This window comes from Photobacterium kasasachensis (assembly GCF_050336885.1).
In the GTDB taxonomy this organism is placed as follows: Bacteria; Pseudomonadota; Gammaproteobacteria; order Enterobacterales; family Vibrionaceae; genus Photobacterium; species Photobacterium kasasachensis.
Genome location: NZ_JAKJSH010000004.1, coordinates 980,415 through 1,038,085 on the forward strand (window position 1 = coordinate 980,415; position 57,671 = coordinate 1,038,085).

Genomic DNA, 57,671 nt, shown 5'->3' on the forward strand with positions numbered 1-57,671 from the left:
GATCGGTGTTGCCGAGCTGGATCTGGTAACCGGTGAGATTGTTCGTCGCGCACAGCATTATGTGAAGCCGGAGCATGATGAGATTTCTCCGTTTTGTACTGAGCTGACAGGTATCAAGCCTGAAGTGATAGCCAAAAACGGTAAGCCATTGGCAACGATTTTGAAGTCTATCGAGCAGAAGTTTGGTGGCCGCCATAAGATTTATGCCGCCTGGGGGCGGGATGACTTGATTCTGCGTGCCGAGTGCAAAGAGAAAGGACTCAAGGTTCCTTTTAATGAGTACCTAAACTTAGCAACTTTGTTTCGCCTTCAGCGTCATGTCAACAATAAACGCTGTGGTCAGCGTGCGGCGATGGACATGGCGGGTGTTGAATGGGAAGGTCGTCAGCACTCAGGCTATGTGGATGCCTATAACCTTGCTCGTTTAGCCAAGACATTGTTCATCTCACCAAGTGACTAGATTCTGTTGTCAATTGCCTGACTTTGTCAGTCCTTGTAGCCAGAGAGTAGAAAAGCCGCGTTATGAAGCGGCTTTTTTGTGGTGTTTAGTTAACAGGTAGATTTAGGCCAAGCGAACATTCATGGTGATCTCGGCCCGGAAAACAAGGTTTCCCTCAGTATCCGTGACTTCGACCGGCACTATTTTATCGCCTCCCGTTTCCCACTCGATCCCGTCTCCTGTTGCAACTGCTGTAAGATCGGTGGTGGCTTTTTTCAGATATTCTACCGTCATTCCAACCGGTAGCCAGCGGCTTGTTGTCGGTACACTGACATCAGTCATCATTCCACCGGCAAGCTCAGCCATATTACACATGGCAATAGCATGGACAGTGTTGATGTGGTTCGTTACTTTTCGCCGTTTTTTTATCGTTACTTCCGCATAGCCGGGTTTGAGTTCTCGAATTTGCGGTTTGATTGAGGAAAAGTAAGGAGCCACACGGCAGACGATGAAAGTAAAAAGCTGACGTCCGAATGGGAGGCCGGACAAACGCTGGTATGTCTTCAGGTTTTTACGCATTGAAAATTCCTTTTTCAAATACAATCTGGTCCGACCACGCTACAGTCGCGTAGGCTAAAAATCAACCATTTACTTTCTTTTCCTCTGAGAAAGTTCACTCTTTCTCATCAGGAATGATTCTCATATTATACAGGTTGATGTCTGTGTAATTATTTGTATTCAATGCCTTAAGTCTATTGTTAAGGTTCTTTCAGTAAGAGTAGAGGGCTAGTGGAACGGAGAATTCTCCTAAATGTCTGACAATAGAGCTATGATGTCTTTTTAAAGATATTTATATCAAAGATGACCTGCCAAACTATGACGTACATGAATAATGATTCATGCAGTGACGACTAGAAAAAGCAATCTAAAGGCTAAAGGCAGACCATGTTCTACTTATTTCCATTACTTACCGTTTTAATTTGGGCAGGGAATGCCATCGTTAACAAGCTTTCGTTCAGTGTGATAGATCCGGGTGCTATATCTTTTTACCGATGGTTTGTAGCCATGTTAGTACTGACACCGTTTGTCCTGGGGTCGGTGTGGCGCAATTGGTCAACTATACGACCATATATTCCTAAGCTAGCTTTTCTGGCGTTACTGGGCATGGTGCTGAACCAGTCATTGGGCTACTTTGCGGCGGAAACGACAACGGCTACCAATATGGCATTAATCATCTCGTTAGTGCCGCTTATTAGCATGTTTCTCAGTGTGCCCTTGCTGGGACAGCGCCTGTTGCCGTTGGCCATTGTCGGTGCTGTATTGTCGCTGGGTGGGTTGGTCTTGATGCTGAGCCATGGCGACATCAGTAAGCTGGTTGCGCAAGGGATCACTGTTGGTGATGCCCTGTTGTTGTTGGCGGCGTTTGTCTACGCATTATATTGCGTGCTGTTAAAACGCTGGCAGATGCCACTGAGTACCTGGCAGTCTGTTTATGTTCAAGGCGTATTGGCGGTATTGATGCTTGTTCCCTTATTGATGGGCAGCGAGCGGGTTGCAATCACAGCTGAGTCACTGCCATTGATCATGTATGCAGCTATTCCGGCATCGGTGATTGCGCCTTGGTGTTGGATGCAAGGGATCCAGCGTTTGGGGGCGGACCGTACGGCGATGTTTATGAACTTGATGCCAGTGTTTACGGCCGGCATCGCGAGTGTGATACTGAGTGAGCATCTTGCCGCCTATCATTACATCGGCGGCGGCATGGTATTGGCTGGTGTAGTATTGGCACAGCGGAAACCTAAAGCGATAACACCGCAATTGGCAACGGCGTAAATCATAGACAATTTGTGACTTACAATAGAGCGGCAATGACCTTTGGTTGTTGCCGCTTTTATCTATAAGGGGATGCCGGCCTGGGGGGCGATACTTTCTAATGATGATGTCCGGGATATCTTTGGCTACATCATTGATGTTAATACTAAACAGCAGCCTGGCAACCAGTGAGGCCTGTTTGAAAAAGACATGACAATATGGCTACAGGCTTCACTGGGGTACATTTGGGAGGAGTTGATGCTTAGCTCTTTGAGCCAAGCATCAGGACGGCGGCTAGTGCTAAAAAGGCACTCATCATCAGAAAGGCGTCGTTGTAGGCCATGATGGCAGCATCACGTTGCATTGTTGCCACCAGGGATGCCTGGGCTTGTACCATGGCCGTGCCAGAGTCGCTACCTGCCTGGACAAAGTAGCTGCTTTGCTGCAACAGCTGCTGCCAGGCGTTGGAGCTGACGCTGGGTATCGATTCTTTGATATGTGCGAGATGTTCGCGAGTTTTGTTGTCGAGCATTGTCGCGATAATCGCAATACTGAACGCACCACCGAGATTTCGCATCACATTGGTCAGTGTCGATGCGTCCGGTGTGTCTGCCTTGCTGATCCCCTGCATGGCGACCAGTGACAACGGCACCATGATAAAAGGGCTGCCGATAGCACGAAGCAGCATCGAAAAAATCAGCTGTTGCCCGCCAAAATCAACGCTCATGTGAGTGTTGACATAGCAGCTTAGCCCAAACATCACGAAGCCAAATGTCACCAGGTACTTCGGCTTGAATATGTTCGTCAGTTTTGGCACCAGCGGAAAAATCAACAGCTGCGGAAAGCCCATCCACATCAGGATCTCGCCGATCTCCAGTGCGTTGTAGTGTTGAATCTGTGTCAGGTAGAGCGGCAGCACATATATCGAACCGAGTAGAGCCATGCCCAGGATCAAATAGGCCAGGCAAGACATGGCGAACTGTCCGTTTTTAAGCAGGCGCAAATTGACCAGCGGCTTCTTGTGTTGCAGCTCATTGATCACAAAATACACTAGGCTGACTGCCGAAATGATTGACAGTGTGACGATAAAGTCGGAGCAAAACCACTCTTCTCGGTTGCCGTCTTCCAGTACCACCTCCAGACATCCCAGGCCAAGCGCCATGGTGATGATTCCAACCCAATCGGCTCTTAGCAGGCTCTGAATATTGAGAGGTTCATCGTCCAAGCCGTAGCGTACCATGGTGATCAGCAATATGGCCGGCGGAATATTGATGTAGAAAATGTAGTGCCAGGATAAGTTTTCTGTTAGCCAGCCGCCGAGCGTTGGACCAATAGACGGGGCAAAGGTTGCAGTAACTCCGAACATTGCCATACCTATCGCCCGCTTATGGATTGGCAGCAGCTGTACCACCAGCGAAAATGCCAGCGGGATCAATGCCCCGCCACTAAAGCCCTGCAGCGCTCTGAACATGATCATTGAGGTCATGTTCCATGATATGGAGCACAGTAGTGAAGACAGGGTAAAGATTACCGTTGTCCACGTAAGATAGCGACGTTTCCCCAACGCCATGGATAGCCAGCCGCTCAATGGGATCGCAATCATTTCTGCGACCAGATAAGAGGTTGAGATCCATGAGCTCTCGTCCAGAGTGGCTGACAATGCACCCTGAATATCTTTTAGCGAAGAGTTGGTGATCTGGATATCTAAAATAGCCATGAATGCACCAATCAGCCCGCCGATCAAGGCTATCCAGTGGCGGCGAGGTACCTGATCCTGAGCTGTCTCTTTAGCCTGTGATGGCAGCTCACTGAGGGTGTCTGACGTACTCATGTGCTAGCCTCGGGTATCGACAGTGGCAACAACAGATAGCCCCGGGATTAATCGGCCCTGGAGCTGGGCTGGATCGGCGATGGTAATTTTTACAGGTACCCGCTGAACGATTTTGGTGAAGTTACCTGTGGCGTTCTCTGGGGGCAGCAAGGCAAACTTAGCACCTGTTGCCGGAGAAAAGCTGTCAACAATTCCTTCCAGTGGCTGGCCGGGAAACGCATCCAGCTCGACTTTGACTCTTTGTCCTTGATGGATCTCTGCCAGCTGAGTTTCTTTGAAGTTGGCCTCAATCCATACATCCGAAGTAGGAACCAGACTCATCAACGGCATGCCTGGCTGGACATATAAGCCCACACGCAGGCTACGCTTGCCGACGATCCCGTCAACAGGCGCGTAAATGTTGGTGTAACTTAAGTTGAGTTGTGCCTGCTCAAGCTGGACATTGGCTTCGTCGACAGAGGCTTCTGCCTGTACGATTTGGCTGGCAATCACAGCCAACTGATCTTTGGCGGCTTGATAGCTGGCGGACGCCTCGTCGAACTGGGCTTTGGTCACTTTCAGGTGTGAAGTGGCGCTATCGAGCTCATCTTGTGAGGAGTAGTTACGTTTGAGCAGGCTTTGGGTGCGGTTAACTTGCTGTTGCGCCCGTTCATATTCGGCACTGGCTGATGCGATCTGGCTTTCTGACTGACGGATCTTGGTCTTCTGTAATTGCTGCTGGGCATTCAGGTTGTTTATAGCTGCCTGGCTGACAGCAAGGTTTGCCTCGGCTTTGTCACGGGCTGCAATAAAGTCCCTATCATCTATTTGGGCCAGTAGCTGGCCGGCTTTGACCGTTTGATTATCGATAACAAAAGAGTCGGTGATATAGCCGGAGATTTTGGGGCTGATGTTGGTGATATCGCCTTGAAGATAGGCATTGTCCGTCGATTCGAAGTACTGTCCGTAGCTAAACCAATACCCCCCGGCACCAAGACCCAGGGCCAGCATGATGAAGGTTGCGATCAGCGGCGCTTTGCTCTTCTTGTGTTGTGGGGTATCTGTCATGGAGGCCTCTATTGATGATGTGATTAATTGAGATTTTTTTGTGTTACAAAGTGTAAGCGAGAATGATTAGTTGATTGGATAGGAAAAAAAGGAAACACTGTTGCAGAAATCTAATTAATTGGTGGCAGAATGGACCTCAATACCGTTGCTATTTTCTCTCAAGTTGTTGAATGTGGAAGCTTTACCCAAGCTGCGGAAATGTTGGATTTAACTAAGTCGACAGTAAGCCGTAAAGTGGCTGAGCTTGAACAACATTTAGGTGTGCGCTTGATCACGCGCTCGACCCGGAGTCTGACCCTGACGCCAGAAGGGGAAGCTTTCTATCAGTCATGCCTGCAGATGCTTGAAATTTTGGGGCAGGCCGAGCTGGAGGTCACGGCTAATCAGGATTTGATCAGAGGACGGCTGAACGTGGTGATGCCCGTTGAGCTAGGACAGAAGGTCTTTGGTCCTTACATCAACGACTTTCTAAAACTGTACCCCAATGTCACCGTACACTTTGAACTGACCAACCGTGAAGTGGATATCATAGGGGAAGGTATTGACTTGTATGCCCAGGTAGGTGAGGTCTCTGATTCCAGTATGGTTGCCCGCCCTTTTTATACGACAAAGCGAGTGATGGCAGCCAGTCCGGACTATCTCGCGCAGTATGGACCGATCACGACTCCCGCTGATCTTAAAGCGCCCCATCAGCAGGTGAAAATTTACAATAAGGCTGTAAAGATGCCCAACTGGCATTTGATGCAAGCCGACAATGAAATCTATATTGATTTACCTTACCGGCTGAGGGTCAATACCATCACAGCTTCGCTAATGGCTTGTCTGGATGGTTTGGGCGTTGCCATGTTGCCTGAGTTTCTCTGTCGCGAACATTTTGCTGCTGGCAGGCTAGTGCAATTGCTGCCTGACTGGGAAATGCCTCATGCCCCCATTAGCTTTGTCTATCCGCAGCGTAAGCTGCTCCCTAAACGGCTACGGATCTTCATCGACTACCTGATAGAGCGTTTCGAGCGCGATCTGGAGAATATGCTAAACAAGGAAAAGATTTAGCTAATGACGGCAGAGTTTACAATGTAAATCAGAAACGGTGTCGATAGCCGAGGGTAAAGGCAATATCGGTACTGTTATCCATATTAAAGACATTTTCGATCATCGAGAACTCAATGGCGCTACGCTTCATGTGGTAACGATAGCCGAGCAGAATTTCATTGGACGGCTTGGACAGATCGGAAGCGGCATCGGTCGCCCCTTCATAGATATGGTACTCAGCAAGTAGCCGGTGCTTTTCCGTTAACTGGAACTGATAGCCGGCACCGAACGACAGGGCCACTGAGTTATAGGGGATATTACCAAGTACCTCGTCGTCATTGCGATATGACAGGCCAAGCATACTGTAAAACATGTGCCTGTCACGTCGATAGCTGTAATTGAGCTGCATCGCCTGCTCAAAGTTGCTGGTTGCAAACGGACCGCTTGGTACATAGTTGTAGTACAGTGAGCCGCCGATCGATAAGCCGTGTCGTTTGGTTTCCAGTAACTGGTAGCTGGTGTAGAAGGTCAGCGCACTGCCGAGGGTTTCGCGGTTGAAGTCATGTATTTCGACACCGTACTGGGGAACCGAAATATCAAAAGAGTGTTTGCCTACTTCATCGCGCCCGTTTTGGCTGATACCAAATACGTCATGAAAGGCGGAGGTCAAACTGTCCAGATGGTTGTTGGCAGAAAACCGGTAGGTGTAGTCGAGCTCGACGAGCCATTTGCTATTGATCTGCCACTGGCCGCCAACGGATATGGCATTCTGGTAATAGTCGGCGTTGTATTCATCGGTATGTGCCCAGACACTGGCAATGGTCCCGGTAGTATAGACCTCTACGGTTCCGGGCTGGTAGCTAAAGCCGCTGCGCACAAGTGGTGTCAGACTATTCGACTGGATGGGAGATTGGGCGTACGTTCTCAACGGTCCGTAGTCATCAAACCGGGTAATACTTTCTGCGGTTGCATAGCCGGAGCCAAAGAGTGCCGTAACCCCAGATAAAGTGTATAGCGTGATACTGCGTGTATTCATCACAATGCCATTTTGTCTCTGTTGTTATTATTGGTGTAAATAGTTGATAGGTATCTTGTATAACCTAACTTGCCTGACCACTTTCTGAATCAGTCTGAAATAGCAATGAAATAGATACCTTTACCGCAGAGCAGGGTCGACGAATTCTTCGGTAACTCATCTTGATTGTAGTGAAATGTGTTAGAAAGTGGCTGTTCAGTATTGCAACCTTTTCTTACCTTCGAGAAAGGGGGGAGGGGAAGACTGATGTTCCATTCGAAAGGAGAAATCAGGAGCCATTATCCACGGCTCCTGCTCGTATTGGGGGGATCAAGACGCTAGGGAATGAGAAGTGTCGGTTTCGCTTCATAGGAGAGAGCGAAGTCAATTTCCCAGCTCATGCCATTCATATTGAGACGACCGTCAGGTACGCCGTCCAAACCGGGCTGGCCGGTATCGGCAACTTCCCACTGTTGAGTTCGTGGCGAGGTGAGATTGCTGAAATTATCTCCCTGGCTGCCATCGTCGAGCGTATAGATATAGTGCCGGTTATCGAGTTTGGCGGCACCATAAACTCTGACGCTATGTCCGCCTGTCCAATCACCGTCGACATCATACCAACTAAACAGAATCGTCACTGCCCGGCCCTGTACAAGCTCGTTGAACATCCACTCCCAGGTTGGGTTGAGCCCTTCTCTCTGCGAAGTGATTCCGTTCATGATGACAGTACCGTTGTCGCAGTCGGCACCGCTCCCCAGTGTTATTGAGCCGCTGCCCTGATGGCGAAACTCTGTGGTGTCGAAAGCACCGGATACAGGGTCGGCCAGATAGCCAAACACGCCCCGGATGAGTCCGCAAAAGGTGGTATAGCTGCCGCTATCTAAATCGAGTACACCTGCGCGCCGGCCGTAGCTGTCGATGTTGGCAACCAGGCTGTTTTCAGGCACCGGTTCCCAGATAAGTACATCTCCGGCCGAAGACACTTTCCCGATACCGCGAATATGAAGCTGCGGAAAGCGCCATGCCAGAGGCAGGTTATCGTATCTGTCTTCCAGGTATTGCAGTGCATTGGCATGAGCCATCGGCACGCACTGGTTACGGCCAGCATCAAGGTTGGGTTGGTCGGCTTGAATGACTTGGATTGGAAACAGCAAGTCATCCGGTAGTCCCGGCGCAGGGGTAACTGGCTGAGGCGGGCGTCCCAATGACAGGGAGCTAGGGATGGTTGATGAGATAGGGCTGACTCTGCCATCGACATGGCCAGCTCCTTCAGCGTTGATGATGATAGGGCTTACGCTAAAAGTTTGTGGTGGAAAACGTTTGGCGAACTGGGCCACATCTTCAATCGTTGGCAATGGCTGCGGTGAGAACAGAACGGTAGCACGCATTCGCCGCAGGCTGCCCTGGCCATCTTTACCGGGACGCAAGTCAAAATAGGCTGACATCTCTGGTTCTGGCGTATTGGGCTGACGACGAGAAATTGTGGCAGATGATCCTCGTCCAGGCTGGGTAAACTGCCTATTGTCGGCATGCTTTATCGTTACTGTTTTTCTGCGGTCATTACTATTCGAATCTGCGGGGGAAGATACAAATAGATTACTGATTGCCCAGACGGCTTCCCCGCCGCGGTTTTGAGGGTAGGTAAAAACATTGACATAACCCGTGCCGAGCGGCTTACCCCGGCGATCGGTCAGCTTTGTCGGTTTGACTCTGAACTGACCCCAGTCACTGTTGCTGATAGGGCCTATAACCAGATCAAAATTGACCTGATCAAAGAAAATGGCGTTGGAACCTGAGTGTAGTTGAGTAACAGGCAATCGCTCTGAAGGTGAAGAATTGCGGTGTGTGGCGCTCGCTGCGCTGGAATACAGCAGTGAGAACAACAAGGTGATAAGTATACCTTGGTAGATTTTCATGGTCAGACTCTCGGGAACATTCGATAGGTGTGGGCACCATCCTATGCCCATACAATCATTGTTAACTCAAACCCTTAGTGAACGGCACCCACTCCTTTGACTATGCTGTTTCAAGTATAGTTAGGGGGGATGCCGGGTATTTCTTATTTACTCAAAATACCCAGTAGGGAGTAGTACTGGTCGTTTGGGGATAACGGCTAAGGCTTTTGAAAGAGCGGGCTTAACATATCGGCATCATCGAAGTGCCTCTCACCAATAAAGGCAGTAGCATGGTGGCCTATCTGGCGCATTGTACCCGGCGATTTGACACCAAACGGCCATAGATACCAGCGTTCCAGCCGGGTGCTGGCCATCAGCATTCCTTGTTCGTCAAACAGACTTTTTTGTTGGTTTTTCCGTAACGGCAGGCTGCGCAACTGCTGGTAGTCGAGGAAATTGAGCTGACGTGGCAGAGCACTGTTCTGAACCCAGCGTAAGCCTTTCATCATATGATCCCCCTTAGAGACAGTGACCTGCAGAGTTGCTGCATCGGGCCTTGGATTAACATGCATGGTGATCGGTGCCTCGATGCGGGTATTTCGTTTTGTGAACTTGAGCTGTGTATCCAGGGCAAAAATCATATGGTAGCAGCCGCAGTGGTGAATACTGTCGAGGATGTAGGGTCTTCCCCGGCTATCGAGGGTCAGTCTGACAAGGAGTCCGTCGAATTGACCGGCATAAGGATCGATCGCGGAGGTTGCTGTCCGGTTGGCAAACCAGAGGCTGTACTCTAGCTGCAATAGGATCTGGCCGTGAAACCGGGTATAGCTGTGGTTGGTATACAGCGTCGGCTTGCTGGTATTTACATAAGGTTGGCCACCAGAGTGGTATGCCACCTGACCAGGCTTATCATCGAGCGATGCTGATTCGATGAGAAACTCTGGTGCATAATGTGCCGATAGCTGAGCGACTTGATACTCGGTAAGCAGGGGCCATCCCAGATGAGATTGTTGTCTGGTGCGCTCGAACCAGGACTGAATTTCCTCCGAGGAGAGTTGAGAAGGCGTGCTTGCAGCAGCATAACTGATGGTGTACTCATCCAGGGGAGAAATAAAGCCACTGATAATTCGTTTCTTTTCGGTATCAATGGCAGGGGTTGCCAGTGACTTGCTGATAGGATAAAGGCCAACAACCCGTTGCCAGTTTTGATAGTTAGACTGAATATGAGGCGGATATTGGCGTAACTGGTGCCAAAACTGACGGTCACTGAGTGTAGTGTGGGTGAGTTGTCGTGCGCATTTATCGTTGTGTTCAATATCGAAACCGGCTTTATTGGCGAGGTTTTGGTGCTCAACCTTTCTCTGAACGGAAGCCAGCCGGGCAACATACTGTAGCCATTGTTCTTTGCTTTGCTGTGATGTGAGATCCGATATGAGCGAGAGACTGAAGCGATCGAAGGCAAGGTGCGGGTAACGCGGAACCCAGAGGTGTTGCACATCCTGTACACCTTGTTGCTGAACTATCCGTTTGAAGTCGACTAACTGAAAGGCACAATTTTGTACTGAAGAGGGATAGTATCGAAGCTGGTCGGAAACGCTATCCGGTATGGGTTCTGGCAGGCTGGTACATGAAACGGCAGTGAGGCTGATGATGATCAGAGCCAGTATGCGCAAGGTAATGGCCCGTAGAACGGCTATACGTCGAGCGATATATTCCAGAGCGGTAAACTGCCAGACCATTAATTGCCAACCTTCTTATTGCATAAGTAACAGTTAAAGACTTTCTTCTGTATTAGTTTTAGCATGATTTGGCTTGCTCGAGAGCAAAGCGGGATCGGTATGAGTGTTAATCTGAAAGAAAAAAGCAATGACCGAGGCGGTCATTGCTTTTATTGATGGAAGGGGAGGGTTATACCCGGTTGATGTCGGTCTCCGGGAAGAAGTTCGCCCAGATGATCCAGTAGGCACCGGCCTTGACGGTTTCAACTCGAGGCAGTTTGCCGTTTGGAGTCTGACCGTAGAAATCGATCTCGGTGACAGCTTCTCCCGTTGTATTGTAGAAAATACCCAGGCTTTTGAACTCGTTGTCGTAGCTGATAACAATTTCTTTTCCGCCAACCGTTGCGTTAACAGGTTTGGTATGAGATTTCACGAAGTCGACAGTGTATGCCACATAGTCGTCACCCACATTTAGGCCATAGACAGTTTCTTTAGTCGGAAGACGAGGATCGACGTGCTTGATGGTCGGGAAGGTAGGGTCGACACTGGTGGCCTGATCTTCAATGGCATGATTGAAAATTAGCTCCATAATTGGATCGTAGATCGCCAAGAATGGGTTTTCCCAGAATGACGCCTTCATATCATCAACCAGATAGTCGTTAACAAATACTTCGCCTTCAGGGAAAGCTTTGGCAAATTTCTCAAATGGCATTCGGTAAGTTGGCCACTCTCGCATTTTCGTATCAGCATTATTGTTGCGGTCGGTTTCTTTCTGTCCCCAAAGTTGCTGAATAGGCTCGCCGCTATGCTTATCGTACATGACCAAGTTGTTTTCCAACTGGTTCATTGGTGCCAGATCGAGCTGTTGACCGTTGATTTCGGGTGTATAGGCCATTCCCAGGTTAGTTAGGCCGCAGTAGGTCATGACGACGTTTTCGCCACCGAGCTCGCCTTTACCGGCAACATGCGGGCGCAGCAACTGCTTGTCGGAATGTGCCCGCGCTTTACCGTTGATTTCAAGAACAATCACGCTCTCATTAGGGGCGTAATATTTGGTTGCTTGCTCCACAGACAGAAATACGCCGTTATCCATCCGGGCGCGCATCATAATGTGTGGGTTAATCATGCCGCTGTAGAAATTGAAACAGAACAGCAAGGAAAGGAAAATTAAGGGTTTGTTGTTGATGATGTCGCGTTGCTTGAATTTAAAATAAAGAACGGCAAGAAAAGCGGCCAAGCCGACAAATGCAAGTAGGTAGCGGTTATACCAAACCCACATCGTGCTTTCCCTCGGTGACTGGATAAACCACTGGCTGATATCCGCCAAGTCTTTAAACAGGAAACCAACACAGATCTGGGCCAGAATCATACAGGCCCAGAAAATGCTTTTGGAGTGTTTTTTGATAATGTCTTTCATCGTTTGATTCACTCTGGTAGTACTGATGGAGTGAGTCTAAAACGGGCGTATTTGAGGAAAAACCGGTCTTCGTGGAATGCACTGTGCCATTAAATGGCATAATAAAAGTAATGTTATTTGATGCCATTCTCGATCGAATCGATCCTTGCCTGCAGGAGCATCTCAACTTCATCAAGCAGCAGTTTTACCTTGTTGGGCACATAGCGTCGGGAGTGGTAGACACCGTATAAGTCCTGTTGAAAGGCGTATTGGCCGTCAAATAGCTTAACGAGCTTGTTAGCCGCAATCTCGTTGCTTACCATGATCGTCGGCAGGCAACATATGCCCTGGCCAGCGACGGCCAGCGCCCTTAATACATAGGGAGAGTCTACACAGCACTTATGGTTTAGCGGCAATTCTCGCTGGTGGAAACGCCAAGCCATTGCCTTGGGGTTGCCTTGGGTCAGGGCCAGGGCCAGGGTTGATAGGTGCTGGAGGTCTGCGGGCGTGTTGGGTATACCATGAGCGGCCAGATAGCACGGGCTGGCAAAGTAGTCATAGTTTAGGGTTGCCAGGGGACGGGCAATAAACGAAGAATCCGGCTGCTCGCCAATATTGAGCTGTAAATCAAACCGTTTCTCGGCCATCAGGTGTTGCGGCTGAGAGTCAGAATGTAAATTTAGCGAGATGTCTGGATAATCCTGGCAGAACTGGGCGACATGATCGACACAGAGTTCAAGAATGCAGTCAGGGGCGTAGACGGTCAGTTTTCCCGAGTAGTCCCCCTGTTTCTGGGCGATTTCTTTTTCGGTGGTCTCGACTTCCTGCAGTATTTGCTGTGCCTTGTGAAAAAAAGCTTCGCCGACTTCGGTGAGATGAAGACGGCGGGTCGTTCGTTCCAGTAACCGGGTTTTCAGGCTTTGCTCCAGGTCTCGGATACGGCGACTGACTGTCGACTTGGGGAGCTCGCAATAGTCGGCAGCTTTGGTAAAACTGCCTTGCTCAACCACTTTTACAAACAGTTCCATATCATCCAGTTTCACGCGATCAACTCTCAGCTACCTAAACGGTAAATACTATCACAACGAAACAATTGCAGATCAATAGGCAGGCTCCCTTAAGAGATTGTCGAAGCTGTCGCTTATGAATTAATAAGGCCAGCTGCTAAACATACAATGACATGAAGGATCGTATCACTATTTCGGTATCCACGATAAATGGCTCCGAATACTTCTATCTAGGAAAGACGAAACAGAAAGCTGTTCGCTGGGCTGTCGCTTCATTGTCGGTCGCTTCGTTACTGATTGCTGGCACAGTCGTATACCTTCTCAATGAGGTCGAGTTTTCGAGGACTAAGCAAGCAGAGCTGGAGAGCTTGTCCTTTTCGTTAAACCAGGACCTCAATGCGTTAGAGCTAATGAGAAAGAAGCTTGAACACGATCTGGATGACCGGGAAAACCAACTGATCACGGTGTCTGAACGATTGGGAAGCCTGGAGAACATGCTTGGCGTAAATGCCGATGGCGATATGCAGTTGGAATCCCGTTTGGATGTGGCAGAGCTCAATTCGGCAGTCCGAGTAGCTATTCTTAAGAGCTTACCCAACGGAGCCCCTGTTAAAAATGCCAGGCAGTCATCTCAATTTGGCGTACGTATACACCCGGTAACAGGTACTAAACGCTTACACCGAGGGTTAGATTTTGCGGTGAATATCGGTACGCCAATTTATGCGCCTGCTGACGGGGTTGTTGCGACGGTACGACCAAACAATAAAGGGTCGGGAAACTTCCTGCGCTTGCAGCACTCTTTTGGTTTTACGTCGTCATATTCCCACCTGCAGAAGTTTGCTGTAAGAAGCGGTGCATTTGTTAGCAAGGGAGACTTGATTGGGTATTCCGGTAATTCAGGTTTGTCATCAGGCCCGCATTTGCATTATGAAGTCCGTTTTATTGGTAGGGCGCTAGATCCTCGCCCGTTTGTCGAATGGGATATAAACAATTTTGAATCTATTTTTGAAAAAGAGAAAAAAGTTAAATGGGCATCTTTAACAAACAAAGTAAAGCAACAGGTCAGCATGCAACTACAACTGTCATCGCAAAGGGATGTAACATCACTGGCGAGCTCCAGCTAGCGTGCGATATTCAGGTTGATGGCATTATCGAAGGTAAGCTTCGGATTGACAAAAACTTAGTGGTTAGCAAGTCAGGGCGCATTAAAGGTGAGATTTATGCCGATAAAATCATTGTGAATGGGCTTATCGAAGGGACCTGTTACGCCAATGCCATTGAAATCATCGAGAGCGGTAAAATTTCAGGCACTATTTACTGTGATAACTTAAGTATCGAGCAAGGCGGCAAGTTCTTTGGCAGTACCCATCCAGCAGAAAAAGAGCAAGTTGTAGAGCTGTCACCGAGAGATAAGGCAGAGACAAAACCGTTAAAGAAGCCGGTAGATAAAAAAGCCAGTAACGAGTGATGATTCACCAGGTTGCTTGGGGAAGGCGCAATGAGAGATATCATGAAATAGACATGATGGGCTAGATGTAATGAGACAGTTGTAATGAAGCAATACCAACAAAATACCCCTCTAAACTTGTCATTTAGAGGGGGTATATTTTGTCAATTAGCCTATCAAGCTAATGATATATTTTGATTATTCTTAGTCGTTCAGAGGCAGTTTGCCTTCCCAGACGATCTGGCGGTAACGCTCGGCGTTGGTATCGCCTTCGGTGCTGAAAATCATGACCACAGCATCCTGGTCAAGACCAAGGTCCTGCGCCACTTTCTGCCCTTCAGGGTGATTTGCCAGCAGGTGTAGAAGACCCATGGTAATTGCGCCTGACTCACCGCTGGTGATAGCCTGGTCGCCTTTTTGCGGGTTACCGAGAATACGCATACCAGTTGCGGCAACATTATCGTCAACAGAGACAAATACGTCGCTACAGTCACGTAGGATTGGCCAAGTAACAGGGTTTGGTTCGCCGCAGGCCAAGCCGGCCATGATGGAGTTGAGATCACCGGTTACGTTGACCATGCTGCCGTCTTCGCTTGAGCCAGAGCGGAAGATGCAGTCAGCGGCACTTGGTTCGGCAATAATGGTTTTAAAGTTCTCTGCGCCCAGTTTGTCGGCCAGGAAGCCAAGAACACCGCCAGCCATTGCGCCTACACCAGCTTGAAGCATTACGTGAGTTGGCAGGCCTTCAGGCATAGTTCCCGCTTGTTCAATAGCTTCGTCTGCCATTGTCATGTAGCCCTGCGAAATCCATGTTGGGATCTTGTCGTAACCTTCCCACGCTGTATCTTGTACTAGCATCCAGCCATTTTCTTCGGCGGTTTTGTTGGCAAGACGAACAGTATCGTCATAGTTAACGTCAGTAACGATACACTCGGCACCCAGTCCCTTGATACGGTTAACACTGGCTTGTGCAGAGCCTTTCGGCATATATACAACCGCTTTCTGACCCATTTCACGAGCAGCCCATGCGACGCCTGTGCCGTGGTTACCGGCAGTTGCAGTGGTAAATACCAGTGGTTTTTCTAGCTTCGAAGCAACCGTTTTCAGGTCGATCTCGGCAATATCCATTTCCAGATGTTCAGCCAGTAGTCTGCCCAGGGCATATGAACCGCCCAGTACCTTAAATGCGTTTAGACCAAAACGGTGAGACTCATCTTTGACCAAAATAGCTTTTACGCCAAGTTTGGCGGCAAGTTGAGGCAATGAAACCAAAGGAGTTGGCTGGTAACCCTCAATTTGACGATGGAATTCGCGGGTACGTTGCGCGATTTCTGTCGTGAACAGTGAACAGGTTTCACCGGTATAGAACTGGTTATTAGAGACTTTAAGCATAATCATCACTTCGAAAGGGGCAGAACAGGGACTAGGCCACCGTCGGCGACGGCTGGCCTCACTTCGTTATTACTGGTGGATAAAAGCGACAGCTTCTACTTCAACCAGTGCATCTTTAGGCAAACGTGCAGCTTCGACACATGAACGGGCTGGCGCGTTCTCGGTACCAAATACTTCTGTGTATACTTCGTTGAATGCAGCGAAGTTTTCCATATCAGACAGAAAACACGTTGTTTTTAGCACAGAATCCAATGAAGCACCGCTCTCTTCCAGCACTGCCTTTAGGTTTTCCAGCGACTTACGAGCCTGTTCCTTGATGCCTCCCTCAACAAAAGCCATTGTTTTCGGGTCTAGCGGTAGTTGGCCAGAGGTGAAAACCATGTCTTTGAATGCCGTACCTTGTGAGTATGGACCAATTGCTGCAGGGGCTAGATCTGTGTGGATTTTTGTCTTCATTATTTTTCTCTTTTATCTCTGTTATTACGATTTGAATTCGCGGATATATTTATAAACTGCATGGCGAGTGATCCCGAGTCGCTCGGAAACCATGGCTGTCGCCTCTTTTAATTCAAATATCCCGTTTTCAAGTAATAGCTTGGTTATCGCTTTGTTTTTACCTTTCAAGTTAACCGAAGTGTCACTTTCAATTTCTTGAATAGCATGATCAAGCGCTTGCTCAATCACATCGGTTGCACATGAACTGAAATTTTCATTAACAGCGACGTGGGAGTTCGCCATGTCGGGCATTAATGTTTTGATTATTTCCGGGAAGGGATGGGACAGGTTCATATTGATACAAAACAATCCAATCGGCTTTCCGTTTTCACCTGCCAGTACGCAGGTCGTTGATTTCAGTAAAGAGCCGTCTTTGCTCGTCGTGAAATAGCTTTTCGGTGTTACCTCGCCCGTCTTTTCGATCAGGCTGAGCATTTTTAGCCCGAGATCAGTTATCGGGGAGCCAACTTTACGACCTGTGTGGTGGCCGTTGACGATCTTGACGACTGATTTCTCCAGGCTTTCAAATGAGTGAATCACAACCTCGCAATGAGGACCGATAAAATCAGCAATGGTGTCGGCTAACCGAAAGTAAGTAACCAAGAACTCTCTGTCTTTGTCGGTAAATTCTGCATTAAACGATGCATATGCTGTAGTTTTCATTTATGACCACAATAGTGAACTGAGACTGTTAACTATTTTGTTCCTCAGTTGCCAAGAAAGCAAGGCTAAAATCAACTTTGTGTAACTATAAAACTATAAATTGCGATATCAGGCAACTGTAAAGTTAACTGATGGGAACTAAAATTGACTCAAATCATAAAAAAACCCAAATTTAACCTCAAATAGTGCACTAAAGTTAACTGCGCGACATAGGTCACATTATTTAACTCAATATTCAGTAAGATGCACCACAGTAACGTAAACAATATTGAACTGTGTGGCGGTTACCGTTCACTTCTGTGCCCTACAGCCTTACCACACAGCCATGACAATAAAGGAAGAGGTCGTAATGACTAACTATTTACAACGTGGTTTTGAAACGTCTGAATTTGAACATAGAACAGCACGTGCACAGAAAGTCATGCATGAGATGAAGCTCGATGCGATGATTTTCACAACTGAGCCGAATGTTCGTTACTTTACTGGGTTCCATACTCAGTTCTGGCATAGCCCAACTCGTCCTTGGTTTGTCGTGGTTCCTGCCGAAGGTAAGCCAATCGCTATCATCCCTGAAATTGGTGCAAGTGGCATGGCTGGCACTTGGGTGGAAAACATCATCACCTGGCCGTCACCGCGTCCAGAGGATGACGGGATCAGTCTGGTGGCCAGTGCCCTGAATTCGCTGCCATGCCGTCACGGTCGAGTCGGTGCGACATTGGGCATTGAGTCTCACTTGCGCATGCCGGTGAATAACTACCTGAAGCTGACAACCATGGTGAAAAAAGAGTTTGTCGATGTGTCATTAGCGATGCATGAGCTGCGCCAGATTAAGTCACAGGCAGAAATTGAGAAGACTCGCGAAATCTGCCGCATCACCAATGTTGGCTTCAATAAAATCCCTGATTATGCCCGCTCCGGCATGACTGAGCGTGAGATTTGTAAGCAGTTCCGTATCGATATGCTGCTGGAAGGTGCCGATGAATGTCCTTACATCATTGCCGGTTCAGGTCCTGACGGTTACGACAGCATCATTATGGGCCCGACAGATCGCGTTATTGAAGAGGGCGACGTGCTGATCATTGATACCGGTGCGGTTCGTGATGGTTATTTCTCTGACTTTGACCGTAACTGGGCATTCGGCAGTGCCAGCGAAGAGACTAAAGCAGCATACCGTGCAACTTATGAAGCAACGACTAAGGGCTTTGAAGCGGCACGCCCTGGAGCAACCACCACTGACATCTACAACGCAATGTGGAAGGTGTTAGAGGCAAATGGTGCACTGGGCAACGATGTTGGCCGCCTAGGCCATGGCCTGGGAATGGAGCTGACCGAGCGTCCATCCAACACGGCGACTGACAACACGGTTCTGAAACCGGGCATGGTGATGACTCTTGAGCCAGGTATGGTGTATGCACCTGGTAAGTCAATGGTTCATGAAGAGAACATCGTGATCACCGAAGACGGTGCAGAGTGGCTGAGCGAGCGTGCTGAGCCTGAGCTAATTGTTATCTCATAAGCTCAATTCTATGCCATGCCGAGGTGTTCGGCATGGCAACCAAGCAACATAACTATAAAAAGATCAGAATCATGCAAACGATTGAAGAATTCCAGAAGTTTGAAACTCCACTTACTCATGTACAGTCTCCGCGTATTGATCGTGTTCACATTGGTCTTGTCCAGCTAAGTACTGACCACTCCCTAGAGATGGACTGGGCAAAACTACTTGGTACTCAGGCCGGTGTATTTAGCTCCCGTGTTTATTACAGCAGCGAAATGACGCCTGAAGCCTTGGATCAGATTGCGACCGGTATCAGCGATGCGTCAGATTTGATTGCGACAGGTTTGCCAATGGATGTGATGGCTTTCGGTTGTACCTCGGCCTCTATCATTATCGGTGAGGAAAAGGTTGCCAACCTGCTGACCAAAAATCGCGGTGATATCCCTGCTACCAACCCATGGACCGCAGCCCAGGCCGCATTCAAGCACCTAGGCGCCAAGAAAATTGCCGTTTTCTCTCCATATCCGACAGACGTGAATTTCCCTCTGTATCAGCAGCTGACCAACGCCGGCTTCGAGGTTGTTGTCCTTGGCTCGCTGGGAATTGAAAAAGATACAGATATTACAACAGTTTCTAAAGAGTCCATGCTTGAGGCTCTAGACAAGATCCTACCAGATTCGGGGGCCGATTTAGTCTTTATGTCGTGCACCAATTTACGCGTCCTCGACCATATTCAGGAAATTGAAGACAAGTTTGATATTCCCGTTGTTTGCAGCAATTCAGCAATGTTCTGGCATGCGATGCATCTGACTGGAAAAGCAGCGCAGTGTCCAGGTTACGGACGTCTATTAAACCAATAAGTGTAGAAGAAAGGATTAGATCATGAGTAACACAGTGAAGGGTTGGATTGCAGCGATCTTTATCGGATTGCTCTGGGGTATACCGTGGATTGTCGGTACACCTATTATGGAAGTGATGGATGCGCAGGTACTGGTATGGGTTCGTTATACCGTTGCTTTCATTACTTTGGGTATTGTCTTTAATGTTGGTCTATCAACCGGCAAGATGAAGAAAAAGGCAGACTTCAAGTTAACGTGGGATAACCGCAGTGATGTGTTCTGGGCTGCGGCCTGTGGCATCGTTGGTCAGGGTGCCTTTAGTTACCTGTCGTTCCTGTCACTAGATTATATTACGGCTTCAGAAAATGGCGTTATTCAAGGCCTGATCCCAATCTTGATCCTGACCGTCGGCTTCTTCCGCCACAATGCCCGCTTCACCATGCTACAAATGCTGGCTGCTGTCGGCGCATTTGTCGGTGTTGCCATCTTGGTTATGGATCCGAACTCGGAAACAAATGGTTTCAACATCGGTCACCTTATCTGTCTTGGTAGTGCTGCAAGCTTCTCTTGCACAGCTTATGCTCGTGCGAAACTGGCTGAAAAATACGGCTCTGTTGCAACCATGTTCCACCAGTTCATTTTCGCCTCTATCGGCTTTGGTGTTTATCTGATGTTCTCAGGTGCTGATTTCTCTTCTGCGCTGGGTATCTTCAGCTCGCCGCTACGTATGCTATGTATCGTTATTCTTGGTGTTGGTATCTCAGGTACAAGTTACCTTGTGTACATCTACGCAATGGAGCGTGTTGGTGTTGACGGTACCGGTATGGCGTTGAACCTGATGCCTCTGTCTTCGTTTGTACTGGCTGTCTTTGCACTGGGTGAAGCGGTAACGCCGATGCGCTTACTTGCGATGGCTGTGGTTGTTGTTTCTATGATGCTATTTATGAAGTTCGCTCATAAAGAAACAGCGGCAGAACCAAAAACTGTAACTGAATAAAAGAAATAAAACATGAGGCAGTACATATTGTGTACTGCCTGTTTTCATGAATAAAAATAATGATTTTGTAGGCATGTATCATGAATATGACTAAAAAAGATATATTCTTGGGGTGGGTTGCTGCAATCGCGGTAGCCGTAATTTGGGGTGTTACCGGGGTTGTATCTAAGCCGTTGTCGATGGCGGTTGATCCAATGACACTGGTGTTTTTCCGTTATGTAACAGCTGTAATCGGCCTTTCTATTATCTTTTTCTTTACTTCTCGCAGTGAAAGCCTCAGTAAAGATTTAGGCTCCTCTTTACAGATTGAGAAAAAGGATTACCTGAAAATTGCGCTGTGCGGGATAGTTGGTCAAGGTGTATTTTCGCTGTTTAACTTCCTCTCTTTATCTCACATTGGCGCAACAGAGAATGGTGTTATTCAGGGGATGCAGCCATTTGCAACTGTCTTCTTTGGCATGATGTTCATGAACTTTAAAATGAACAAAATCCAATGGGGTGCATTTATTGCGTCAGCTATTTGTATTTATGCCATGAGTGTTGGCCCGACTAATACGATTGAAGGCGGTACGCCGCTATTGGGCTATGTGTATGTCACATGCTCTATGTTGGCACTTGCCTGGACGGCACACTTGCGTGCAAGTTTGGCGGACAAGTATGGTTCTGTTGTTTCGATGCTTTATCAGTACATCTCTGTCGCAGTTCTGGGAATTATTGTGGTATTCGCAATGGGGCTGGACCTTTCCCAAATTACCATCATTATGTCTAGTCCGTTGTTAATTGGCTTATTGATCTTCTTGGGTACAGGTATTTCTGGAGGTAGTTACCTGATTCAATTATTTGCTTTCAAACGTATTGGCGTGGAAAAAGCAACCATGGCACTGAACTTGATGCCGCTAGTGGGTTACCTGGTAGCTGTGGTTACACTTGGTGAACAAATGGCGCTGGGTAAAACTATTATTGTTTCTCTCATTGTTGTAGCGCTATATGTGTTCACCAAATTTGAAACAACTGAACCAGAAACTGAAGAAGAAACGCTTAAACCTCAAGAAGCTTAATTAATAGATGCGCAGCGGCAAAGTACTGCTGCGCGATTTTGTCGGAGAAGAATAATGACCATCGAACAGAACGTTATCAACTGGCGTCATCACCTGCATAAACATCCTGAGTTTGGTACGGAAGAGTATAAAACGTCAGAGTTTGTGACCAAGAAACTGGAAGAGTTCGGACTTGAGGTTCATTGCGGTATTGGTGGAACAGGCGTCGTTGGAATTCTGAAGTGTGGCGAAAGCGATCGTTCAATTGGCTTGCGAGCGGATATGGATGCATTACGCATTTGTGAGGCAAACACCTTTGATCATGCCTCAGTACATGAAGGTGCTATGCATGCCTGCGGTCATGATGGCCATACGGCTATGCTTCTTGGTGCGGCATACCAGTTAGCTCAAAGCAAAAACTTTGATGGTACAGTATATTTTATCTTTCAGCCTGATGAAGAGCGTGGCACGGGTGCCAAAGCCATGATTGAAGATGGTTTGTTCACACGCTGGAAGATGGATGCTATTTATGCCATGCACAATTTACCGGGGATCCCTGAGGGGCAGATAGTAACGAGACCTGGCTCTCTGATGGCCAGCGAAAGCAGCTTTGAGATTGATGTTATCGCAACCGGTGGCCATGCTGCGATGCCGCACATGGGGACCGATCCGATTGTCGTCGGGGCACAGATTGTTACGGCCATGCAGACGATAGTCTCGCGTAATTTGAGCGCGATTAATGAAACTGCGGTTATTTCAGTTACTGAGTTTGCAACAAACGGCACTGTGAATGTTATTCCTTCTCAGGTGAAAATTACCGGCGATACCCGTAGTTATACGGATGAAGCGTTGCATAAGATAGAAAAAGCCATTGAACGTGTTGCTGCAGGGCAGTGTATGTCGGCAGGCGTAGACTACAAATACCACTTCAATAACAGCTTCCTGTCTACTATCAATGCGCCGGAAGAGACTGTTCACGCTATTAAGGCTGCCGAGGCTGTTGTTGGGGCCGACAACGTGAATGGAAACTGTGAGCCGTTTACGATCAGCGAGGACTTCTCTTTCATGCTGCGCGAAGTGAAAGGGTGCTATATCCTGGTAGGTAATGGCCAGGGAGAATGTGGTGGTACTGCGCTTCATAACCCATATTATGACTTTAACGATAATATTCTGATGACAGGTGTTAACTACTGGCAGACGCTGGTTGAGCAGCAGTTAAATAAAGGCTAAGCCTTAACAGCTCAGTACTCCTTTCCTGAAATCTATCGGCAGCAGTTTGTAAATAGACAAACTGCTGCCTGTATTTGGTGTTAGATAACTATACCCAAGCTACCTCAAGATGCAGGATTCAGAGTGAGACCAGCGAGTTCAGTTCAAGGAAAATAACGGTAGGAATGGTAGCCCCTTTCAACGCTATTTGACACAGAAATGGGCTCGCTGGCTCACTCCCAAAGGGCGAGTTTACTTGGCTTCTATGCGTTGTTACCGATTATTAATTTAGAGCCACTAGATTTTCTAATCGGTGCCTAGCCTACAAGCCAAGTAATTCTCGCTGAAACGAGCATCTTGAGGTAGTTTGGGTATATTCGTCATTCGTGGGCATAGCTAATCTTACAGTTAGTTATGTCTTTTTTGATATAAGCAGTTTCAGTACAACTCGAAAAGTTATTTTTAACAGTGAGAACTTTCTCATAGATATATATCGCGCGCAGTGGTTATTACGGTGGTATTTCTAGTGTATTGATAAGTAGATGGAGGTTGTTTTGAAATTCCTAAAAAACGGGTTGTTTTCATTTATGCTCAACCTTAAATGTTTTTTCCACCTTTCTTATCCAATGCTGCAGCTCCTCAGTGCTATCGGCATTGGTATTGGGCTATTACTCTGTTTTTCATCTTCCGATGTAAAAGAGAGTAGTTATCTTATTGTATTTATGTTTGCTGTTTTTAGCATAGGTATTCTCCTGCTTAGGCATTATTACCAACATATATTGATATGGTCAGACTCTCGCTCAAACAATGTGGTTAAATTTCCTAGGTAATAATCTAGAAATATATAAACAATAACAGTTAAGAATTGATACTATGAAAATTAAATTTCAGCACAAGGTGGTTTTTATATCATCCGTTATTGTGTTTGTTGCTCTGTCAGTTTTATCTCTTCAACAATACCGACAGGTAAAGTCACAAGTCGAGCCGTTAATTCATCAGAGCATTGCGGAAATAGTAAATGGTGTGAAAGCGACTGTAGACAATGAAATTGTATCGAAATCGCAATTGGCGACCTATACCGCTCAAATGATTGAAGACGAAGTTTCTACCGGACATATTGCCAGCGTTATCAACAAGCCTATCGCTAAGAATGCCTTTTCTCTGATTGGTATGGGTTTTGAAGCCGATGGACGGATACAGAGTAACGATATTAATTGGCAACCGGGCAGTACGTACGATCCGAGATCTCGTCCATGGTACCGACGGGCCAAAAATGAAGGTAAAACTATTATCACGGCTCCTTATATGGGGGATACGGGGAGTATTTTAGTGTCGATTGCCACCCCTGTTTATAATGAGGGGCAGTTTGAGGCTGCTATTTTTTACGATCTGAACTTGGACCTTCTTTCTGACACTATCAATCAGATTTCATTATTTGATGCCGGGTACATCTTCATGGTGAATAAGGATGGGACGATTGTATCTCATCCGGATCAGAAACTGGTTGGCAAGAACCTGAGCGCTTTCATTGGTGATCATGGTATCAGCGAAAACTACAAACTCATTGATTATAAAGGTAAGCCGACCTATATCGATTTTACTCCTATTGATAGTCAAGACTGGTATATCGGTGTCATTCTTGATTACGAAAAAGCTTACTCATCGATTATTCAGCTGCGCTCGTCGTCAATGGTGATGACCGTTTCTTTTGTCTTTATTGCCGTTCTCGCACTGATTTTTGTACTTAGGTACTTTATGCGTCCATTGGGGGTATTAAACGAGGCAATGAAAGATGTGGCTTCCGGACAGGGTGATCTGACTCACCGCTTAGATACCAATACAGATATCGAGTTTTCCGAGCTGGCCCAGAACTTTAATGCTTTCACTGGCAAGTTACAGCACCTTATTCAAGAAACTAAGCTTCTCGGCGCTGAAATTGGTGCTGATGCTGAAGTTACGACTCAGGGCGCCACGCTGACCGCGACGGACATTACCAATCAACTCGCGGAAGTCGAGCAGCTGGCGACGGCTATGAATGAGATGGCTTCGACGTCTTCAGATGTTGCCGGTAATGCACAAGGGGCTGCTGCTGCCGCTCAGGAGGCGGACAAGGCGGCGGAAGATGGTGTGAGTGTTGTATCTCATACAACCGATGCTATCAGTACTTTGGCTAAGCAAATAGATGAGACGGTTGTTGTTGTTCAGGATTTAGAAAGTGCAACGGGTAATATTGAGTCGATTCTTTCGGTGATTAATGAGATAGCCGACCAAACCAACTTACTGGCACTGAATGCCGCAATAGAGGCTGCTCGTGCCGGTGACTCAGGACGCGGTTTTGCCGTTGTGGCGGATGAAGTCCGGACATTGGCGCAGCGTACCCAACAGTCGACTACAGAAATACATAGCATGATTGCCCAGCTTCAGTCCGGGGCTCGCTCGGCTACCAGCGTGATGGAAAAAAGCAAAATGTTGACCGATGAGGCCGTGTCGAAGGCATTGGAAGCCGGAGATTCACTCCACCAAATTAAGCAGTCCATTATTCAGATCTCTGACATGAACTTGCAAATTGCTTCGGCGGCTGAAGAGCAAAGTTTGGTCGCTGAAGAAATCAATAACAATACGATCAAGATAAAAGATCTGTCCCAGCAAGTGTCGGATCGGGCTCATGAATCATCATTGCAAATGAATGAACAGGTCTCGAAAGTTCATCAGCAAGAAACCTTGCTGAACAAATTTATTGTTTGATGATCTCAATGGCAGGATGGGTATTATGTTTGCTCGAGTAAACGGTAATGTGATCGCGACTATCGCGTTTGTATTATGGGGGTTGTTACCTCTGTACTTTCAGTTTACACCTCAGGCGGATACGAATGAGTTGATTGCAATGAGAATCATCTTCTCGGTGCCGTTAATGTTACTGATTCTAAAGTGCCTGAAGATACCCAGCCTGACTTTTTTCAACGCGATGAAGAACAAGCGGTCACTGTGCCTGTGTTTTATCGCCGGAATTCTGAATTGTGTTTCACTCTATGCCTTTACCTGGGCAATAACCAATGATCAGGTCTTGGCAGCAAGTCTCGGGTATTTTATCAATCCGCTGTTTTCTATTGCTTTTGGTGTGTTGTTTCTGAAAGACAGACTCACCTGGGCGCAGAAAGCGGCGGTGATCCTTGCTGTTTGCGGTATTGGCTATCAGGTCTACTTCTATGGTGAATTGCCTTGGTTGTCACTGGTGATGGGCAGCTTTTTTGCGCTTTATGGCCTAATCAAGAAATATATCCGGTTCGACTCGCTGACCTCGATGTCCGTTGAAGTGACATTATTAATGCCGTTTGCGCTGGGTTATATATTGTTTGGCTTCATGGATGGGAGTTCGACAGTACTGGCGGGTGATATGACCACTTTCTGGCTTTATGCCGGTGCTGCGCCTGTGACCTTGTTGCCGTTGGTATTTTTTGCCCTGGCGGTGGAACGAACGACGTTGACTATGATTGGCCTGACCCAGTATATCGAGCCCAGCTTGCAGTTTGTATTGGCAGTATTCATTTTTGGCGAAGTGCTGGATCAGGTGAAAGTCGTTAGTTTCGGGTTTATCTGGATCGGGCTTATACTCTGCACCGTAGAGGCACTGGTATTTTCCAGGGTATCCATGCGACGGGTCTAGGGGATTCGGAGGAGCGCCGAATCACATATGATTCGGCACTGTCTGATTTGTGATTTTGGGGCTACAAAATTACATGCGGTAGATAGCGTGACATGTCTTGGGTAACCCGCGAGGTATCTTCACGGATTGAGATCCCGCCGGCTTTGTCATCAATCAGCCAGCTGCCAATCAGGGTGTAATAGTCGCCAAACTTTGGCAGCGGGTGATAGGCTTGGTAGATCACGCCTTCATCGCCGTAGGGGCCTTCGGTTCGCAGAGTCTGTCGTCCTGCCTGCACGATTTCTATGTTGGCTCCTTCTCGGGCAAAAATCGGTTTGATGACATAGTCTTGCAGGTTGCCGAGCTTGCGGTCATCGGGAAAATAGGCGGGCAACAGGTTGGGGTGACCTTCAAATTTTTGCCACAGCATTGGCAGCAACGCCTTGTTGCTCAGGATCGATTTCCACATCGGCTCCAGCCAGTTGACGTTGGCCCCAGCCAGTTTGTTGCCGTATTCCTCGCGAAACATAAACTCCCACGGGTAGAGCTTGAACATCCAGCGGATCGGCCTGTCTTTCAGATCGGTAAACTCGCCTCTGCCGTTCAGGCCAATATCTTCAACATGCACAAAGGCAGTCGAGAGCCCGGCTTCTTTGGCACAGTCTTCCATGTATTGCACGGTGCCGCGGTCTTCTTCTGTATCTTTGCAGCAGGAAAAATGCAGGGTCTGGCCTGGCTGGCGGCTGGCCAGTTCCTGAAAGCGCCCCATCAATAGCTCCTGGAGCAGGTTGAACTGATCGGCATCGCGCCTTATCGAGCCGTTTTTTACCAGATCTTCCAGCCATAACCATTGCCAAAAGCCGGTTTCGTAGAGAGAGGTCGGCGTATCGGCATTGTTTTCATAAAGCTTGGCGTGCCCCTTGCCGTCGTAGGCAAAATCAAGCCGAGAGTAGAGCGAGGGCTCCTTTCGTTGCCAGGAGTCGAGGACGTTCTGCCACATAGACTCGGGAATTTGAAATCGTTGCAGCCAGTACTCATCCCGGACGACGGTATCGACTATCTCGAGGCACATCTGGTGAATTTCTTCCGTGGGATCTTCCAGATCCCGTTCGATCTGTTTGAGCGTAAACTGATAGTAGGCGGTTTCGTCCCAGTAGGGCTGATCGTACATGCTATGAAAGCCGAAGCCATATTCTTTGGCAAGCGTCCGCCAATGTGGTCGCTCTTTACTTTCAATTCGGAGCATGTTTTATCCTTATACTGCTGTTTTATAACAATAACCCCGAGTGTACATGGCTTGATAGCCGTTGGCAGCAGCTGAGGTAGCAGTTTTGGAACAGAGTCTGGTTAGACTGCAGTAGAAGAAGGCCTCTTCAATAGGTTGGTTAGTGATGGAGGGAAGAGGCCTTTTGTACCAATAGCGGACGCTAGCTCGCGTAATAGTTCGGTACTAACATCCCGAAGGAATGCAAGATCCAGTGTATGGGAGAGGTTTAGAGTAAAAAACCTAATTGACTACATTCTAATCAACGTAATGATGTATACCCAAACTACCTCAAGATGCAGGATTCAGAGTGAGACCAGCGTGTTCAGTTCAAGGAAAATAGCGGTAGGAATGGTAGCCCTTTCAACGTTATTTGACACAGAAATGGGCACGCTGGCTCACTCCCAAAGGGCGAGTTCCAGTTCTTTTAAATAGATAGGGGCTTCTATGCGTTGTTACCGATTATCAATTTAGAACCACTAGATTTTTAAATCGCTGCCTAGCCTACAAGCCAAGTAATTCTCGCTGAAATGAGCATCTTGAGGTTGCTTGGGTATAGTAGTTTATAAGCATCAGCTGCCAGTTCTGGGTGAACTGGCAACTGAGAAGGAGGCTAAGTAAACCACAGCGGGCAGGCGGTACCTGCTAGCGGAAGAACAGCTGGCTAAACGGGTTGAGCAAAGTTGCAAGCCCGGTTGTGAAGTGCAGCGGTGCATCGAGAAGCGTCAGGCAGAGGCAGTCCTGATCCGCCCGGGTTTTGGGTGCATGCCGGTGTTCTGAGGTCTGGACGATAAAGTCACCGGGTTTGTAGGTGGCGTGCTCGTCCATAAATTCGCCTGCAAGCACTAGGGTGATCTCAAGCCCTTGATGCGTATGCTGCGGCAGGGCGCTATTACAATCCATGTAGATGAAGTTCATCTTGCTGTGACCGCCGGTAGCGACATGGGCACGTTTAATGTTGCCGGGTAGACGGCTCCAGGGGCCAATTTGCTCATCGTGCTGCTGTAGAGCCCGAGGTAGCATGAACTGCTTGCTGTTAATTTCAATGTGCGCCTTTGTGGCGTCTGCAACTTCGCCCCGTGGTTGATCCGGGTGGCACAAAATAGTATCAAGCAGATCGTTGAGTTCTTCAGATAATGGCTCCGATGGCACTAACGCCATTTTCTGTGCCTGGGCATCTTCAAGCTCGGCAACACGGGCGCGACAATGGCTGCATAGCTCCAAATGGGCGCTCAGCATGATGCTTGTTGCCGGTTCTAGATCGCCAGCCGCATAGCATGTCAATATGTCATCGTTTGGGTGAAAACGGATATCAGTCATCCAATGCCTCCTTCATTTTCTGTAGTGCTAACCGAAGCCGGCTTTTTATGGTACCTAGTGGTACGCCTAATGCGTCAGCTACATCCTGATGTGACGCTCCTTGTAAACAGATAAGCCTGACAACTTCTGCCTGGGCAGGAGGGAGAGTGTCGACGAGCTCCTTAAGCTCGCGAGTAACAATGGCATGAAACTCTTTGGGAAGACGATCGGGATCCTGCTCCTCGCTGAGTGTCGGCCAGAGATCATCTCCCTGAATCCAGTCATTCTGATGCTTGGATTTACGTAGCAAATCGAATTTGACGTTACGGGCAACAGAATAGATCCAGGTTAGCGCTGCACCTTTGGATTCGTCATAGAGGTGAGCTTTTAACCAGATCTTGAGCATGGTTTCCTGGACGACTTCCATAGCCATTGCATCATCCCTCAACTGTTTACGCGAAAAGTTGAGTAACTTGGGAGCGAGCATAACAAACAGCTTTTCGTAACTCTGTTTACATCGCAAGTTAGCAATATTGAACAACAGTGATGCCACATCAATAGCGGGTGATTCTTCGTTGAGCATAGGCTCCTTGATCTTCTCGGAGTGAGTACATCGACTGATTTTTATCATCGTTCTACTGCAAGCATGGGATCGATATCTGACTAACGCAATAACTCGGCATAAAGATCACTTTGGCGGATCATTTTTTTGAGATAACGAAGGCTGGAGTTTGGCCCCGGTTGCTTCAGCAGTCTTTGCTTGGTGTGAACAGGCAGGGGCAGTACTTCCAACCAACGCCAGCAAAGCCAGCATGGATCCTCGTAGTCGGTACGCCCGGGATCATTCGCTGGCCCTTGGTGAGCGCATTCTTTTTGCCACTGCCGGAGCTGAACCACAAGCCGGTCTGTGGTACTAAGCTTATGGCTGCAATGCCACAAAGGGAACAAACTGGCAGAGAGATAGCGGCCGGGAGTTTTATTCTGTTCGGCATCAACGGCTCCCCACTGAGGGAGATCAAGAGAGACCTGAACCTGGTCTCCGGAGAGCCAGTCAACACAATCGATACTGGCGAATGTCACTATGTCTCCTGCTTTGTCTGCGACTTCGCCGTTGCTGTCTTGCATTACAATCCATATTCCTCCTGCGCGAGTTGCCTCGAGGATCATTTGGCTAAACAGCGCCCCACTGCCACTGATTTGTTGTTTAGTTAGCGGCAGCAGGTGCTCGGTCGTAGTCAGAACAGGCAGAATATATGAATGATACGGTCTCTTCGGCACAGGCATCTCCAGATTATCTTTTTAATTAACTACGCAGCAATTGAGCGATTAGATGACTGCAATAAAAAATGCTGTTAAATGACTAACCTAGCATCTAAATCCAGAATTTTGTCTGGCTTTTATGATCGAATGATTCACCTTGTTCGTAATTATTCCCGACCAACAATGAACAGGAAGAGGGTATTCGAATGAAAGCCAATTCGTTAGCGTTAGTGTTAGGTTCGGCATTTTTATTATCGGGTTGTTTGCTTGAAGATGAGCCCCAGTTACGCGTGACTCACGCCAGTAGCGATGCACCACTGGTTGCAATCACGCTAAACGGCAAAGTGGTTGGCGGGCTGGAAGAAGTGGATTATCAGGTAGCAAGCGGATTTTTGAATCTTGAGGAAGGTACTTACAACGTCGGTGTCGAGGCATTGCTTCCCGGCGATGAGAAAGTCGAGGTTATTGGGGCTAATCTAGACTTTGCGCCAGATATGCAATACGACGTTATTGCGCTTAACAATGCAGCGGCTATTGAAGCCGTCGTGCTGAGTCGTGAGAGCATTGGGCCGGGAGCGGGTGAAATACGTATCGATGTTCTGCATGCACACCCTGATGTACCAGGTGTAGATATCTACCTGACGACGGAAGAGAGTATCGACGGATCACAACCTGCAGTTGGCGGATTGGAGTTCAAGGTTGACGATATGACGTTGCCTGTCACTGTTGAAGCCAAACCCTATCGAATCCGGGTAACTCTGGCTGGCGAGAAAGATGTCGTATTCGATAGTGGCGATCTAGAACTGGCGGGGGGCAGTGACTTGATGATCACGGCAGTACCGAATGTGTATGGTGGTGCAGTTTCGCCAGTAAACCTTTTGGTCGCTGACGGGCAGGGTATAACAGTCCTGCGAAACAAAGAAGAAAAAGCAGCTGTGAGGGTGGTACATGCTGTTGATGATGCCCCCGAGGTAGATGTACTGGCTTCTGATGAGCCAGTTGATGGTCTCACTCTGATTGCTTTTAGGGAGTTCCGTAGTCTGGATCTTGCCGCAGACACTTACGATTTGAGTGTGGCTGCATCAATTGATAACAGCCTCGTTGTTATCGAAGCGCCGGACACCAGTTTTGAAGCGGGCACTACGACCAGTATTTATGCTGTTGGTAAGTTGAACAGTATTACTGATTCAACTATCGAACCACTGGTTATTCCAGAAGATCTGCGCTCTGTCGCCCTCTATAGCAAGGTACGGGTGGTACATGCCAGCCCTACAGCCGGTGACTTAGGCTTGGTTGATATTCACGCCTCGGCAGATGGTGTATTTGATGAGACAACGGCTGTCCTCAAAGGGGTTGATTTCAAGGACACCGCCACATTAAACGTGCCAGCAGGTACTTACTTTCTGGCAGTGATCCTAGCCAGCGATGATACCTTCACGCCAGCTGTCGAGGCTATGGCCATGGTTGAGGATGGCGGTGTCTACTCGGTGGTTGCCACGGATGACTTCGCCGGTGGCTTGGTACTGAATGTCGATAATTCCGCACCCTAGGCGGCAGAATAAATAGTTTGAAGTGTTATCTGTTTGAGCCAACCTTTGCCAGCCGTTAAGGCTGGCTTTTTTCTAACTATCGACTTGCTTCGGCAACTGTTATAACAACGCTGCCTGTTTTTCGCCCTTGCTCGTCATAGGTATCAGATATTTAGCATACGGTTTAGCTTGGGTTGATCAGTAAGCGTAATGTTGCTGAGCACCCCCGCTCCGAGTTTGACTTTAGTTCAAAGCCCCAGCCATAGCTTTGGCAAAGACGTTTGACAATGAGAAGCCCCAGGCCGTGTTCGGTTTCGGTGCTGCCAGTCAGGCCGCACCCGGTATCGGTCACGCTGATGGTGTGGTTATCAATATGGATGGTGATCTGTCCCTGCCGGGTAAAGCGAATAGCATTATTAACCAGGTTTTTGAGGATCATTGCCAGCACCGGCTCGGGCAGATTGAGCTGGGTTTCGGGTTTTAGTGCAAGGTTTAGTTCTACGCCGTCTTTGAGTTTGGCGCGGAATTTATCCAGTGCTATCTCATTTTCATTGACGACTCTCATGGCGCCCGCTTCGCTGGCATTTTCTTGTTTCACTATATTCAGCAAAACCTCAACGGTTGCATGCATGTTGGTGGCCGCGACGAGAATGCGGTCCCGTTGCTTGGCCTGAAACTCCGGGTCGTCCTTCATTCCCTGGAGGTTAGCGGCACCAAGTACAATGGCGATGGGGGTTTTTAGCTCGTGGCTGGCATATTTGGCGAACATTAGCTCCTGTCTGGCGAGGCGCTCTTTCATTTGCTTGTATTCGTTCAAGTGCTTGGTGAGGGTTTGCAACTCGTCAATCGAACGCTCGGACACTGAAAACTCATCATTATGATTGTGTTGTAACTGGTGGCTAAGTTCGGTGACCGGGGACATTAACCCATCGAACATCCGTTGTAGGGAGTAGCGCAAGAACGTAATTAGAAAAATCATTAGCGCGAATGATATCAGCATTGGTACGTGCCAGCTGTCATCGCCAAATTCGATAGCCCGCGCGTCAATCGTCAGATAGAGCGGCGTTTCTTTTCCTTGAATATCGGTGAAATTTGAATGGAAAACGACAAAACCATCCTCGAAATACGAACGATGCCGGGTGATGCCATTTTCCGTGAAAGGCATGAGTTCTTTAACTCTTTCTGGCAGCGCACTTTCGTTGTAGTAGGCGCTTACATGCGGACTGAGCTGGGCGAAATCATCTTGTATCAGGGTGTAGTGTTCTGTGGCAATGTGTTCGAAGGACGCCAAATGCAGACCTATTTGGTTATCTTCATTGATCACCAAATACATAGAGAAAGGAAAAAAGACCAGAAAGGAAGAAGTCAGAGCGATCGCAGAGAAAATGAAAAGTAATCTCGCTTTGACGTGCTTAATCGTGTTGCCGTGAAAGGACTTGAACATCTTGATTATTCTTCCAGTCGAAAGCCAAATTTCGGCACTGTGACCAACATGGCTTTGTCGAATGGCTTATCCAGTACGTTTCGAAGTAAATAGATATGACCGCGCAGGAGATCTTTATCAGGGGAATCATCGCCCCAGATGGCATGGATGAGAGTTTCGCGTGAGACAACTTCAGGCGCTGCTTTGATGAGCATGGTTAGAATTTGGTACATCACTGGGGTGACGGTTAACTCGATATTCTCACGGGTGATCCGGTGCGAGTTTTGGTCGATTTTCAAGTTGCCGAACTGAATGATAGAGCTGGCGACTTCTCCGCGATAACGCTTGATAATGGCACCTAGGCGAACTTCCAGTTCCTGAAAATCAAAGGGCTTGGTTACAAAGTCATCGATACCGCTTTGATAGCCGTTGAGCAAATCTTCTTTGCCGTTCAGGGCTGTTAGCATCAGGATAGGCGTCGTACATCCTTGTTCCCGGAGTTCTCTGGCAACCTGCAAACCGTCTTTTTTGGGCATCATCACGTCAAGAATAATGGCGTCGAACTCGTTTTCGAGCGCGAGCTTGAGGCCTCGTTCTCCATTGGCGGCAAAATCAACTTCTGCCCCTTTCACTTCCAGGAAGTCAGCCAGAATACCTTGCAACTCGTCATTATCTTCAACGATTAATATCTGTTTGTTGGTCAGCATGTTGCCTCGGGAGTCAATGTTTTCAGGTATCTGTTTTCTATGGTAGCAACTTTTTGTCGAAATTTTGTCAATCCCCGTTATTGACAAAAACTCGACATTCTCGCCTTCAAACTTTATCCAATAGACAATTGAGGGCTATTGCCATGAAACATAACCTGGTTGCAATGGGGTTAATCGGAGCCTTGCTATCAACCTCTTCGTTTGCGGTTGAGCTTATCGGCCATACCAGAAGTAAAAACATGACCAATGTGGTCTCTGAAGTTAGCGGTACGGTTGAAGTATCAGAGTTTGAGACCGGGGCTTTAGTGTCGGTTGGCAGTGTGCTTGCCAACATTAAGGCACAGGACTTTGAACTTGAGATCCGCAAGCAAGAAGCCAACCTTGCTTTGGTTGAGGCCGATTTGACCATCAAACAGTCTCTCTATAGCCGGTATCGAGAGCTGAGAAACAAAAACAGCCTTTCACAGAATGAGCTTGATATTGCGGCGGCAGACTTGGATGCAGCTAAGGCGACAGTAGCATTGGCTCAAATCGAACTGCAGAAAGCCCGATTGGATTTAGGGTACACCCGGATCAGTGCCGACATGAATGGCTATATTGTTAACCGCTCTGTTGAAGACGGTGCCTGGGTTAACCAGGGCGACTTGCTGTACCAGGTCGTCAATATTGATGTACTGAACGTACGCTTGTTAGCCAGCGAATATGACATCGGAAAACTCCGTGTAGGGCAGGAGATTGAAATCTGGACAGAAGCGAATCCCGAACTGAAAGTCCGCTCTTCAATTAAGCGTATTGGTGTGGAACTTGATCCGGCTACTTTTGCGTACCCTGTCGAGGTGGAAATCAACAACCCCGATCACCGGTTCAAGCCAGGGATGTCGATCCATGCATCGACAATATCGTCTGACAACCTTACCGCTTCTAACTCTCAACCTTAAAGGTCAGGATCATGCAGGGATTTATTGCCTATTTTGCTCGCAGGAGTTTTCTCGCCCGCATCTTGACGGTGATGGTATTAATGGTCGGTCTGGCCTCTTTGAGTATGTTGAAGCTCCAGGAGCTACCCGATATTGCTTTTGAAGAAGTGGAGATCACAACCCAATATCCGGGGGCGACGGCGCAGGATATTGAGCTGAACATTACCAACCAAATTGAAAAAGAGCTTAAGTCCGTTCAGGGGATTAGGAAATATACGTCGCAGTCAACGGAAGGCCTTTCTTATATCTCCATAGAGGTGGATGAAGCCGCTGATATCACCAAAGTGCTGCGGGATATTCAGCAAGCGGTGGATCGCGTTAAGAGTTTACCCAAGGATATTACCAATCCGCCAGTTGTCGAACAGCGCAGCACATCCTCGTTCGAAGTGCTGACGTTTGGCGTCAGCCATGACGGGGATTATGCCAGTCTGCAGCCTTATGCACGAACGCTGGAAAAGTCGTTAAAAGGTCTTACCGGTGTGGGTAGCGTGATCATGACGGGCTTTAGCGAGAGAGAGTTCTGGATTGAAGTGGATCCTGAAAAGGTCAGCCGTTACCAATTGACCTTTGATGATGTAATTAATGCGGTGAACAGCCGTAACCTGTCGCTGTCTGGCGGAGTGGTGGAATCCTGGGACAGCGAACAGCGCATTGTCACCATGACGCAAATTCAGTCGGTCGAAGAGTTGGGGCAACTGGTGATCAAAGTATTGCCAACCGGAGGTCTGGTTCGCCTGTCAGATATTGCCACGATGACTGATACCTTCGAGAAAGCAACCGAAAAAGCGGTGATCAACGGCCAGTCAGCAATTTTGTTCAGTGTGACGAATGGTGCCGGTGCTGACATTATCGCCACGGTTAATAGCATCAAAGCGCTGATCAATGCCGAGCAGCAGCGTTTAGGTGATCAGTATCGCTTTGAATTTGGTTTGAATCTGGCCGATGACATGAGCGACAAGTTCTCGATAGTCTCGATCAACGGGGGGATCGGGTTGTTATTGGTACTCTTGGTGCTGAGCTTGATCCTAAAACGACAGGTGGCTTTTTGGGTCTCGGTATCTATTCCATTTTGCGTCTTGGGGGTGATGGCCGTATTGCCTGCTTTGGGCATGAATCTCGATAGCATTACCTTGTCTGCACTGCTATTGGTGATCGGCATTATTGTGGACGATTCCGTGATTATTGCCGAGAGTATTTATCAGGAGAAAGAAAAGGGTAAAAGGGCACTGGAAGCCGCCATTGACGGAACCCGCAAGGTGATAAAGCCGATTATGGCAAGCCTGACAACCACTGCCCTGGTGTTTATTCCGATGTTCTTTATTCCCGGTACCATGGGCAAGGCGGTCATTGTGATCCCGTTAACGGTGCTTGCCGCGCTGCTGTTCTCTTTGACGGAATGCACATTTACCCTGCCTGCACATTTGGCCAACTCACTGAAGGAAACTAAGCAGGAAGTGTCTTGTCGCGAACTTCGCCCTGATCGCTTCCAGACCGTTATATCGGCATACACTCGGTTACTGTCACGCTGCCTGAATTATAAAAAGAGCGTGTTGCTGGTGGCAATGCTGATGCTGGGTATCAGCGGTTGGCTGGCAACGACACTGAAGCTGGATATTTTCCCGTCTGAGGCAGCAAAATATATTGAGGTTTATACCGAGGTAACGCCGGGGACACCTCTGGAAGATGTCAAAGCAGCACATTTCCAGCTTGAGCAGGCTATTGAAGCATTATCAGAAAATGAATTGGTGAGCTATCAGCTGACCTATAGTAGCCCTGCGACATCGGGGTTGATTGTGTTATCGAGTTTTGAGCAGCGTGAACGCAGTGCCGAAGAGATCCTTGTTGAGTTAAATCAACAGCTAGAGACTGTGGATGAGCTGTCTTTCGTCAAGCTGTCGATTGATGCCGGTGGCCCTCCTCCGGGCGAGCCGGTTGAAGTACGGGTGCTAGGTGGTAACCAATCACAGCGTGAAGAAGCCGTGGTGCTGGTAACAGACTGGCTTAACCAGCAATCAGGTCTGAACAAGGTGACTAACAGCGAAGCCTTGAAAGATCCTCAGTTACAAATTGTTCCTCAGTATGAATGGTTGGCTCGTTATAATCTGACCGTCTCTGATCTGGCAACGACGCTGCGAATTGCCTTTGAAGGCGAGACGGTAACATCAACCTGGTTGGGTGATCAGGAAGTTGATATGCGTGTTCTCATGGATGCGGAATACCGGAACATTCAACGTCTGAGTACAACGAAGATCTATACGGCAAACGGTGCGCAGGTACCACTCAGCCGATTGGCGAAAGTCGAGCGAATTGACGTTCCGCGTCAGATCCAGCACTACAATGGCGAACGTCAGGTTATCGTAACGGCGCAAATTACAGATCAGGCGCTGACGCCAAATATGATTAGCCAAACGCTAACACAGGCTCTTGAAGGTAAAATGCCAGCCTCAGTAAAGCTTGAAATCGGTGGTGAGGCCGAGAGTACCAATGAAACCATGAGTGGCTTCGTTGTTGCCTTTCCGGCGGCCATTATTGGTATTTATTTCGTTCTGGCAGTGATGTTCGGTTCATTGTTACAGCCAATGCTGGTGATGGCGGTGATCCCGTTTGCCATTGTCTCTTCATTGATGGCACTGTTTGTCCACATGCAGCCATTGTCACTGTTTGCGCTGATAGGGGTTCTCGGCATGACCGGGGTGGTGGTGAATAACTCCCTGGTGTTGATTAACCGAATCAATGAGCTGAGAGAAGAGGGGATGGCTGTACTGGATGCGATAGTCGACGCTTCTGCTAGCCGTTTGCGGCCGATAGTGCTGACGTCAATGACAACGGTTGTTGGGTTGCTTCCTCTGGCGTATGGAATTGGCGGGACTGATGTCTATATGGGGCCTATGTCGCTCACACTAGGTTATGGCTTGTTGTTTTCACTGCCAGTCGTATTGATAGTTATCCCGTGTTTGTATCTGACGTTTTTTAGCCGAGAAATGAAGTCAGATGACATAGAGGAAAGCCAACAAATGAGAACCGAGTCTACATTTGCGTAAAACCGATATGGTATTCATTGCCTATAGATTGCGAGATACTGACTTTAACTTATTGATCTCAAAATATTAGTTGCTAGGTAATGAAGAGTGCGAAAAAGCACCGAGGTTTGATAATGACGCAATATAAGAAAAAGAAGTTATTCGCAATGGCCATGAATGCCATTGTAATGCTGGTTAGTTTTGTCCTAATGGAATTGAACATATTGGGCATAATTCCGATGATAGTGATGGCCTGTTGTACCATTGCTATTTTCGGCAACGCGATGTTCTACTTTTTCAATTACGATGAGGACGCGGCGGATCTGAGTGAAATCGGTAAGACGGTTGCGAAATCCGGCGTCGATGGCATGGCGGAATTACGAAACAAGAAGTAGCTATCGGCTGTTTTGAGCATTGTTCTGTCGCTTGTTAAGCCTGCCCGAATAAAACTCAGCCCCCCCACGATACTGGGGGGCTTTTCTATATCTGAGAGATATAGTCAGGTATTAAAACTTAAACTGACTGACCAGGCCGGAGAGGTGATCGGCTTTTTGTTTTAGCTGGTGGCAGTCTCTTGCGGTCTGCTCAACCATGGCATCACTTTGGCGTGCGATTTCTGCAATGCTGGTGACATGGGGAGAGATCTCATTAATCACACTCGACTGCTGGCTGGTGGCAGAAGCGATTTGCATGTTGATGGCATTCATCTCGCTGACGTTGGTAGAAATTGCCGTGAGTTGCTGCTCAGAGTGAGACGCTTCTGTCTGACAGTTTTTGCCCAGCTCAGCACTGGTTGCTATTGCATTGACCACCGCATCGGTGCGTTTTTGCAGCTTATCAATAATAATGCGGATCTCTTCTGTCGAGCTCTGGCTTCTGGAGGCCAGGGTTCTGACTTCGTCGGCAACAACAGCAAAGCCGCGCCCCTGCTCGCCGGCTCGTGCGGCCTCTATGGCAGCATTGAGCGCCAATAGGTTGGTTTGTTCTGAGACACCGCTAATCACATCAAGTACGGTATCGATGGAATTAGCATCCTGAGCAAGCTGGGCTACGACCTCGTCGGTGTCGCTCAGCTGCTTGTTCATGTTGTCGACGCTTTCATAGGTGGCTGTAACTGACTGGTGGCCTGTCGTAATCGCCTCGGAAGCTGAAGCAGCACTGGTGGCAGCACCGTCGGCACTTTGGGCGATCTCGTCTGAACTGGCTCCCATTTCGTGTATTGCGGTGGCAACTTGTTCAATCTTGCTGGTTTGATGCTTGATTTCCTGTTCCATTGAGCGGGCAAGCTGGTCAACATTCTCAATCGATGCTGAAATTTCTTTTCCGGTATCAGATACACTCTGAAGCAGTTGACTCAGATACTGAACGAACTGGTTATATCCCCGGGCAATTTGGCCGACTTCGTCATGGCGTGAATCATCGAGCCGCTGGGTTAAATCGCCACCTCCTTTGCCAATATTTTCCAGTAGCTGGGCAACATGAACAAAGGGCGAAAGCAGTCGATTGATCGACCAGGCAGACAGAGGAATAAAGATGGCGGCAATCACCAGTCCCATAACAATCATGTTGAAGCTAAAGCTACTGAGGTAGGCCAATACTTCGTGTCTCGGCACCTGGGTGATCAGCGTCCAGCCTATGCCCGGCAGCGCTTTGCCACCAATAATCTGCGGGCTACCGGCAATGTCCATCTCGCGGACGGTGGATTTCTCGGTACCCAGCAAGGCACTAAAGTCGTGTATTCCCAATGTAGACAGAGATTGTCCAACCAGCTGTTTTTGCGGGTGTACTTTGATAATGCCCTGATCATCGACCAGAAAGACAATACCGCTATCACCGATACGAAATTGGCTTATAAGCTCGGTCACCTTGTCGAGGGTAAGTCCGATACCGGCAACACCAATACGTCGTCCATTGTTCATGACCGCGTAGTTAACGAACATGGTTGGAATACCTGTGGCACCCTCGGTATCAATTGACAGTTCGAACGGCTTGTTAGATTTCATAAACTGGTGAAACCACTGATCGCCAGGGGTGGTATCACTCATGGTTTTTAAAATGCCTGCCGGCGTATAGTAGGTATAGTCGTCGGCGGAAATAAAATAAGAGGTGATAGCATTAAATTCTGTTCTAACGTCGGAAAGGTATGTGGCTATTTCTTGTTTTGAGGTGTCGCTGGAGTAGTGAATAAACAAAGGGGATAAGGCGAGTACTTGTGAAGCAGTGACGGGGACATTGAGTTGAGCATTTAAATCATTGCTTACTTCACCTAACACTGCGGGTAATTCGCGCTGGAACGTTTTGTCGATAAGAATGTTCCAGCTTGAATTAAAGGAATACGCACCCATCGCAGTGATGATCACTAAAGCTGCAGTTACTGTAGCTAGTATTGCCTTGTTTCTAATTGTGAGCTTCAAGCTTACACTCCTTATGATGACCTGGTTGAATGGCTATTTCTTAAGAAAGCTATAGGTAGGGTCTTAAGAGATAACGATATAGGTTAGAGGTATGAGTTTTCATTGATGATCAGGGGGATAGCAGTAATGCTAAATCCGATCATGGAGTCGATGACAACTGAGTCTGTAATGCCAAGTGAGCATTTATTCAATATCGGTTTTGTGCCGAGGATACAGTACGTAACTCCCATGGTCTGGGAGCATATCTACATATTTGTCAAAATAAGTTGAAGGCAGATCAAATATTCGTAGATATATAAATTGCCATATACCCATATATTATATAGGGGTATGTTTTTTGTAATTAAGAATTATATTGATTGCTCAGCTGTGAATATTTATTGAAAGCTTTTACTTTACTCGTACCCAATGAAAATTTTCGAAATATGAGTTAATTGTTTCGAGTTTGTTCGGTTGTGCATTTTTCCAGTAAGTGTTGCTTTTTTTATAAAATAACCAGCTCATTGCTGAACTGGTTATATATAAATAGGCGGGTTATTCGTCTTTGAGGTAGGCACTAAGAAACTGCGCCACGGCCATTTCGATCGCAATTTCACGTTCTTGCTGGCTGGCAGGGGGCAGGTGAACAAGAATCTGTGGCCAGAAGATTGTGGATTTCAGGGCCGCGGTAAACTGTTCTGCTGCAACTTCCGGATACTCGATATCAAGTTTTCCTGCTGCATTTCCTTCTTCGATCCATTTCGTCAGCCCATGCTGGCCTTCTAGGTTTTGTACCTTTTCCAACATGAGTGTGGCGGAATCACTTGAGCGCATACATTCAGATAGCACCATTCTGGCTAGCGAGATGAAGTGTGGACAACATAGGATCTCAACTTTTTTATGCGCCATAGCAGTTAGCTGGGCTTTGACTGACAACTCGGGGTTGAAAGGGATCTGGCTAACCACACTGACATTGGATAGCAAGCGCTCAATAATGGCGCTAAATAGACTTTCCTTGGTTGGGTAGTACTTGTAGAGCGTACGTTTAGAGACTTCGGCCTTTTTCGAAATGGCTTCCATACTCGCCTGCTCCAGTCCTTTTTCAGTGAAAATATCAATTGCAGCAAGAATAATATTTTCTTGTTTTATTTCAGCGACTTTAACCATTTCAGCACCATTGATGAATAAAAAAGTAAACGAGTGTGTTTACTTTTACACGATTCCCGTTAAGATTAAAAGTATACACCATCGTTTACTTTTGAGGCTAGCGAAGCAATGAATACAACATTAAAAGCATCTATGGTCGCTGTGCTGGCAGCGCTTGGAATTGCTGTCAGTGGTAGCGACAAGGTTGATGTCGACGCTGTGCGAAGTGAAGATCTTAGACAGGAGCGCATCGCGAGCTCGCCTCAGTTTATCGATGGTAAAGTGGTTTCTCACCTGCCAAAGGTTAGCGCCGAAGAAGGCATGCTAAAAACCATGTGGAAGTTTTTCATGCAGCGTGACCGGTACAAACCATCCGAGCGTCTTCAGTTTCAGGCGGTCGATACCCACTTGCTTGCTAAACCGAGCCAGTCGCTCAGGGTAACCTGGCTGGGACATTCCTCATTGTTTGTTGAGGTCGACAATACCCGTTTGTTGATTGATCCGGTATTCGACTATGCAGCGCCTTCTTTTTTTGCCCGGTGGTTTGAACGAAACGTTGATGCGCCGGTCAGCCGAGAAGATCTGCCGGTTCCTGATGTGATCCTGATTTCTCATGATCATTATGATCATTTGGAAGAGAGCACAGCGCGATACTATGCCAACACGGATGTGAAATTCTTTGTGCCGCTCGGAGTGGGCCGCCATCTTGAAAAGTGGGGCGTGAAAGCGGCCAATATTCAAGAGTTCGACTGGTGGGAAAGCCAGCAGTTTAATAGCGTGACCATTACTTCGGCACCAGCCAACCACAATTCAGGTCGCGGGCTGTTTGATTCGAACAAAACCTTGTGGTCCTCATGGGCGATTCAGGCTAATGCCGGAAGTGTGTTCTACAGTGGTGACTCGGCCTACGGCGAGCATTTCAAAGAAATCGGCGAGCGCCTAGGCCCGTTTGATTTGTCATTTATCGAAGTGGCTGCCAATGTGAAGAACGGCAAAGGTTACCCGGTCGAGGGCTGGGGCCATATGCAGGCCGCCCATACGATGCAGGCTCACCTGGATGTCAGGGCCGAAAAGCTCTTCCCGGTGCATTGGTCTACTTATGAGCTGTTCCTTCATCGCTGGGATGAGCCTGTGAATGACTTGATTGCCGAGTCAGAGGTCCATAATACGGAGCTGGTTACGCCTTTGGTCGGTGAATCGCTGGATTTCTCACAACCTGTACGTACCACTTACTGGTGGCAAGACAGCCTGGAGTGGCTGGATTATTCGCAGTTGGCACAAGCTCAGCCTTAAATTATGGGTACACAAAACAGTGCCTGATACTTTCAGGCGCTATTTTGTCTTTGTTCTTGTAGCTTCTTGATAAACGTTCAATATTAGCGAAGTTTCCACTACCCCTCTTCATAAATGAAATTGCCTTTACACCTGGTTTGTTACTTTCGAGCAGGAGCTGGTTACCGCTTCTATGGTATTGCTCAATTTTTTCGTTTAATCAGCTTGTGATAATAGAGGCTATCGTTAGATTATTTGGTCTAATATCATGATTAATAATAACTACTAGATACAGCTTGAACACTGGTTTGACCTATTAACCTAAATTTTTAGTGGTTATATACTAGGGAGGTTGAGGTTGTAGAGGTCTTAAAGTAATTAGTCTCAATCAGAGAAAATATTCAACAGCTCAATGAGAAAGTCCTGTATCATGGTGAAAATAATGCTGAGGCCACGTTCCACAGAATATTAATAAAAAGAATACTAACGAGTACACTGATGAGTGATGTTGCATATTCGCTATTACCAGCACTGACTATCCACAATGATATTGTAATTGCGTGTAATGACGTTTTCACAGAGCAAGTTGGATATGTGAAGTCAGAAATAATAGGCTGCAGGTTGCATAGTGTTTTATCTATTCTTGATACGAAGACCCAGCACACCATAAGCAATGAACAACTTACTGCTTATGTTGTTGATAGCGCTCAGAGGAAATCCGTCAAAGCTGCGCTGAAAAACAAACATCATTATTCACTGCCGGTTGATATGCAATGCCTTGCTAGCAAGGCTGAGGTGAATGTCTTTGAGCTGTATTTCCGGGTGCTGGAAAATAAATCGGTTGATCCGATTACGGGACTGCCTAATGGCTGGGCAATACGCTCTCGAGCTGAGTACTTACTTCGTCTCCCTGAACGGCATAAACCGAAATTGGCGTTGCTTATTTTTTCTGTCGATAATTTTTCAACGATGAATTTTCGTTATGGTTTCGATGTCGGCGATAACTATTTATGGGTGTTGGGGAAAACGCTACAGGAAAGTATTAACGACAGGGGATTGGTGGTTCGTTATTCCAATGCAAAATTTGGGGTATTGGTCGAAGATTATAACGGGTTGTCAGCCGAAGCCTTTGACGCCTATGTTGTTCATATCTGCAAACACCTTTGTGATGTTGCGGCAATGCCATTGAAACTCAATGGTGGTCACCGGGTGAATAAATCTTTTAGTATTGGAGTCAGTGCTGAAAGTGCTATTTATGACAGTTATCATGCGATGGAAGTGGCGGCTGAAATAGCAATGAGAGAAGCAAAGAAGTTCAGCACTTCCAAATATTGCTTGGCGACGGAACAGACGAAAGATGATTTGGTTTTTAAGAAGCTTATCATTGAAGAGTTACCTCAGGCGATAGAACAAAACCAGATCAAGATATATTTTCAGCCCCAATATGATTTGAGCAACGGTATGCTTATTGGTTTTGAAGCATTATCTCGCTGGCAACATACGGAGTTGGGTAATATTCCTCCGGATATTTTTGTGGGTATTGCTGAAGAGATTGGTTTGCATTTTGAATTTGACTTGTGGGTATTTAATCAGGTTTGTTCACAAATTGTTGAATGGCGGAAGCATGGTGTAAATACCCCTCGGATAGCAATCAATATATCGTTTAAAACAATAGAGATGACGACATTTGTCTCTCGTATTGTGGATATTATTAAAACAACCCAATGTCCGACGGAGCTGATTGAAATAGAAATCACAGAGACGGCAACAGCAAAGAATATCAGTACGCTGAGGGACAATATTACGCAGCTAAAAAGTGCCGGGATCAATATTGCGGTCGATGATTTTGGAACTGGTTACTCATCACTGAACTTGATTCGTACTTTTTGCCAGTCGCTGGATAAGCTGAAATTGGACCGCACACTGATCGAGAATATCTGCAATACCGAACTGGACCGTGAATTTACCCGGCAGATCATTGAACTGAGCCGCGTGCTGCAGGTTAAAGTGCTTGCAGAAGGGGTTGAAACGCGGGAGCAGCGTGAATTGCTAACACAGCTTGGTTGCGACTGTGCCCAGGGTTACTATTTCGACAAGGCACTTCCAGTATCAGAGACGAAAGCATTGATTGACAGAGCCTATAGCCCTATTGATTGACGATCTCTTGACTGCAAATAACGGCTAACTCGTTGGCGTTAATCGCTCTTTTCTCGGGGACCTACCAAAGGAATGCATTGAGTCACAGGCATAGTATCTCAGGCATTGCATCTCCTTATCTATACTTATCCTCAGTGCTAAAACGAGGTACTGATGATGACATTTTTAATTACCTGGCAGTTACACCAAGGCAAGCTTCATGCAACGCTGGCTCACTTTTCTCAGCTTACCACAGAGCAGGATCAGGCCATGATGGGGGAAGAGATCAAGATGATTGGCCGCTGGCATGATTTGGTCAGCGGAACGGGAGTCGCGATTTGCGAGTCTGATAGTATCGAGGCGGTGTCTGCCTACGCGCTGAAGTGGAACAATGATATGGATATCTCAGTACAGGCGGTTGTTGATGATGAACAGGCCAAGGCGCTGGGAAGCAGATTGTTAGTATAGCCAGCTTTTTCCTGTTTGCTTTCGTTAGATAAATCACACCCTGGTTGCTTGCGAGCAGTCAGGGTGTTTTTGTTGGTGGGGGGAGCTGGGAGTGGGTATAAATTGGGATTAGGCCGAGATAGGCAGATCAAAGGATTGCAGGTAATGCCGTGTATCGCGCTCAGTTTTCAGGTGGCTATGGTGGATCACCAAAATAGACTGGATGATCCGCATGCCCAGTCCCATCGAGCCAGATGGGGCATCAGGATCAATCTGGTTGGTGATCTGGACCGCGACATCATGTTGGTGGTGCTCGGCTTGAAGCTGGATGGTCGAATAAGCCGGGGCGTGACGGATAGCATTTTCGAACAGGTTGGAAAATAAGCGTAGCAATAGCTGTTCGTCGCCGTAGACAGTGTCGATATCCGGTAGCGAAAGGCTTAGCGAAAGATGTTTTTTCTCGGCATCAATTGCCAGGCTTTCCTGGGTTTCTCTTATTATCTGCGTGAGCCGGACAGGCTCGAAGTGCGGCTCTGGTACGTGTTTTTGGCTGCGAGCCAGCTCAAGCTGCTGGCTTAGCTGTTCGGCAAGCTTGTGCGCATTGCGATGTGCGGTCTCAATCAGGGGATCGGGAGAGGGGGCCTGGAGCTGCCATGTTTCCAGATAACCGAGAATACTCGACAGCGGGGTTTTGAGATCATGGCTCAATTGCATGAGCAACTCCCGGCGATTATTTTCTTCCTGTTGTAGCTGCAAGAATTGCTGCTGGATCCGCTGTGCCATGAGATATAAGTGTTTGGCTATGGGCTTGAGCTCCGGCACCTGATTGACAAAATCAGGGCGAAGACGAAAGTTGTTTCCGGCCTGTTCTCTCAGGTTTTGGGTAACGGTTTCTATCGGCTGGAGCAGAGTTTGTCTAACTAGGCGGTAGGTCAGCAAACTGAAGCCAAGGATGAGAAGCAGGGAGATTGCCATCATGTTGTAGACAGGTTGATTTCCTTCCTGAGAAGCCAATAATGTTCGCTGTTCACTGCCGATCACAACGTATAAATAGCCAATAACCGAATCATATTGCCGAATAGGCGCCACGGAAAAGACTTTTTTTCCGCCCGGGTTACGCGGGTCATCACCCAGAATGGGCAAGGGCTGATTAGCCAAGAATTGCCTTATTGGTATTAGGTTGACATTACTGGCTTGGACTTTGCCTTCAGGAGCAGCATGGCTGCGAATATTGCCTTGCTGATCGAGAAAATAGATTTCGAAGTCGGGGCCTAGCAGCATCAAAGTGTGAAATATCGACTTGAGGGCGTCTGGGTTGTAATCGGTACCATGCATCAGAGGATTATCGTCTCTCATATGGGCGGCAAGCTCACGGTGCAAGGTTTGCTGGGTGCGCTGTTCGATAACCTGTTGCTGATAGTTGAACAGGCTACCAATTAACAAAGCCGAAAGGGCAAACCACATTCCGGTGAGCAGCAACAGACGCAGTTTAAAATTCATTGCGATATCTCCTTGAAGCGGCCTCTGTTACCGCTCGGCTTAGCAAGCCTGGAACTTGTAACCGACTCCCCACACGGTGTGGATATACTTGTGCCGGGCTGTTGGTGGCTCCAGCTTGGTTCTGAGTCTGTTGACGGTGCTACAGACGGTATGGTGGTAGCCCGAAAAGTCTGTGTGCCATACCTGCTCCAGTAATTCGTCTTTGCTGTATACCCGCCCCGGCCGCTGGGCCATGAAGTGCAGCAAGGTAAACTCGGTAGCCGTTAGCTTTACGGGGTGTTGCTCGACTTCGACCTGATGCGACTGAGGTTTGATAGTCAGTCCGTTAAACTCAAGAACAGGCTCTGGGGCATTCTCCGCCCCGTCACGGTTTGCCGAATGAGAGTCTGCCGTATGGCTTTTGCGGCGTAACATAGCTCTCACCCGAGCCTGAAACTCCAGTACGCTAAACGGTTTGGTTAAGTAATCGTCTGCACCGGATTCGAGCCCTTCGACTCTGTCTTTCTCACGGTCTCTTGCTGTCAGGATCAATATCGGTAACCAGTTTTGCAGCCTGCGAAGTTCAGTGCATAACTGCAGTCCGTCACCATCATCCAAGCCCCGATCTAAAACAATAAGGTCGAAGGTTGTGGAATTGAGTTTTTCTCTGGCGAGTTCGAGACTACTGACGCGAACGACCTCATGGCCCTGAAAAGTCAGGTGCATGCTGATTAGTTCAGCCAGATCATTGTCGTCTTCAACAATCAGGATCACGGCAGGCTCTATGCTGTTTGAGTTCGGGTTGTTTGCTTTCGTTGTGAACATAATGTCATCCCGGCCGGTTTCTCGTCATACGTTGTAGAATGCAATACACGTATACCAACGAAAAAAGACCGGACAGGGATGAGTTTCTTTCAACAGATGCTATTCCGTCCGAGTAATGGTCAGCCTCGCCCCCGGATTGAGAAAGCGGTGGGTCGCATTGAGAGCCGAGCTTGCCAAACCATCATCTTGGCTGATGACACCAGCATGAAAGGATACCCTGTCATTGTCGTCGCGGACGCTGTTGTATCCTTCGCCGCCAGCTGCCGGGCCGGGAATAGTGGCGGCCGATTCGTTATTGGCCTCTGTACCGGCATCCCATATTGCCATGTTCATATTCAGGCTCTCACCAATGGCGAGGCTGCCAATATCGAGCTGGGTTTCACCGACAAACCCGTCATTGGTATTAACAAGCATACTGGCAACCGATAGCTGCTGGGCGACGTTGGTATCTATGGTTAACGAGACACTGTCGCTGGCACCCGGCAAAATTACCCCCGTACCTGAAACACTGTATCCGACATTACCGTTGTTCGCCGATTCAGCAAGAAGGTTGCTGTTGTCGCCGCCCTCGGCCATCACCTCGAGTGGATTCGAAGATGGTTGACCGATCTCAAATAACGAATATTGATCGTTGTGGGCCAGAATGGCGAGAGGTGACAGCGGCTGGTTTGGGGTCAGGTTCTTAACGCTGACCGTATAGCTTGCTGTAACAGGTACTGGTTCCTGAACGTCATCATCTTCGATAGGACAGCCGGCAAGCAGGCCAGCGCTGGTTGCAATCATCAGTAGACGATATTTCATAGCGGCCTCCTTACTTTACTGTCACGGTAACGATGGCTACCGGATTCAGCCAGCGGTAGGTCGTGCTGCTGATATCGCTCAGCCCGCCGTTCGGATCACTGTCGCCGAGGTTACCCGGATGGATGTGGACTTTGTTATTGGTCACCGTAGTCTCTACACCAGTACCGCCGCTACCAAAGTTGATAAATGGTGGGTTGGGCATACTGGCAGCCAGCTCGTCATTGGCCTCGGTGCCTGCATCATAGCTGTTGAGGGAGATGGTATAGGTGCCCGGTGCCGATGGAATAGCCCAGCTGTCAAGGCCGACAAAGCCATCATTGGTCGGTAGCAGCATGGCGGTAATCGTCAGACGATCAGCATTGCCCGTGTCCAGCGAGGCTGTTGCCTGCTGACCAGGATCCAAAATGCCGCCGGCCGGGTCTTCGGCAACTACTGCCCCGGCGTTAGTCGCCACTGATGAGAGCCCGGAAATATCTCCGCCTTCGGCCATGGCTTCAATTTCGGCAGAGGCCGTTTCACCAGAGCGGAACAGGAATACACTGTCGCTGTGTGCAGCCACCAATAGCGGGGTGAAATAGATGTTTTTGGTAGCATTGGTAATTGTGACATCAATTTCTGCTGCCAGGGTATGAGCAGAACCCAATAGGCCGATAACGGCAAGGGAGGCTAAGGTCATCTTCATTGTTTGGTCCGTTTGTTATTGAGTCATGCAATGACTATGACGGATAAATCTGGCAATCCTCTCGCGAAAATCTCACAAATTTCTCACAATCGTGTTTTTCGATTTTATCGATAGAAATGAGTTAATTGCTGCGATCAAATGATCGGAAAGTCAGTTTGAAGCGGTGATAAACCGACATGAGTATGAGCTTAACTGGCGAGAGCTTACCGACTCTTTGGAGTGGCAGATCGGCTGGCACTAGTTGGCAGGCTGTTGTTATGAATAATGAAACTTGCACCTTGCTCACAGTATTTCTTGTCTATAGTTGAATAATTATGCTGTATGTATATACAGTTATTATGGTAATAACTTATAAAAATGGAACAAGACAAGGAGGACATATGAGTGAGAAACAAGCGATATCTGGCAGCTGCCTATGCGGAAAAGTGACTATTGAAGCTAAAGCCGCTGATTTGCATGTCGGAGCATGTCATTGCGGTATGTGCCGTAAATGGGGAGGAGGGCCATTCCTTGCCGTTGATGGTGGATCAGAAATCGTGATTAATGGTGAAGAGTTTGTCAGTCGTTACGCCTCTTCGGAGTGGGCTGAGCGCGCCTTCTGCAAGGAGTGCGGGACACATTTGTTCTACCTGTTGAAGGAGAAGAGCCAGCATATCATTACGGCTGGTATTCTTGATCAGCAAGATGAGATGAAGATGGATCACCAAATCTTTATTGATAAGAAACCAGACTATTACGCCTTTATCAATGACACTCAAAACATGACAGAAGCTGAAGTGTTTGCGCAGTTCGCGCCTTAATCAGAGCAAGTCTTAACCGGGTAATACACGGAGTCCGTCAGGGCACCTCATCCCGATGGGTGCGGTGCCCTATATTTTTGCGTGTGATTAGTTTCAAAGGCAAATCACTAAAAAATAGAGTTTTTTGTCTACACTAGAGATAACAGCTAAACGTGAAGAGGAGAGTCCATCGGCAGAGAGGTTTGCAAGAAAGGTGTTAGTTGGCACTTACCATATGCCTTTGTTGTATAGGCAGCTTAGGTATCGTGGTGTTGATATTGAGGGGTAGATCATGCTCGATTTTGCAAACAGCCAGGCTTTGAAAAGCAAACAGGCGAAAGCGACCACCGCATCCAATATTATCAAAAATGTTATTTTATCTGACCTTAACGAACTCTATTCATCAGCAGAGATTGATGTCCTGCAGCAGGCGCAGCAATTGATCGAAGATGGGAAAAATCGGATTCGGCACTTAAAGGAAAAGCGCCTTAACGAAGAGAAACAGCGCCTCGTTGTCGAAGCCAGGTTGCATGAAAGGGCGTTTAAGGTTGCCCTAGCAGCACTGAGTAACATGTCACTTGCAGAGCTCTACCAGCTCAATGCTTCTTTTGCCTTTCAGTCTTCAGCCGTCAGCGAATTGATAGAAGACTATGATCATCAACACTACCTTACCACCGTGCAAAGCTGGCTTGATGCCGATGTCAGTACCGACAGCTATTTCGACCTTTCTCCGCAGGAGGTCCAAGAGGGATGGATGGTTGGCATTGCCAAGGCGGCAGTCGAAATTATCAGTTGGCCGAATCTCAAGCATCATCGGAGTTACCAGGATCCGTCTGCTGGCTATACCGAGCCTTTGGGTATACCTGATGACTTTCCTGCGGCGATTTATACCGATGTGCAATATACCAACCGGTACCGGTTGAGTTCTGACTGCCTCAGGGTGATTCAGGCCTTAACAGAATACGAAGAAAATGAGCAAAAGGTTCGGTCAATTCTAAATAGTCTCGGGCAGGATACGTAATCGAATCTGGTTCCCGAGGGCATGATGGTTGTAGGGATATAAACTATCGTGTAAATGATATTGCTAATATAAAAAAGCCCTGCGATTGCAGGGCTTGGATAGGAAGTGCTTTTAATTACAGTACGATACCGGCAAACAGGAAGCCGAACATAATACTGAATACCATGCTTAGCAGACCCGGGATCATGAAGCTGTGGTTAAAGATAAACTTACCGATGTTGGTCGTACCCGTACGGTCAAAGTCGATTGACGCAATGATCGGGCCGTAGTTCGGAATGAAGAAGTAACCGTTAACAGCAACAAAGGTCGCGATGATCACTTCCGGCGGCAGGCCAAGGGTGATGGCTACCGGTACCAGTACTGCAGTTGTTGCGCCCTGGCTGTTAACCATGACAGACAGTGCAAACAGCGCAAAAGCAAAGGTCCAAGGGGCCATTTCGACCAGACCGGCAACCGTTTCTTTCACCATTACACCATGACCGCCGATGAAGGTGTCACCGAGCCAGGCGATACCAAAGATAGCAACAATGGCGCGCATACCGGCGTGGAATACAGAACCTTGGGTGATGGCATAACCGTCTGGTTTGCAGATCAGGATGATCAGAGCCGCAATAGACAGCATGACAATTTCAATCGTATGAGCCATGCCCATGGCATTGCCGTCAAAGCTTGGACGAAGTGATGGGAAGGCACCCATTAGAACCACAATTAACGAACCGAACAAGAACAGGGAAACGGCTTTTTTTGCTTCAGGTTTCACTTCAAGCTCTTCAACCTGCACCTCTTGTTCCATTTCCTGACGGAAAGCTGGATCTTCCATGCGGCGACGATATTCAGGATCATCTTTAAGCTCTTTACCCAGTTTGTTGACGATGACGCAGGCCGCCGTCAGACCAAGGCTGGTACCTGGAATGGTGACCAGTAGCACGTCGGCAAGGGTGATCCCCTGAGGTTCCAGGAAGGCAACCAGAGCAACAACCGCTGCTGCGATTGGGCTGGCAACGATGGCGAACTGGGAAGCAATGACTGCCATACTCATCGGACGCTCAGGACGAATGCCGCTGCGACGGCTGACTTCCGCAATAACCGGAAGAACAGAATAGGCAACGTGACCTGTACCCGCCATCATCGTGAAGACGTAGGTAACAACCGGCGCGATAAAAGTAATGTATTTAGGGTTTTTGCGCAGGATTTTAGTGGCGATTTTGATCAGGAAATCGAGACCACCAGCTGCTTGCATGGATGCCGCCGCGGCAACTACAGCCATGATCATCAGCATCACATTGATAGGCGGGCTGGTAGGCTGCAAGCCAAATACGAAGCTTAAGACGGCAAGACCAACGCCCCCCATGACACCCAGACCGATACCACCGATCCGCGCCCCGATTAAAATACAGACGAGTACAATTAAAAACTCAACAAAAAACACATCAATCTCCTTGATGACAGCGTTTAAGGTAAATGAAAAATTTGGTTGCACATGATATCTGTTTAATATTTCTCGCGATCAAACATTCATCACACAAAAGCAGCATGACCTTGTAAAATGTAAGGTCTAATGCGTCTTGTAATAAGTAGTTGTTAAGTCGAGGTAATTGGTGGTGATCGCTATAAAGAATACTTGTAGCGTTTGATAACAAAATGGTTGGCTTGTTTGAGTTTGAGTTTGAGTTTGAGTTTGGTACTAGAGCGGTGTGAGTAAAATCAAAAGCAGGTGCTGAGAGTGCACCTGCTTCATTGTGAGTCTGATGGCTATTATGAATAGCTTATTCTGTTGCTGGAGCTTTCACCACCAGGCGATTTCTGTTGTCCCTGCTTTGGCGGATAAGCTCATCACCCGCAAGCATTTCTTCGGACTTTGCCAGGCGGTCATAGAGCAATACGTTGACCGTCGCTGCCAGGTTCATGCAGCCAACTGTCGGGACATAGACAACAGCATCAGCGCGGTCTACCACATCCTGCGCAATTGATCCGTCTTCCGGGCCAAACACATACAGTGCGTTTTCCGGATGCTGAAAGTGCGGAAGGGGAATTGCGCCTTCAGCCAGTTCTACACACACCACCTTTGTCTCGTCAGGCAAGCCATCGAGCAGTGAGTCCATCCCGATAAGCGGGATTTTTCCCGAGATGTTATTGGTGTCGGTGTGAAATTTTGCCGCATGCTCGTAACGTTTACCGGTATAACAGACCGAATCAACACGGTAACACCCTGCAGCACGCATGACGGCGCCGACGTTAGAAGGGCTTTTGGGGTTACTAAGGCCAATAGTGACTCGGGCTTTGTTCATTGATGTTATCCGTCTACCAGGTGTGAAAGAGCGCGGCATTCTATCAAAGCACAACGCAGAGCGGTAGCTCAGGGTAAGTACCGCACTATTCGTAACGTAGTCCACTGCAAAATGTGCAGGATATGGTTATAAAGTGAGCGATCGCACTGAAAGTTGTGTCCTTGCCCCCTTAACGGTAGATAAGTCACTAAAAGATAATAATTTACTGTCTACACTGGAGGTAACTTATGTCATAAAAAGAGGGATCTTTATGTCAATTACACCTCTAAGCAGTGACAAGCTGTATCGCGCATCAGAATTGAATGGACTGGCGGCAGATTGCAAGTCGACCAAGAACCTGACGCCGCTTGATGAAATCGTCGGGCAGGAAAGGGCACAGCAGGCCGTTGAGTTTGCCATGTCGATCAAAGAGAAGGGCTATAACATCTATGCCATTGGCCGTAATGGTCTGGGTAAGCGCACCATGGTGCTGCGTTATCTGAACCGCCATGATCCGAATGGGAACGGCGTGCCTTTGTATGACTGGTGCTATGTCGCGAATTTCGAGGAAACGCGTAGCCCGAAAGTGCTGAAGCTGCCGGCAGGGACAGGGCAGAAGTTCAAGAAAGAAATCGAGAAGTTGATGCTGAGGCTGGTCAAGGCCCTGCCGTTGGCGTTCGACAACGAAATGTATTACAGCCGTTCCGAAACGCTGAAAAATCAGCTGACCCAGAAGCAGGAAAGCTCTTTGCTGACCCTGACCAATGAGGCAAAAGAGAAGAGTGTTAGCCTGTCGCTGACCACTCAGGGTGAGTATCAGCTGGTGGCGCTGAACGGTGAGGAACCCCATACCGAAGAGAGCTTTGCCAAGCTGTCCGAGGACGAGCAGCAACAGTTCGAAGAGACGATTAACGCTCTGGAGAAACAACTTCGCGGTATCGTCCGTCAGTTAACCGAGCTGGAAGAAGAGTTCTCCGATAAAATTCAAAAGCTAAATGAAGAAGTTGCCCTCGATGTTGTGGTGCACTTTATTAAGCCTGTCAAGGATACCTACCGGGGTCAGCCGGAGGTGAAGGCTTATTTAACCGCCATGCAGAAAGATATTCTGGATAATCTGGATATCTTCCTCGAAGAGAGCGAAGAGCAGGTCGCGCTCGCCTATGCGGCGCTCGATAAGAAAATGCCGCGCCGTTATCAGGTCAATGTGGTGGTGAGCCAGCCGGATCAGAAATTCCCTATCGTGGTGGAAGACAGTCCGAGCTATCACTCCATCTTTGGCTATGTGGAAAATGCCACCTACAAGGGAACGGTCTTTACCGACTTTTCTCTAATCCGTTCAGGTAGTTTGCACCGGGCAAACGGCGGTGTGCTGCTGATGGATGCGGTGAAAGTGCTGGAACGTCCTTATGTCTGGGATGGTTTGAAGCGGGCATTGCGAGCAAGAAAATTGAACGTGAGTTCATTGGAGCGTGAGGTGACGCTGTCGGGCACTATTTCGCTGGAGCCGGAAGATATTCCGCTGAATGTGAAGATTATCTTGTTCGGAGACTATCAGACTTACCAGTTGCTTCAGCACTATGATCCTGATTTCAGCGAGCTGTTCCGGGTGACGGCTGATTTTGAAGACGAGATGCCGCGTACCGACGAATCCGAGGTGCAGTATGCCCGTTTTATCTCCAGTATTGTGAATGACAGCGAAATGCTGCATTGCGATAGAAAGGCGATTGCCCGGATCATCGATTACAGTTCACGCCAGGCTGATGATCAGAACAAACTGTCACTGCATTCCGCCGATATTGCCAACTTGCTGCGCGAAAGTAATTACGTGGCGAAATCGTCAAAGGCGACTATGATCCGCGCCAACCATGTCGAGCAGGCGTTGCAGAGCCAGGAGAAGCGGGTCAGCAGGCTCAGAGATCATGTGATGCAGACGTTTACCAATGGAACCACCTTGATTGATACCCAGGGAGATGTCGTTGGCCAAATCAATGGTTTGTCTGTCATCTCGACGACGGACTACCAGTTCGGTGCCCCTAATCGCATTACTGCGACAACGGCTTATGGTGAAGGGGAAGTGTTTGATATCGAGCGCAATGTGAAGCTTGGTGGCCGTATTCACTCTAAAGGTGTCATGATTTTGTCGGCTTACCTTGCCTCCATTTTTGGCAAGGCGAAGAAGATCCCGTTGACCACTCACCTGACTTTCGAGCAGTCATATGGCGGGGTGGATGGCGATAGCGCTTCGATGGCTGAGCTATGTGCAATCATCTCCGCTTTCTCGGGCATGTCGATACGACAGGATGTGGCTATCACCGGTTCCATGAACCAGTTCGGGGAGGCTCAGCCAATTGGTGGCGTAAATGAGAAGATTGAAGGCTTTTTCGATGTCTGTGGCATCAAAGGTCGCCAGCCAACACAAGGTGTGATTATTCCCAAGTCGAATGCACACAATTTGATGCTCCGTAAAGATGTCGTAGCTGCCGTAGAGAAAGGAGAATTTCAGATCTGGGCTATCAGCCATGTCACCGAGGCGATTGAGATCCTGACAGGCAAACCGGCCGGTACTGTGTCTGACGACACTGCCTATCCGCTTGATTCCGTGTATGGTCAGGCTCAGGTGAAGCTCAATGCATTGAGGCTGTAACCGTACCGAGGAACTGAATCCTTCGTTTGAAGAGTGAGTCTATCTAGCCAGCAGGTGTTTCTTGCTGGCTTTTTTTGTCTATAAACGCCGACATTTTTACTGTTTAACGTTCACTTTGGTCCTGCTTTAGCGTGCTGATTTGAGCCTGAATAGGCCGAAATCAATCAATGATGCTCATATGAAATTTTATTACAAAATGACATATTTTGAATTGGTGTCATCTTTGGAGGGTATTGGTGAGCCTAGCAAGTGTGATCTATATCACCATGATCTAGGTGTTAAAACGGTAAAAATGGCAGCAATGTGACAGAGATCACCAAGAGATTATATTTACCCTTCAAGATTTTGTGATCTCATGCATCATAAAGTTATTGACTTTTATGATTGGTGCGATTTGTTTGTTACTTTCAGGTTGGGTTTGCAACGGAGATCACGTAAATATTTTTTGGAATGGTGTTAGAAGTTGATAGGAGTCACAAAAAACCCGTTATCAGTTCGGTTTTGAATATCTATGTTAGATTAATTGGGTACTAAGCAATCGACGGTTTTGGCGAACCGTTACCTAAAACAGATTAAAACTGAACATCAAACGGGGAATCCTAATGATATCACCAGATGCTAAGATCAAGGTACAAAATTTTGGTCGCTTCTTATCGAATATGGTGATGCCCAACATCGGTGCTTTCATCGCATGGGGCTTCATCACTGCACTCTTTATTCCAACAGGTTGGATTCCAAATGAGGAATTAGCCAAGCTTGTTGGCCCAATGATCACTTACCTTCTTCCATTATTGATTGGTTATTCCGGTGGTAAATTGGTTGGCGGCGACCGCGGTGCGGTTGTTGGTGCCATCACAACCATTGGTGTCATCGTCGGTACCGACATCCCGATGTTTATGGGTGCCATGATGGTTGGTCCGCTGGGTGGTTGGGCTATCAAGAAGTTCGACAACTGGGTCGACGGCAAAGTAAAAAGCGGTTTTGAGATGTTAGTGAATAACTTCTCTGCCGGTATTGTGGGTATGATCTGTGCCATCCTGGCGTTCTACATGATTGGCCCATTTGTCAAAGTCTTGTCAGCTGGATTGGCTGGCGGGGTAAACTTCCTTGTCGACGCAGGCTTGCTACCTCTAACGTCCATTTTTGTTGAACCGGCAAAGATCCTGTTCCTGAATAATGCAATTAACCACGGTATTTTCTCGCCGTTGGGTATTCAGCAGGCAAACGAGGTTGGCCAGTCAATCTTCTTCCTGATTGAAGCTAACCCGGGGCCGGGTCTGGGTATCTTGCTTGCCTATATGGTGTTTGGTCGCGGTACGGCAAAACAGACAGCCGGTGGTGCCTCAATCATTCACTTCTTTGGCGGTATTCACGAGATTTACTTCCCGTACATTCTGATGAACCCACGTCTGATTCTGGCTGTTATCGCCGGTGGTATGACAGGTGTGTTCACGCTGACAATGTTTGATGCCGGTATTGTGTCTCCTGCGTCTCCGGGTTCTATCTTCGCCATTCTTCTGATGACGCCTAAGGCATCATTTGTTGGCGTTATCCTGTCGGTCATCGCTTCAACAACGGTATCTTTCTGTGTCGCGGCATTGCTTATGAAGACCCAGCCTGTAACAGACGAAGATGATGATAGCCTGGCTTCTGCTACCTCGAAGATGAAAGGCATGAAAGCCAACTCAAAAGGTGGCTCTCTAGGCGGTGCTGTCCTTGCCGAAGACAAGAGCAACATCAATATGGCCAATGTCCGCAACATCATTGTTGCCTGCGATGCCGGTATGGGCTCAAGCGCAATGGGGGCAAGCCTGCTACGTAAAAAAGTGCAGGAAGCCGGACTCAAGATTAGCGTAACGAACTGTGCCATCAACAGCTTGCCGCAAGAGGT

Annotated in this window: 49 protein-coding genes (2 of these 49 cut by a window edge); 24 read left to right on the forward strand and 25 right to left on the reverse strand. The window is 47.9% G+C overall.

From position 1 onward, the window contains the following. Positions 1–460, forward strand: partial view of a 3'-5' exonuclease gene (locus L4D19_RS04085; protein WP_160657628.1) — the 3' portion only. Its footprint begins 86 nt before the window's first position; 460 of the gene's 546 nt are visible here — the last part of the coding sequence; the start codon falls outside the window, past its left edge; its stop codon occupies positions 458–460. Positions 461–562: 102 nt separating this feature from the next. Here the strand turns inward: L4D19_RS04085 and L4D19_RS04090 are convergent, their stop codons facing one another. Continuing rightward, positions 563–1,018: a hotdog fold domain-containing protein gene (locus tag L4D19_RS04090; RefSeq protein ID WP_428451322.1), complete on the reverse strand. Its 456-nt coding sequence runs from the start codon at positions 1,016–1,018 to the stop codon at positions 563–565. 366 nt (positions 1,019–1,384) lie between these two features. Between L4D19_RS04090 and L4D19_RS04095 the strand changes: the two genes are divergently transcribed. Then, complete coding sequence (locus tag L4D19_RS04095) at positions 1,385–2,272, forward strand: DMT family transporter (protein ID WP_428451323.1); 888 nt, start codon at positions 1,385–1,387, stop codon at positions 2,270–2,272. A gap of 241 nt (positions 2,273–2,513) precedes the next feature. Here L4D19_RS04095 and L4D19_RS04100 read toward each other — a convergent pair whose 3' ends face one another. After that, on the reverse strand, positions 2,514–4,082 hold the full coding sequence (locus L4D19_RS04100) for a DHA2 family efflux MFS transporter permease subunit (RefSeq protein WP_428451324.1): 1,569 nt from the start codon (positions 4,080–4,082) through the stop codon (positions 2,514–2,516). Positions 4,083–4,085: 3 nt separating this feature from the next. Next, positions 4,086–5,153, reverse strand: a complete 1,068-nt coding sequence (locus L4D19_RS04105; protein ID WP_428451403.1) for an HlyD family secretion protein — start codon at positions 5,151–5,153, stop codon at positions 4,086–4,088. 105 nt (positions 5,154–5,258) lie between these two features. Between L4D19_RS04105 and L4D19_RS04110 the strand changes: the two genes are divergently transcribed. Then, on the forward strand, positions 5,259–6,179 hold the full coding sequence (locus L4D19_RS04110; RefSeq protein WP_428451325.1) for a LysR family transcriptional regulator: 921 nt from the start codon (positions 5,259–5,261) through the stop codon (positions 6,177–6,179). Between the two features lie 28 nt (positions 6,180–6,207). Here L4D19_RS04110 and L4D19_RS04115 read toward each other — a convergent pair whose 3' ends face one another. From L4D19_RS04115 to L4D19_RS04135, 5 genes are all read right to left on the reverse strand, one after another. Beyond that, the gene (locus L4D19_RS04115) at positions 6,208–7,194 is read right to left on the reverse strand and encodes a DUF3187 family protein (protein WP_428451326.1); all 987 of its coding nucleotides are present in this window, start codon (positions 7,192–7,194) and stop codon (positions 6,208–6,210) included. 317 nt (positions 7,195–7,511) lie between these two features. Next, positions 7,512–9,089: a hypothetical protein gene (locus L4D19_RS04120; protein WP_428451327.1), complete on the reverse strand. Its 1,578-nt coding sequence runs from the start codon at positions 9,087–9,089 to the stop codon at positions 7,512–7,514. Between the two features lie 197 nt (positions 9,090–9,286). Further along, a complete protein-coding gene (locus L4D19_RS04125) occupies positions 9,287–10,807 on the reverse strand; it encodes a hypothetical protein (protein WP_428451328.1) in 1,521 nt (506 codons plus the stop codon). Positions 10,808–10,976: 169 nt separating this feature from the next. Then, positions 10,977–12,203 carry a DUF3179 domain-containing (seleno)protein gene (locus L4D19_RS04130; RefSeq protein ID WP_428451329.1) on the reverse strand — a complete coding sequence of 409 codons (1,227 nt, stop codon included), beginning with the start codon at positions 12,201–12,203 and terminating at the stop codon, positions 10,977–10,979. Between the two features lie 113 nt (positions 12,204–12,316). Further along, on the reverse strand, positions 12,317–13,225 hold the full coding sequence (locus L4D19_RS04135) for a LysR family transcriptional regulator (protein WP_428451330.1): 909 nt from the start codon (positions 13,223–13,225) through the stop codon (positions 12,317–12,319). A 137-nt stretch (positions 13,226–13,362) separates the two neighbouring features. On the opposite strand from L4D19_RS04135, the gene L4D19_RS04140 reads away from it, so the two are divergent. Both L4D19_RS04140 and L4D19_RS04145 read left to right on the forward strand, forming a co-directional pair. After that, positions 13,363–14,313 (forward strand): M23 family metallopeptidase, encoded by a 951-nt coding sequence (locus L4D19_RS04140; protein ID WP_428451331.1) that lies wholly within the window; start codon positions 13,363–13,365, stop codon positions 14,311–14,313. Positions 14,314–14,321: 8 nt separating this feature from the next. Further along, the gene (locus L4D19_RS04145) at positions 14,322–14,657 is read left to right on the forward strand and encodes a bactofilin family protein (RefSeq protein WP_428451404.1); all 336 of its coding nucleotides are present in this window, start codon (positions 14,322–14,324) and stop codon (positions 14,655–14,657) included. 183 nt (positions 14,658–14,840) lie between these two features. Here L4D19_RS04145 and dpaL read toward each other — a convergent pair whose 3' ends face one another. The 3 genes from dpaL to L4D19_RS04160 all read right to left on the reverse strand — a co-directional run bounded on the left by dpaL (position 14,841) and on the right by L4D19_RS04160 (position 17,186). Further along, positions 14,841–16,028, reverse strand: a complete 1,188-nt coding sequence (gene dpaL, locus L4D19_RS04150) for a diaminopropionate ammonia-lyase (protein WP_428451332.1) — start codon at positions 16,026–16,028, stop codon at positions 14,841–14,843. A gap of 69 nt (positions 16,029–16,097) precedes the next feature. Then, complete coding sequence (locus tag L4D19_RS04155) at positions 16,098–16,484, reverse strand: RidA family protein (protein ID WP_160657614.1); 387 nt, start codon at positions 16,482–16,484, stop codon at positions 16,098–16,100. 24 nt (positions 16,485–16,508) lie between these two features. Continuing rightward, positions 16,509–17,186, reverse strand: coding sequence for a helix-turn-helix transcriptional regulator (locus tag L4D19_RS04160; protein ID WP_075764350.1), 678 nt, complete (start codon positions 17,184–17,186; stop codon positions 16,509–16,511). A gap of 349 nt (positions 17,187–17,535) precedes the next feature. Here L4D19_RS04160 and L4D19_RS04165 point away from each other — a divergent pair, with 349 nt between their 5' ends. The 7 genes from L4D19_RS04165 to rarD all read left to right on the forward strand — a co-directional run bounded on the left by L4D19_RS04165 (position 17,536) and on the right by rarD (position 26,430). Then, a complete protein-coding gene (locus L4D19_RS04165; RefSeq protein WP_428451333.1) occupies positions 17,536–18,702 on the forward strand; it encodes a M24 family metallopeptidase in 1,167 nt (388 codons plus the stop codon). 71 nt (positions 18,703–18,773) lie between these two features. Beyond that, the gene (locus tag L4D19_RS04170) at positions 18,774–19,544 is read left to right on the forward strand and encodes a maleate cis-trans isomerase family protein (protein ID WP_428451405.1); all 771 of its coding nucleotides are present in this window, start codon (positions 18,774–18,776) and stop codon (positions 19,542–19,544) included. 22 nt (positions 19,545–19,566) lie between these two features. Then, the gene (locus L4D19_RS04175; RefSeq protein ID WP_428451334.1) at positions 19,567–20,520 is read left to right on the forward strand and encodes a DMT family transporter; all 954 of its coding nucleotides are present in this window, start codon (positions 19,567–19,569) and stop codon (positions 20,518–20,520) included. A gap of 80 nt (positions 20,521–20,600) precedes the next feature. Further along, on the forward strand, positions 20,601–21,578 hold the full coding sequence (locus L4D19_RS04180) for a DMT family transporter (RefSeq protein WP_428451335.1): 978 nt from the start codon (positions 20,601–20,603) through the stop codon (positions 21,576–21,578). A gap of 54 nt (positions 21,579–21,632) precedes the next feature. Continuing rightward, complete coding sequence (locus L4D19_RS04185; RefSeq protein ID WP_428451336.1) at positions 21,633–22,787, forward strand: M20 aminoacylase family protein; 1,155 nt, start codon at positions 21,633–21,635, stop codon at positions 22,785–22,787. An 858-nt stretch (positions 22,788–23,645) separates the two neighbouring features. After that, entirely contained in the window at positions 23,646–25,511 is a 1,866-nt protein-coding gene (locus L4D19_RS04190) for a methyl-accepting chemotaxis protein (RefSeq protein ID WP_428451406.1), read from the forward strand. A gap of 25 nt (positions 25,512–25,536) precedes the next feature. Then, positions 25,537–26,430 carry an EamA family transporter RarD gene (gene rarD / locus L4D19_RS04195; protein WP_428451337.1) on the forward strand — a complete coding sequence of 298 codons (894 nt, stop codon included), beginning with the start codon at positions 25,537–25,539 and terminating at the stop codon, positions 26,428–26,430. A 61-nt stretch (positions 26,431–26,491) separates the two neighbouring features. Here the strand turns inward: rarD and L4D19_RS04200 are convergent, their stop codons facing one another. From L4D19_RS04200 to L4D19_RS04215, 4 genes are all read right to left on the reverse strand, one after another. Continuing rightward, positions 26,492–27,655, reverse strand: coding sequence for a glutathionylspermidine synthase family protein (locus tag L4D19_RS04200; RefSeq protein ID WP_428451338.1), 1,164 nt, complete (start codon positions 27,653–27,655; stop codon positions 26,492–26,494). A 663-nt stretch (positions 27,656–28,318) separates the two neighbouring features. After that, positions 28,319–28,993 (reverse strand): ChrR family anti-sigma-E factor, encoded by a 675-nt coding sequence (locus L4D19_RS04205; RefSeq protein ID WP_428451339.1) that lies wholly within the window; start codon positions 28,991–28,993, stop codon positions 28,319–28,321. Then, positions 28,986–29,603, reverse strand: coding sequence for a sigma-70 family RNA polymerase sigma factor (locus L4D19_RS04210; protein ID WP_428451340.1), 618 nt, complete (start codon positions 29,601–29,603; stop codon positions 28,986–28,988). Before L4D19_RS04210 ends, L4D19_RS04205 begins: the two co-directional genes overlap by 8 nt. A gap of 32 nt (positions 29,604–29,635) precedes the next feature. Next, the gene (locus tag L4D19_RS04215; protein ID WP_428451341.1) at positions 29,636–30,250 is read right to left on the reverse strand and encodes a hypothetical protein; all 615 of its coding nucleotides are present in this window, start codon (positions 30,248–30,250) and stop codon (positions 29,636–29,638) included. A 188-nt stretch (positions 30,251–30,438) separates the two neighbouring features. Between L4D19_RS04215 and L4D19_RS04220 the strand changes: the two genes are divergently transcribed. Further along, the gene (locus L4D19_RS04220; protein WP_428451342.1) at positions 30,439–31,782 is read left to right on the forward strand and encodes a DUF4397 domain-containing protein; all 1,344 of its coding nucleotides are present in this window, start codon (positions 30,439–30,441) and stop codon (positions 31,780–31,782) included. Positions 31,783–31,945: 163 nt separating this feature from the next. On the opposite strand, the gene L4D19_RS04225 is transcribed toward L4D19_RS04220, so the two are convergent. Together L4D19_RS04225 and L4D19_RS04230 are read right to left on the reverse strand one after the other, a co-directional pair. Next, positions 31,946–33,205 (reverse strand): sensor histidine kinase, encoded by a 1,260-nt coding sequence (locus tag L4D19_RS04225; protein WP_428451343.1) that lies wholly within the window; start codon positions 33,203–33,205, stop codon positions 31,946–31,948. A 5-nt stretch (positions 33,206–33,210) separates the two neighbouring features. Beyond that, a complete protein-coding gene (locus L4D19_RS04230) occupies positions 33,211–33,891 on the reverse strand; it encodes a response regulator transcription factor (protein WP_428451344.1) in 681 nt (226 codons plus the stop codon). Positions 33,892–34,034: 143 nt separating this feature from the next. Between L4D19_RS04230 and L4D19_RS04235 the strand changes: the two genes are divergently transcribed. From L4D19_RS04235 to L4D19_RS04245, 3 genes are all read left to right on the forward strand, one after another. Next, the gene (locus L4D19_RS04235; protein WP_428451345.1) at positions 34,035–34,829 is read left to right on the forward strand and encodes an efflux RND transporter periplasmic adaptor subunit; all 795 of its coding nucleotides are present in this window, start codon (positions 34,035–34,037) and stop codon (positions 34,827–34,829) included. An 11-nt stretch (positions 34,830–34,840) separates the two neighbouring features. Then, a complete protein-coding gene (locus L4D19_RS04240) occupies positions 34,841–37,909 on the forward strand; it encodes an efflux RND transporter permease subunit (RefSeq protein ID WP_428451346.1) in 3,069 nt (1,022 codons plus the stop codon). Positions 37,910–38,022: 113 nt separating this feature from the next. Next, a complete protein-coding gene (locus L4D19_RS04245; RefSeq protein WP_428451347.1) occupies positions 38,023–38,283 on the forward strand; it encodes a hypothetical protein in 261 nt (86 codons plus the stop codon). Between the two features lie 111 nt (positions 38,284–38,394). Here L4D19_RS04245 and L4D19_RS04250 read toward each other — a convergent pair whose 3' ends face one another. Further along, positions 38,395–40,302: a methyl-accepting chemotaxis protein gene (locus L4D19_RS04250; RefSeq protein WP_428451348.1), complete on the reverse strand. Its 1,908-nt coding sequence runs from the start codon at positions 40,300–40,302 to the stop codon at positions 38,395–38,397. Between the two features lie 534 nt (positions 40,303–40,836). Then, positions 40,837–41,448 carry a TetR/AcrR family transcriptional regulator gene (locus tag L4D19_RS04255; RefSeq protein WP_428451349.1) on the reverse strand — a complete coding sequence of 204 codons (612 nt, stop codon included), beginning with the start codon at positions 41,446–41,448 and terminating at the stop codon, positions 40,837–40,839. 108 nt (positions 41,449–41,556) lie between these two features. Here L4D19_RS04255 and L4D19_RS04260 point away from each other — a divergent pair, with 108 nt between their 5' ends. From L4D19_RS04260 to L4D19_RS04270, 3 genes are all read left to right on the forward strand, one after another. After that, complete coding sequence (locus L4D19_RS04260) at positions 41,557–42,720, forward strand: MBL fold metallo-hydrolase (protein ID WP_428451350.1); 1,164 nt, start codon at positions 41,557–41,559, stop codon at positions 42,718–42,720. A 477-nt stretch (positions 42,721–43,197) separates the two neighbouring features. Continuing rightward, positions 43,198–44,856, forward strand: coding sequence for a putative bifunctional diguanylate cyclase/phosphodiesterase (locus tag L4D19_RS04265; RefSeq protein ID WP_428451351.1), 1,659 nt, complete (start codon positions 43,198–43,200; stop codon positions 44,854–44,856). 153 nt (positions 44,857–45,009) lie between these two features. Next, positions 45,010–45,303 (forward strand): DUF3303 domain-containing protein, encoded by a 294-nt coding sequence (locus L4D19_RS04270; RefSeq protein WP_239413760.1) that lies wholly within the window; start codon positions 45,010–45,012, stop codon positions 45,301–45,303. A gap of 108 nt (positions 45,304–45,411) precedes the next feature. On the opposite strand, the gene L4D19_RS04275 is transcribed toward L4D19_RS04270, so the two are convergent. The 4 genes from L4D19_RS04275 to L4D19_RS04290 form a co-directional block, all read right to left on the reverse strand. After that, entirely contained in the window at positions 45,412–46,782 is a 1,371-nt protein-coding gene (locus L4D19_RS04275) for a sensor histidine kinase (RefSeq protein WP_428451352.1), read from the reverse strand. A gap of 39 nt (positions 46,783–46,821) precedes the next feature. Then, positions 46,822–47,586 (reverse strand): response regulator transcription factor, encoded by a 765-nt coding sequence (locus L4D19_RS04280; protein ID WP_428451353.1) that lies wholly within the window; start codon positions 47,584–47,586, stop codon positions 46,822–46,824. Between the two features lie 99 nt (positions 47,587–47,685). Continuing rightward, a complete protein-coding gene (locus L4D19_RS04285) occupies positions 47,686–48,387 on the reverse strand; it encodes a spondin domain-containing protein (protein WP_428451354.1) in 702 nt (233 codons plus the stop codon). Positions 48,388–48,397: 10 nt separating this feature from the next. Next, a complete protein-coding gene (locus L4D19_RS04290) occupies positions 48,398–49,069 on the reverse strand; it encodes a spondin domain-containing protein (protein WP_428451355.1) in 672 nt (223 codons plus the stop codon). Positions 49,070–49,232: 163 nt separating this feature from the next. Between L4D19_RS04290 and L4D19_RS04295 the strand changes: the two genes are divergently transcribed. The 3 genes from L4D19_RS04295 to L4D19_RS04305 all read left to right on the forward strand — a co-directional run bounded on the left by L4D19_RS04295 (position 49,233) and on the right by L4D19_RS04305 (position 50,869). Then, complete coding sequence (locus L4D19_RS04295) at positions 49,233–49,310, forward strand: TIGR02450 family Trp-rich protein (RefSeq protein WP_428451407.1); 78 nt, start codon at positions 49,233–49,235, stop codon at positions 49,308–49,310. A gap of 139 nt (positions 49,311–49,449) precedes the next feature. Then, positions 49,450–49,869, forward strand: coding sequence for a GFA family protein (locus L4D19_RS04300; protein WP_428451356.1), 420 nt, complete (start codon positions 49,450–49,452; stop codon positions 49,867–49,869). A gap of 271 nt (positions 49,870–50,140) precedes the next feature. Beyond that, the gene (locus tag L4D19_RS04305; protein ID WP_428451357.1) at positions 50,141–50,869 is read left to right on the forward strand and encodes a hypothetical protein; all 729 of its coding nucleotides are present in this window, start codon (positions 50,141–50,143) and stop codon (positions 50,867–50,869) included. Between the two features lie 115 nt (positions 50,870–50,984). Here L4D19_RS04305 and L4D19_RS04310 read toward each other — a convergent pair whose 3' ends face one another. Both L4D19_RS04310 and L4D19_RS04315 read right to left on the reverse strand, forming a co-directional pair. Next, entirely contained in the window at positions 50,985–52,298 is a 1,314-nt protein-coding gene (locus L4D19_RS04310; protein ID WP_160658367.1) for an anaerobic C4-dicarboxylate transporter family protein, read from the reverse strand. Positions 52,299–52,635: 337 nt separating this feature from the next. Next, complete coding sequence (locus tag L4D19_RS04315) at positions 52,636–53,157, reverse strand: RNA methyltransferase (RefSeq protein WP_428451358.1); 522 nt, start codon at positions 53,155–53,157, stop codon at positions 52,636–52,638. 250 nt (positions 53,158–53,407) lie between these two features. On the opposite strand from L4D19_RS04315, the gene L4D19_RS04320 reads away from it, so the two are divergent. Both L4D19_RS04320 and L4D19_RS04325 read left to right on the forward strand, forming a co-directional pair. Then, entirely contained in the window at positions 53,408–55,780 is a 2,373-nt protein-coding gene (locus tag L4D19_RS04320) for a Lon protease family protein (protein ID WP_428451359.1), read from the forward strand. 602 nt (positions 55,781–56,382) lie between these two features. Then, positions 56,383–57,671: the 5' portion of a PTS mannitol transporter subunit IICBA gene (locus L4D19_RS04325; RefSeq protein WP_428451360.1), read on the forward strand. 667 nt of this gene lie beyond the right edge of the window; the window shows 1,289 of its 1,956 coding nt (coding positions 1–1,289); it begins with the start codon at positions 56,383–56,385; its stop codon lies beyond the right edge, outside the window.

Coding starts and splice junctions, on each gene's coding strand:
- L4D19_RS04090 (WP_428451322.1), bottom strand. CDS start 1,018: ATGCGTAAAAACCTGAAGACATACCAGCGTTTGTCCGGCCTCCCATTC.
- L4D19_RS04095 (WP_428451323.1), top strand. CDS start 1,385: ATGTTCTACTTATTTCCATTACTTACCGTTTTAATTTGGGCAGGGAAT.
- L4D19_RS04100 (WP_428451324.1), bottom strand. CDS start 4,082: ATGAGTACGTCAGACACCCTCAGTGAGCTGCCATCACAGGCTAAAGAG.
- L4D19_RS04110 (WP_428451325.1), top strand. CDS start 5,259: ATGGACCTCAATACCGTTGCTATTTTCTCTCAAGTTGTTGAATGTGGA.
- L4D19_RS04115 (WP_428451326.1), bottom strand. CDS start 7,194: ATGAATACACGCAGTATCACGCTATACACTTTATCTGGGGTTACGGCA.
- L4D19_RS04120 (WP_428451327.1), bottom strand. CDS start 9,089: ATGAAAATCTACCAAGGTATACTTATCACCTTGTTGTTCTCACTGCTG.
- L4D19_RS04125 (WP_428451328.1), bottom strand. CDS start 10,807: ATGGTCTGGCAGTTTACCGCTCTGGAATATATCGCTCGACGTATAGCC.
- L4D19_RS04130 (WP_428451329.1), bottom strand. CDS start 12,203: ATGAAAGACATTATCAAAAAACACTCCAAAAGCATTTTCTGGGCCTGT.
- L4D19_RS04140 (WP_428451331.1), top strand. CDS start 13,363: ATGAAGGATCGTATCACTATTTCGGTATCCACGATAAATGGCTCCGAA.
- dpaL (WP_428451332.1), bottom strand. CDS start 16,028: ATGCTTAAAGTCTCTAATAACCAGTTCTATACCGGTGAAACCTGTTCA.
- L4D19_RS04155 (WP_160657614.1), bottom strand. CDS start 16,484: ATGAAGACAAAAATCCACACAGATCTAGCCCCTGCAGCAATTGGTCCA.
- L4D19_RS04160 (WP_075764350.1), bottom strand. CDS start 17,186: ATGAAAACTACAGCATATGCATCGTTTAATGCAGAATTTACCGACAAA.
- L4D19_RS04165 (WP_428451333.1), top strand. CDS start 17,536: ATGACTAACTATTTACAACGTGGTTTTGAAACGTCTGAATTTGAACAT.
- L4D19_RS04170 (WP_428451405.1), top strand. CDS start 18,774: ATGCAAACGATTGAAGAATTCCAGAAGTTTGAAACTCCACTTACTCAT.
- L4D19_RS04175 (WP_428451334.1), top strand. CDS start 19,567: ATGAGTAACACAGTGAAGGGTTGGATTGCAGCGATCTTTATCGGATTG.
- L4D19_RS04180 (WP_428451335.1), top strand. CDS start 20,601: ATGAATATGACTAAAAAAGATATATTCTTGGGGTGGGTTGCTGCAATC.
- L4D19_RS04185 (WP_428451336.1), top strand. CDS start 21,633: ATGACCATCGAACAGAACGTTATCAACTGGCGTCATCACCTGCATAAA.
- rarD (WP_428451337.1), top strand. CDS start 25,537: ATGTTTGCTCGAGTAAACGGTAATGTGATCGCGACTATCGCGTTTGTA.
- L4D19_RS04200 (WP_428451338.1), bottom strand. CDS start 27,655: ATGCTCCGAATTGAAAGTAAAGAGCGACCACATTGGCGGACGCTTGCC.
- L4D19_RS04205 (WP_428451339.1), bottom strand. CDS start 28,993: ATGACTGATATCCGTTTTCACCCAAACGATGACATATTGACATGCTAT.
- L4D19_RS04210 (WP_428451340.1), bottom strand. CDS start 29,603: ATGATAAAAATCAGTCGATGTACTCACTCCGAGAAGATCAAGGAGCCT.
- L4D19_RS04220 (WP_428451342.1), top strand. CDS start 30,439: ATGAAAGCCAATTCGTTAGCGTTAGTGTTAGGTTCGGCATTTTTATTA.
- L4D19_RS04225 (WP_428451343.1), bottom strand. CDS start 33,205: ATGTTCAAGTCCTTTCACGGCAACACGATTAAGCACGTCAAAGCGAGA.
- L4D19_RS04230 (WP_428451344.1), bottom strand. CDS start 33,891: ATGCTGACCAACAAACAGATATTAATCGTTGAAGATAATGACGAGTTG.
- L4D19_RS04235 (WP_428451345.1), top strand. CDS start 34,035: ATGAAACATAACCTGGTTGCAATGGGGTTAATCGGAGCCTTGCTATCA.
- L4D19_RS04240 (WP_428451346.1), top strand. CDS start 34,841: ATGCAGGGATTTATTGCCTATTTTGCTCGCAGGAGTTTTCTCGCCCGC.
- L4D19_RS04245 (WP_428451347.1), top strand. CDS start 38,023: ATGACGCAATATAAGAAAAAGAAGTTATTCGCAATGGCCATGAATGCC.
- L4D19_RS04255 (WP_428451349.1), bottom strand. CDS start 41,448: ATGGTTAAAGTCGCTGAAATAAAACAAGAAAATATTATTCTTGCTGCA.
- L4D19_RS04260 (WP_428451350.1), top strand. CDS start 41,557: ATGAATACAACATTAAAAGCATCTATGGTCGCTGTGCTGGCAGCGCTT.
- L4D19_RS04265 (WP_428451351.1), top strand. CDS start 43,198: ATGAGTGATGTTGCATATTCGCTATTACCAGCACTGACTATCCACAAT.
- L4D19_RS04270 (WP_239413760.1), top strand. CDS start 45,010: ATGATGACATTTTTAATTACCTGGCAGTTACACCAAGGCAAGCTTCAT.
- L4D19_RS04275 (WP_428451352.1), bottom strand. CDS start 46,782: ATGAATTTTAAACTGCGTCTGTTGCTGCTCACCGGAATGTGGTTTGCC.
- L4D19_RS04280 (WP_428451353.1), bottom strand. CDS start 47,586: ATGTTCACAACGAAAGCAAACAACCCGAACTCAAACAGCATAGAGCCT.
- L4D19_RS04285 (WP_428451354.1), bottom strand. CDS start 48,387: ATGAAATATCGTCTACTGATGATTGCAACCAGCGCTGGCCTGCTTGCC.
- L4D19_RS04290 (WP_428451355.1), bottom strand. CDS start 49,069: ATGAAGATGACCTTAGCCTCCCTTGCCGTTATCGGCCTATTGGGTTCT.
- L4D19_RS04300 (WP_428451356.1), top strand. CDS start 49,450: ATGAGTGAGAAACAAGCGATATCTGGCAGCTGCCTATGCGGAAAAGTG.
- L4D19_RS04305 (WP_428451357.1), top strand. CDS start 50,141: ATGCTCGATTTTGCAAACAGCCAGGCTTTGAAAAGCAAACAGGCGAAA.
- L4D19_RS04315 (WP_428451358.1), bottom strand. CDS start 53,157: ATGAACAAAGCCCGAGTCACTATTGGCCTTAGTAACCCCAAAAGCCCT.
- L4D19_RS04320 (WP_428451359.1), top strand. CDS start 53,408: ATGTCAATTACACCTCTAAGCAGTGACAAGCTGTATCGCGCATCAGAA.